Below are 55,558 nucleotides of genomic sequence, written 5' to 3'. Positions count from 1 at the left end.
GCCGAGGACGGGAACTGCCGTCAGCCAGAGTGCGAGCATGCCGAGGTTCACACTTCCCACCTGAATCCAGGACGGCTGCGGGTGCTCGGCAGCGACCGCTGCCACTGCCTCGACGACGCCACGGTCCGCGACGGGTTGTGCGAACGCCGCCGCCACGACGGGGAGAAACGCCATCGCGAGCTGGAGCATCCAGCCGAAGATCAGGCCGTTGATGGCCGCAATTTCGATCGCACCGGCGGGGACGGCATCCGGAACGAGCAAGACGAACGGTGCCCAGGGCACGGGGAAGGCGAGCCACAGGTACGCCCCGAGCACGAGCGCGATGCGACGGGTGTGGTTGCGGTCGCTGCGACGGTACGTGCCGACGACGTTCGCCAACAGCGCGCCCGTCCCGACGACGTAGCTGGCGAGCCCGAGGATCGTCACCTCGTGCCGTGCGAGCCACGGGCCAGCGACGAGGCCGACGACGCCGATCGTCAGCCCCCAGAACGTGACCGACACGAGTCGAGGATACCGAAGCTCCGCCTCGAGAAGTGCCGGCAGGAGCGTCAACAGGGCCCCAGCGACGATAAGCGCCAGAAAGCCCCAGACGTTCGCGTGCACGTGGGCCTCTAGCGAGCCGAGATAGCCGCCGGGCCCGTGGATTCCGAGTAGCATCCCGAACGCCGCCAGAATCCCGACGACGAGAAACCACGGTGCGAGTCGGTAGTAGCGACTGAGTCCGCGGGGAGTCGCCCTCCCAGTCGTTCGCAAGACGGTCGAGACCAGGAGTCCGAGCGCACCGAGGACGATCGTCGCACCGGTGATCGAGACGAGCGTCGTACCGGTCGCCATCCCGAGGAGGAGCAACGGGTAGCCGGCGTTCAGCGCGAGCCACTGCAGCCACCGGTGGCTGTCGGCCGGCCGTCGCGCCGACGCGTCGGTTGCGGTCACCAGCGACGGCAGCACGCCGAAGACGGCCTGGGTCAGCCCGCCGATCGTCACGAGATGGATCAGCACCCACCGAAGGCGGGGCAGCGATTCGACGAGACCGGACTCGACGGCGAGGGCTCCCACCACGGCGGCCAAGCCGACCGTCAGGTACAGTCCGGCCATGACGATGAACGGATTCGTGCGCGTTTGCATCGATGACACTGGTTCTCTACGCGATCGTAGCCACGCAATGCAGGTATCGGTTGATCCGAACACGCGAGGAGTGGCCGAATAAATCAGGCAAGACCGAACATATTAGGAGTCAATGGAACGGTACTGTCACACAGAGTCAGTCACGTGCCTCGAGCGAAGCTCGCGATCTCGATCCCCGAAACGATGTGGATCAACGACGTGTCCCAGTCCCACCCCGAGACGACGTTCGAGGTCGTCTCGGCACTGGCCGGTGAACGGACGGGAATCGCCCTCATCGAGTTACAGACGGCGGATCCGCTCCCGGTGATCACCGACATGGCCGATCGGGCGGACATCGTCGACTTCGATCTCCTCTGGAAAGGGGAGTCGAGTGCGTTGCTCCACGTCGAAACGACCAGCCCTTCGATCCTCCAGCCGGTCTTGCAGTCCGGTATCCCCATCGAGATGCCGTTTACCGTCCGAAACGGCGAGGCGACGTGGACAGTGACCGCAGCGTCAGCCCGGTTTTCCGAGTTCGGTCGGCTGCTCGACGAACTCGGCATCGAGTACACCCTCGAGTACGTTCACGAGATCGGTCACACCCGTGCCGACGACCTCTTGACCGAGCGACAACGCGAGGTGTTGCTGGCGGCGCTCGAGCGCGGCTACTACGCGACGCCGCGTGAAGCGACGCTCACCGACGTCGCAAGCGACCTCGACATCTCGAAAGCGACGTGTAGCGAAATCCTCCACCGTGCGGAGGGGAGCGTCATCAGGTGGTTCGCCGACGAGCACGCTGGCGTCGCTCGAGCGCGGTTAGTGTCAGACACTGACACGAGGTGAGCGTGGGAACCGAGGTCGGGAGAGCGATGCACTCGAGTTTGGCAGTCAACAGCGGGACACCACCGGCGCGCTCGAGGACCCGGTCGTCCTCGCCGAAGTCGAAATCGGGACGCGAGTCGGGATTGTCGTAGTAAACGTGGTGTTGCGGGACGAGTTGCCCGTGGAGATCGCTCACGTGGAAACACACGACGCTCGGTTCTCGATCCCACTCGGCGGACTGCGACCCGTCGAGTCTCTGCCACTCGCTCGTGTATTCCGTGTCGATTCGCATGTGGGTCGCATGTCGGTACGGGGCTGCGAGGGGAGTGATCATCCCTGCATTATTCGTATGGCAGATAACCGAATCTGGAGACTCGACGATCCCTGATTCCGTTCACCCCTCCTTTTTCTTCGTGCCTGTGGGAGGGACCGTGATGGTCAGTCCCAAACGGAACGTCGGACGGCGCAACGTATTACGCGTCGGCGGCGCCACAATGCTAATGGCACTCACGGGGAGTCGGAGCGGGACCGCGCTCGAGCAGGCCCGACAGGACGGCGATGCGAGCGTCCGGGACGGAACCCTCGTCGCCACGGAGGGACAACTTGAGGGGGCGCTGGACGATGGCGACGAGGCCTGGCTGTACGACGACCAGTTTCCGGGTCCGGAACTCCGCGTGAGCGAAGGGGAGACGCTCCGTGTCTCGGTCGAGAACCAGTTGCCCGAGGGGACGACCGTGCACTGGCATGGCGTTCCCGTCCCGAACCCAATGGACGGTGTACCGAACGTCACGCAGGATCCTATCCCGTCGGGCGAGACATTTACCTACGAGTTCGAGGCATCGCCGGCGGGTACGTACGTCTATCATAGCCACGTCGGGCTGCAACTCGACAGGGCACTCAACGGGCCACTGATCGTCGAGGAGGAGTCCCCTCACGTCGAGTACGACCGGGAGTACACGCTGCTGATCGACGACTACCTCTCGGGGAGTCCCACGCTCGATTCGATCGAAGCACCGCCCGGTAGAGGGGCTGGCGACGGTGGTGGCCCCGGCGACGGAGGTCCCGGTGACGGTCCTGGCGGCGATGGTGGGCCCGGCGGTCCTGACGACGGAGGTGTCCCGGGTGGCGGTGGACCCGGCGATGGCGGCCCTGGTGGTGGCGGAGATGGACCCGGTGGAGGCCGACCAGGTGATGGTCCAGGTGGCGGCCCCGGCGGCGGACCGGGAGGTGGACCGGGTGGTGGACCAGGTGGAGGCGGCCCCGGTGGTGGCGGTCCTGGTGGTGGCCCTGGCGGCGGTCCTGGTGGCGGGCCCAGTAGACGGAGCGAAGTCAGAAGACTCGGGGGTCGCGGCCCACTGCAAGGGCAACAAGTGCAACGCCCTCCGTACGGGGGACTCGTCATCAACGGACGCCTTCCCTCCGACCCACCAGTGTTCGACGTCGAGGCGGGTGAGCGCGTTCGGTTGCGGCTTATCAACCCCAGCGGCGCCACAACGTACCGCGTCGGTATCGGCGGGCACTCGCTGACCGTCACGCATGCCGACGGACGACCGGTCGAACCGGTGACAGTCGACTCCCTCGATATCAGTATGGGCGAACGCTACGACGTACTCGTCGAGGCTGACTCACCTGGCGAGTGGGCCATCGTCGCGGCCCCCATCGTCGGGGACGAGCAACCCGCGGAAGCGATACTGCGGTCCGATGGCGCGACTACCACCGATTCGATCGACCGTCCGCAATTCGACGGGCGGCGACTGGGGTACAGCGATCTCGAGGCGCTTGAGCCGCTCGATCTCGGCGGCTCGCCGGATCGAACGATCGACGTCACCCTCTCGGGTGGGATGATGCAAGCGCCCGATGCGTGGACCATCGATGGACAGGTGTATCCGGACGCTGATCCGATCGTGATCAGCGAGGGGGAACACGTTCGGGTGCAGATGCTGAACCGTAGCCCGGCGATCCATCCGATGCACCTCCACGGTCACTTCTTTCAGGTCGGTGACGCCGTCAAGGACACCGTCCTCGTGCCACCCCACGGTGGAGCGGTTACGTTCGAGTTCCTGGCTGACAACCCCGGGGACTGGCTGTTTCATTGCCACAACGTCTATCACCTGGAGCGAGGAATGGCACGCGTTTTCGAATACGAGTGAGACACGTCCCCCCTCTCGGCGCTCCCTCGTCGACCGTTCCGCTCACCACGAGCGAGCGACTGCCCGAGGATGGCCTGATCCAACGGAAAAGCGCAGTCTGTTCGACGACACGGCTCACACGAACCCACTGACAGGGGTCCGTCTCACTCCTTTTGAACCCACTCGATCGCCTCGTCGAACCGGTCTTTCGGTTGGGCACCGACGAGCGTTTCGAACGATCCGGAGCCACGATCGATGATGGCGAACGTCGGTGTCCCCGAAATCCCGTTCGAACGCGCTTGCTCGGCGTCCGTATCGACCTGAGTCTCGAGCGTCGATCGACGCTCGTCGAGACAGGTCTCGAGCGCATCGGCATCGATACCGTCGACCGAACGGGTATACTCGAGGAGGTTCTCGCTCGAGGCCCATCCCGAATTTTTCTCGCCTTGTTCCTCGAAGATCGCCGTGTGCCAGTTCCAGTACGCCGATGGGTCCGAGTCACGGACCTGGTTCCACACGCACTTGCTGGCGACCGCGGCGGTCATCGAGTCCTCGCCGAAGTACGGCAGCGAGATGAACACGATGCGAACGTCGCCGGACTCGACGTATTCGGGCACGAGTTCGGGGAGCGTCTCCCGTTCGAACTGCTCACAGAACGGACACTGGAAGTCCGTCCAGTAGTAGATCTGAATCGGGGCATCGGGCGAGCCCATGATCGGCTTCCCGGTGAGGTCGATGCCGAACGCCGACGTCTCGTCGCTCGAGTGAAACGACGAGACCTGTTCCTTCGTCGCGGTGTCGCCGGAGCGGGTGAGAAAATAGGCACCCCCGCCGAGAGCGCCCACGAGACCGGTCACGAGAGCACGACGGGATGGCTGATCGAGCGACATGGTTTGTACTCGCGTCCGTTCTCACCATCGAACCGTAATGGAATCGGCGATTTGCTCGCTCAGCAAATCGTGACTGGGGCTGCTCTCTCGCTGTCGCCACTCGAGGCCGGTTGCCAGTTCGGAGAATCGTCGATCATAATTTACCAGCGGATGCCGACCGAAGAGCCGTGCTCGGGACCAGTCTCTCACGCCGCCGATTGCTCCGGAACGCCACCGGTGCGGTTGCACTCACGATACTGGCCGGCTGTAGCGACCGGAACGATGGTGGGGATCCGGACGGTGACGCCGACGACGCTGAGCACGGTGGCGCCGACCTCGACCTGCGGGAAGCGAACGTCGTCGACGTCGCCGTCGACGGCGGGGACGGCACGTATACGTTCGACGTGATGCTTCATCACGACGACGACGGCGAGGACGGCTACGCGAACTGGTGGCAAGTCGAGCGCCTCGAGGGTGTACAACTCGGACGGCGCGACCTGCGCCACGCCCACTCCCAGCAGCCGTTCACGCGCTCGGCGACGATCGAAATTCCCGACGACGTGACGTGTGTCGTCGTCCGCGGCCACGATCAGGTCCATGGCTACGGCGGCCGGGCGATGGTCGTGACCCTCGAGTCGGGTGCGTCACGATCCGTCGATCAGGGATCGGAGCCGCACGCGATCGGCGAAACCGGCTGTCCCTGACCGCGCAGCGGCTGAGACGAACTCCTGTCAGTGGATGCCGGCGCATCCACATGACTGGTTGCGGGTGAATTAACCAGTGACAGCAGCCCGTGTGACATATATCGGAGCTAACGGGTTACGGATGGCTGATCTCGAGCGTCCAGTTGCCGTCAGCCTCGACGTTGAGCCAGACGGGGCCGCCGGCCTTGTACGACCGCGAGTTCGAGAACTCGCCGGTGCGATGGACGAGAACCTCGCGACTGCCGTCCGAACCGTAGCCGTCGATGATGAACGTGCCGTCGCCGTCGTGTGTCGCGACGACCCTGACGTCACGATCCGTCCACAGCGGGCCGACGAACGCCGAGCCGGTGCCGGACGCCTCGACGGGGAGGTCCTCGAGGTCGGCCGCATCGACCGCGGGCTGGGAGAGGTCGATCGACCACGCGCCGTCGGCGTCGACCTCGAGCCTGTAGGTGTCGTCGTCGACGGCCATGATCGATTCGCCGGTCGCCTTTCCGGACGTGGTCAGCAGGTTCTCGCTCCGTCCGAGCCCATCGGGTTTCGTCACGTCGACGGTGATCGCCCCGCCGTCGTGGGTGACGGTCGCGACGACGACGCCGTCGTCGAGCTCGAACGTCGGCGACTCGCCCGAGCCGGTTCCTTCGAACGTGTGGGACTGGCCCGCCTCGAGGACGGTCCCGCTCGGCCGCGTTCCGATCGAGGGTTCGTCGCCGTCGAGGTCAAGCGTCCCGTCGACGAGATCGGATGGGGTGACGACGTCGAGGCCGCGGTGTTCGATGTGATCGAGCAACAATCCGAAGTCGTCGAGCGACATCCTGTTCTCGTCGACGCCCACGTCGTCCGCGTCGACGAGCCGCGGAATCCGCACCACGGTGAGCAGGTCGTACTGGTCGGAGATGTTGAGGTGGCGGCGAACGCCGGTGTGAAGCGCGGGCCCCCAAATGAACGGGATCATGTGCTTCTCGGTCGGCGGCACGCTGGTCGTTCCGGCGCTGTAGAGGAACGTCGACTCGTGGACGTCCCTGGCGACGTCGTAGGTCGTCGAATCCATTCGTCCGTCAGGGACGAACAGGTGGCGCGACCCATCCTCGAAGCCGTCGCTCGCGAGCGCGTCGCGAGCGGTCTCGAGGACCGATCGCTGCCGGTCTGCGGGCTGGTCCGGCAAGGGTGTCGACACCGCTGGGAGCGAACAGACGTCCCAGCCGCGGTCGCTGAGCTCTCGGAGTTCATCGAGACCCATGCGACCGCTGTCGCCGATCTGCTCGGGTGTGACCGGAACCGCCCCACGCCAGTCGCGCTCCGCGAGCAGCTCGGCGCCGATCTCGTAGTGTGAGTCGTGACCGCCGTGGAACGCGAGGACCACCGCGCCGTTGCTTGCCGATTCGGTTCGCCGGAGGTCGTCGACCAGCAGTTTGCTCGGCCCACCCTCGGGCCCGTCCGCGATGATATTGATGCCGGTGACATTCGAGAGATCCGGATCGTCACCGGGTTTTTGCTGATAGCCACAGTCCATTCGGAACCAGCCGTCGTACCCATCCGGCACCACGCGAATGCTCGAGAGGCGCTCGCGCCGCGTCGGCGCGAGGAACTCGACGATGATGCGATCGGCGGACTCCGGTTTGACCGCCAACGAGACGTCCCACCCCTCGAGATCGATGCCGTCAGGGAAGCGGAGCTCCATGCCGGCGGTTCCCTCGTCGCTCTCGACGACCGCCGCCTGCGATCCGAGTCGCGCCTCGTCGGGGGCGGCCGAGAGCTCGCCGGTTCGGGCGGTCCACTCCTCGAGCGTCTCGAAGTCGGAGAGGACCTCGCCCGTCTCGATGGCTGGCCAGTTCGTGGGACCGGTGGCCATGTCGCCCTTGACGGCACCGGTTTCGTCCCCGCCGGTGGCGCCGTCCGGAAGTACGTCCGCACAGCCCGCGAGCGTCGTCGATATAGCGCCACCACCGAGTGAGGCCAGTAGTCGTCGGCGAGACGAGCCGTCGTCCGAATCGCGTTCGGATACCATTACCCAGGCGGTGCCGCGTCGGGACCGTCATTATTGTCTGGATAAACTGGGGAAGAGATTTGCTGACTCAGCAAATCGGAGTCGGACATTTCAACCATCACTACATCGGTTCATCTAGATGTTATCGCGCGATTCGATCAGGGGATACCTGACGAACCTCTCCGAAGCGGTCTCGTACCCGTTCGAGACGTGGCGGGGAACGATCGGGCTGGTACTCGTGACGGTCGCGACGTACGTGTTGTTGATCCTGAGCACGATGCCCGAATTCTCGCTCCAGATGCTCGGCGATGGCCTTCACTGGTTCGAGTACGTCGTTGTCTCGCTTACGGAGACGGTCTACCGAACCGACGGTTGGACCGGGCTCGGGGTCATCGTCCTCTATGCCCTGCTCTCGGGCGTCGCAGTCGTCAACGCCGTCGCGCAACTGCGGGTCGTCGGCCTCTCGAGTCTCACCGATCTCTCCGGCGTGGTGCCGGGACTCCTCGCGTCGGGCTGTGCGAGTTGCGGCGCCGGACTCCTCGGCTTTCTCGGGTTCGCCGGCGGGTTGGCAGTACTCCCGTACGACGGCGCACTGCTTCGCGTCGGTGGACTCGCGTTGTTGCTGTTCTTCCTAGGGCGGGCGGGCCATCCCGAACGATGTGCGTTCACGACGGAGGCGACGCAATGACGGGACGCCGATTCGTCCGATCGATCCGAACCGATCGGCGAGCGATCGGCTTGGGAATCGCAGCCGGGATCGGCGTCTTCGTGTTGTTCGGACTCGTTACCGGCCTCGTTCCGAACCCGCTGTACGTCCGGATGGTCCCGCGGACCCCGGTCGATTACCTGTTCCTGACGCTGACTGCGCTACTGGCGGGCGTCTACACCGCACAGCGGGTGGCGACCGACGTTCCCCAGGCCGGACTCGAGGGCGAAGACGGGGACACGAGCAGCGAGGATCGGTGGGCGATAGGCGGGCTGGTCGGTGGCTTTCTGGCCGTCGGCTGTCCGATCTGTAACGTCTTCCTGCTCGCGCTCTTCAGTTCGTCCGCGCTCATGACATACTTCGATCCGCTCCGGCCGCTGCTCGGCGTGGTTTCCGTGGCGCTGTTGGCAGGGCTGATCTACACGCGCCACAAACGCACGTGTCCGACCTGCGCCACGTGATCGCAGGCGCTCACTCGGAATCCTTCCAGTCGCTAGCCTCGGTCTCGCGAAACTACTCTTTGCCTCGCGCTCGAGTGGCCAGAACGCGAGCACGAGATGGCCGACGTAGAACGTTCCGACGAGCCCTGCGACGACGACGCCGGGGACAGACGCGATGGCCGCGGCATCGGGAAGGCTCTCGCCCGGCGCGAAGGCGGTGACGCGAAAGAGCCATGCGAGACAGAGTACAGTCAGCAGTGCAAAGTAGATTCGCCACAGCTGGTTCGCGATCGCCTCGAGCAGCGTGATCTTCAGCGTCGGTCGCCGGTAGTCGCCACCGAGTTCGACGTTTTGGGATGGGTCCAGCGTCGTCGCGAAGAAGTTCTGCTGGAGCAGTCGCACGCAAGCGCGATAGACCTCGTAGCTATCACCGTGATGCTTCACGTCGTCTGGTCGAGCCGCGAACGTCAGGTCGTCTCGCGGCGAACTCACCCGCGAGAGGCGTGGCCGAGAACCGCATTCAGCTCCGAGAAATCGTGACCCAACTCCCGTCCCGGTTCGGCCTGCGTGGACTCGTCGTCGTGGTGTCGGTCATCGGTTTCTCACTCGTTCGACGGCCAGCGAGAAATAACGCCAGTCGAGGACGCGGCCAAGCAACGATATCGAGCGACCCAGCACGGACAACCCGAGCGATGACCACGATTCGACTACGGCAATATTGCACAAGATGCACAAAACACTCAAGTACTGGTGACCCGTTGTTTCGGTAATGACTGAAACAGCGCCTTCGGAGACGGTCGGCGATGGAACCGGCCCCCAGAAACCCGTCCAACTGGACAGTGCCGCCGACTACGACGAGTTGCTCTCGGCACACGACCTCGTGTTGCTCGAGTTCATCACGTCGGGCTGTGGGATCTGTGCGTCGATGGAGCCGGTACTCAGCGCGGTCGCTCGCAGCGCACCGGGTGCCGTCGCGACGGTAAACGCCGGCCTCGTTCCGGACGTCGCCGACGAATACAGTATTCGGAGCGTGCCGACGCTCGTCGTCCTGCGAGACGGCGAGGAGGTCGCGCGCCTCGACGACGGCTTCCAGAGCGCGGAGACAGTCGTCGAACTGCTCGAGGCGCACGCAGCAGCATAACGGGATTTGGTCGAACGCAGCGTCCAGCAGTGCTCTTATAATACAATATCGTTATGGTACTGACTCGAGTCAGCACCGATCGCTCGGCCAGCATACCTCGATTCACAGCCGGTCAGAGCGCTCGCCAAACGCCCGAAACGAGCGTGTGATTGCTCGAGTCGAGATCAGTTCGTGACTGCGAGTCGTTCGACGGGTGTCTTTTCCGCCGAGACGTCTTTTTCGACGACGATGTCCTCGAGGACGAGCACGTCCAGCCCCATCCCGTAGAAGTCCTTGATCGCCTGCGTCGGTGTCCGTACGATCGGCTCTGCGTGGTCGTTGAACGACGTATTGAGGACGACCGGGACGCCGGTGATGTCGGCGAATTCGGAAATGAGTCGGTGATAGCGCGGGTGCTGGTCCTCGCGGACGGTCTGGGGCCGCGTCGAGTCGTCGGCCGGGTGCAAGACGGCCTCGAGCTCGTCGGTCTTCGACGGCCGGACGTCGTCGGCGTCGATCATAAACGGCGAGGGACGCCCGTCGACGAGGTATTCCTCGGCGGCCGACTCGAGCATCGACGGCGCGAACGGGCGCCACTCCTCGCGATGTTTGACGAAGCGGTTGACCCGATCGCGGGACGCAGCAGTTCGGGGATCGGCGAGGATGCTTCTGGCGCCGAGCGCCCGGGGCCCCATCTCCATCCGACCCTGGAACCAGCCGACGAGGTCACCGTCCGCGAGCCGTTCGGCGACGTACCGCTCGAGGTCGTCCGGCTCCGTGTACTCGATTTTGTTCGTCTCGAGGGTCGACCGGATCTCGTCGGTTGCGTACTCGGGGCCGAGGTAGACGTCGGTCTGGCGGTCGACGTCTGCCGGACGCTGCTGCGACCAGCCCGCACCGAGTGCGAGGCCGGCATCGTGAGCGACAGGTTGGACGAAGACCTCATCGATGGCCGGTGATTCTCGGACGCGTTGGTTCAGCTTGCAGTTGAGCGCGACCCCGCCTGCGAGCGCGACGGTGGCGGTATCGAATCGCTCGACTGCCGACTCCGCGATGTCGACGACCGTCTCCTCGAGCAGTTTCTGGGCCGTGTACGCGAGGTCTTTCTCCCACTGGTCGAACGATCCGGGCGACTCCTTCCGGGGTCGGCCGAAAGCGTTCTCGAGCGTCTCGACGCCGTGGCCGGTCCCCCATCGCTTCGTCAGGTCGGTGACGTCGTAGTCGACGCCCGTGTCGATCAGGCTCCGGAGGACGGATTCGATCTCGGGGTTGTCGTCTCCGTACGGCGCGAGTCCCATCACCTTCCCTTCGCCGTTGAACATGCGATAGCCGAGGAACTCCGTCACGGCCGCAAAGAAGAGGCCGAGACTGTTGGGGTGTTCGTACGTGCGCACGCGCTGCAGCCCGATGCTATCGGCGTACCAGACGACCGTCGCGTCGTACTCACCCTTTGCGTCGACGGTAAGGACGATCCCCTCGTCGAAGCCCGAAGGGTGGAACGCACTCGCGGCGTGACAGCGGTGATGCGGGATCGTTTCGATCGGCGGCAGCGGCGTTCCGAACGACTCGAGGCGGGTCTCGATCTGTCGCGTTGGGACGAATCGGCTGCGGAGCTGGGTGGTGAGCGTGTGTTCGAGCGCCGAGAGTTTTCGGCCGAGTCCGGGCGCTCGAATCGCGTCAGTCAGGTAGTGAGCGGCGATCTCACTGCGGAGCGTCGGATCATAGGGGAGCAGGATGCGATCGAGATCCGTGATCTCCAGTTCGCGATGGTCGAGGCAGGCTTGAATCGCACGATCGGGGAACGTCTCAGTGGCGTGTTTGTCCCGCGTGTATCGTTCCTCTTCGACGCCGAACACGGGTGTTCCGTCTTCGAAGAGGACGGCGCTCGGATCGTGTTGGCCGTACAGTCCGATCGCGGGTTTAAATGAGAGGAGGTAGTCCGTCATGGTTCCGTGATTGTGACGCTGTCCTAGATCGACACCGAGTGGCTTCAAGGCAGCCGCGGCGATTTGCTGAACCAGCAAATCGTGGCCTATTTGGCAGCGAACGTCGGGGTGTATCGTGTGCAGCACGGTGGCTCCCCGAACACGTCGGAGATATTTCAGATCCTCGCGGACGAATACGCACGAAAGATACTCGTCGCGGCCGACCAGGGTCCGATGACCGCGAAGGCCCTGAGCGAGGAGTGTGACGCCTCTCTCACGACGATCTATCGACGCGTCTCGACGCTTCAGGACCTCGAGCTCATCGAAGAACGGAATACAGTCGACGCGGACGGTGCCCACCGAAGCGAGTTCGAAACGGCACTCGAGGGGCTCCACGTCGATCTCACCGATGGCGAACTGTCGCTGACGCTCGAGACGCGTGACGAACTCGCTGACAATTTCACGTCGCTCTGGGACGACCTCCGGGGTGACGACTGATGGAAGCCTCGTTCGTCATCGCCAAACTGATCACGCTCGTGTTGAGCCTCGTCGTCGCGTATCTGGCGTATCACGGCTACCGGCGAAACGGCCAAACGCCGATGCTATACGTTGCCGCAGGCTTCGTGTTTATCGGTGCGGGGGCGATCTGTGAGGGCCTGATCTACCTCATGTTTCGGACGACGATCGTGTCCGCTGCCCTCGTTCAGGCGGCCGTCGTCTCGAGTGGAATGGTGCTCATCCTCGTCTCGCTGACGAAGTGAGCTAGAAGAACAGCGCCGGCACGGAGTTCCGGAAGATGTTGAGCGAGATGACGAACAGAAGTCCGACGACGAACCAGTTGAACCGTTCCTCGTCGATCTCGAGCCGCCGGAGATACGTTCCCATCAGCAGGCCGACGATGGTGACGACCGCGATCACCGAACCGAGCCAGAGCCGGTAGGTCGTCATGAGGTCGGTAAAGAGCGCCATCTGGATGATCCGGACGGTGAAGATCGTTCCCAGCACCATCGACAGCCCGCCGATGTATCGTTCGGTGTCACGCTCGAAGGTGTGGAAGTACGCCGGCAGCAGCGGGCCGAGGTTCGCGATGGCGAGCAAGAATCCCTCGAGGAAGCCCGCGGAACCGAGCGCGACCGGGTGGTGGGCCTCCTCGACCGTCACGAAGTTCTGGGCGACCTGAAAGGCGACGTAACCGAGGATAACCAGGCCGATGACGAAGGGAACGATCGGACCGGCGCTGAACGCCGCAAGCGCCGCGACGCCGATGACGGTCCCGACGATAGCGAGCGCCAGCAGCGGCCACTCCTCGCGGATGAACGCCCGCCCCGTGTCCGTTTCTCCGACCTGGAACATGTTGATCATCCACGGCGGAATCGCGAGGACGACGACAGCGAACGTCGGATCGATCACCGACGCGAAGATCGGCGTCGTGATCAGCGAGTAGCCGAATCCGATCATGCCCTTGATGATGCCGGCGACGATCGCGACCAGGACGAACAGGGCGAGCAATTCGACCGAGAGGTCGGACTGGACGCCTTTGCCGATGTTCTCGAGGCCCGGGAAGAAGACGATCGACGCGACGATGACGGCAAGCGTCGCGGCGACCATCATCACCTCCCGATACCGAAACTGGGAGACGTTCGTGAGGAACTGTTCGAGGTTGCTCGTAGATTCGGGTGCACTCATGGCAGGTGGATAGTCAAGTCGACGGAGAGACGTCGTATCTGAGCCATACAGCCCCGACCTGTATTTGACTGTCCGCCTCGGCGAGATCTACAGCGGCCCGAGTTACCGCGAACACAGCGAAGTCACTGCGAGACGTCGCTCGAGCGTTGATACGCGCCGTTCCCCCGAAGCAGCGCTGTCATAGGTTGTGGAGATATTTTCCGGTAGAAACGATCAACGGGGAGAACGGAGAGGAGATGTGGCAACGAGAGAAGTTCGACGGGAGCCGTCGCTAGCCTTCGATCTCGGCGGGCGCAGTCGTTTCGGCCTGCTGCTCGTATTTGTTCTCGAACTCCTGGATGAGCTGGCCCATCTTTGCGTACCAGTCGTTTAGCATCCGCTGCATGCTGTCGGCGATCTTCGACGGGTCGGTCGGGAAGTACACGTGGTAGTACCCGCCCTGGTCGTAGTTGACCTGATCTTTCTGGATGAATCCCGTCTGGAGCAGTCGCTGGACGGCCCGGTAGGCAGTCGAACGCTCGCGATCGACGGCGTCGGCGATCTCGTCGACGGTCATCGGCTCCTCGGCAGCGACGAGCGCCCGGAAGCACTCCTTATCGAGTTGCTTGAGACCGTGGAAGCACTCGAGGAGTCCTTCACACTGCATATCTTGCTGGAGTTGTTCGGACATCGAATCCGGCATTGGAATCACTGCTAGGTAGACACCGCGCGGTTAAAAGACTTGTGTAGAGATTGTACAATCCTGTATCAGCCTAGTCGGCGGCTGATGGTGGGGTACCCGCGTTCTCGCGAAGCATGGTGATACTGCTGTAGACGACGGCCCCGCTGACGAGCAGCGCCGCGCCGAGGATGATCGCCAGGCTCACAACGTCGAGGACGGGCATTCCCAGGACGCCGCCGAGTTCGCGGACCGCGACGGCGATGGCGCCGAGCAACAGCATGACGCCGAAGTAGACCTTGATGTCCTCTTCGTTGACGAGGTTGGTCGCGGCGGCGCCGACGCGGGCGCCGAGGGCGCTGCCGGCCAGCAGCGGCGCGACGATGCTCAGGTCGACGGCGCCGGACTGGGCGTAGAGGAAGCTACCGATCCCGCCCGAGAAGACGATCTCGAACAGGTCAGTCCCGACTGCGACCGGAACGGGCACGCCGATCAGGTAGAACAGCGCGGGCATGCGGATGAATCCGCCGCCGACGCCAAGGAACCCCGAGAGCACCCCCGTCGCGAACGCCACGGCCAGCACCATCCACAGCGAGACCCGGAAGCCGCCGCGGATCGAGATCATCGGCGGCACGTTGTACGACTGGATCTTCTGGGCGATCTCGGGGATCTCCTCGTCCTCGAGATCGGCGTCCTCGTCGACGTCGTGTTCCAGGCCGCCACCGCCGCCTTTCAGCGCTTCGTAGGTGACGAAGACGCCGATCCCACCCAGCAGCAGGACGTACGCGACGCTGACCACCGACCCGGCCAGCCCGAGCTCTTGTAAGTGCTCGAGGCCAATCTTGCCGACTTCGATGCCGGCAGTGGTGCCGGCGATCATCAGGATGCCGAGTTTGTAGTCGACCTGCCCGAGGTCACGGTGTTTGAGCGTCGCGATCACGGAGGTCCCGAAGACGAACGCCAGACCGGATCCGACCGCCACGTTCGCGTCGTACCCCATCACCAGCAGTGCGGGCGTCACCAGGAACGACCCGCCCATCCCGAAGAATCCAAAGAGGATCCCGATGAGCAGGCCGAACCCGACGAACATGACGATCAGTGCCAGGCTGATTCCAAGTATTTCCATGTTAGACGTTCTTGATCCGTTCGACTAGCGATTCTCCGAGCATCTGTTCTGCTGCGCCGTAGCCGATGTACAGGACGATGGCCTCGAGGAGGACGATCCCGATGAGTAGGCCGGCATCGACCGATGCGGCGAGACTGCCGCCCCCGATCATCGATTCTCACCAACCATCGTGTACAGTTGTGTGCGTATCATGGCTTTCTCTTCAACCGTCCCTAATCGGATGGCGGTATTAACAGTTTTGGATATGGTGCACAATATTACTGCAACTGATCACACGGCTATCCAACCGAAATATATGCATACGTTATGGAGATATACTGATGCGGAGCAGTTCACCGTATGACCGCGATTGACCGCCTCCAATCGGTCGCGCGCGGATTTTATCGCGCTGGAGAAATTCAAATATCGGTGACGATTGATAGCGAATATGAGCTGCTATCGATCCGAATTGGGTTCTGCTGATGTTCAGCAGCTTGGAACGATACGAACAATATTATGGATCGATGCCCTCCGTTCGAGATATGCGAGCACTCTTCGCAACCGATCTATCGGCAGCCAGTGAAGCGGCGATCCAGAACGAAACCAGTCTCGAGACGCTCCAGCAGATCGGCGTCGACACGATCGATCTCGTCACCGTCGTCCCCTCGAACGTCCACGCAGGGATGCCGGGGATGGATCTCGAGGGCCGTCGCGAGCGTGCGCTCGATCGATACCAGTCGGTGATGGAAGACGCCGGCTTCGAGGTCGACACGCACGTCGTCCGTGGGACACCCCATCGCCGCATCAACGGGATCGCCGGCACTATCGGAGCCGATCTGACGGTCGTCGGCTCACGCGGGAAGAGCCCACTCGAGAACCGCGTCATCGGATCGACAGCACGGAACCTCTCGCGGACGACCGTGGTGCCGCTGCTCATTACGCGGATCGAACGCGAGACCGCCGAGCCCGAGGTTCGCCGCGAACAGCTCTTCCAGCGCATGCTCTATGCGACCGACTTCTCCGAAAACGCCGAGCGCGCGTTCGAGGCGTTCTCGACGCTTCGTCACGCGACCGAGTCGGCGCGGCTCGTCCACGTCGAGTCGCCGAAAGACGCCGGTGCGACGGGAGATGAGGGCGACGACCCGGCCACGCGGCTGGAGGAGCTCACAGCCCAGCTCGAGGAGTGGGACATCGAAACAGAGATCGACGTTCGGCAGGGCGATCCGGCCGATGAGATCCTCGCGGCCGAAGACGAGTTCGACGCGACGACGACCCTGCTCGGCTCTCGTGGCCGGAGCCGTCTCCGGCGGCTGTTGCTCGGGAGCGTCTCCGAGACGGTCATCGCGCGCGCGGCGGGGAACGTTTACCTCGTGCCACCGTCGCGGTCGGCGTAACGGTAGCTATCGGAGCCACTGACCGCCACTTCACACCCGATCGCACGACGGAAGTGAGAACCGCGGACTGTGCGATCGGTGTGTGAACCGTTTCAGTTGGTACTGTAGCCGCGGCAGACTCTGTGTCGGGGGCTTACCGCTGGCGTCCCCGGTAGAATCACGTGGTGTGAGAACGTACCGAAATCTATGGCTGAGGGAATTCCGGTGCGGGTCATCACCGGAAGCGGGGAAACCACTATTCAGGTCGAACCCGGTGCAAACCTCCGAGATTCGTTGCTCGACCACGACTTGCCGGTCTATGGCACACTTTCCCAGTATGCAAACTGCGGTGGGCGGGGTTTGTGTTCGACCTGTACCGTCGAAGTCGATCCCGCGCCAGAGCCAACCCACTGGCACGATGCCGCAGCAGTTCGGTTCGGCTATCCGCGACTCTCCTGTTGCATCACGGTTGAGCAGCCGATGACGGTCAGGCTCCTAGACAAGCACGTCTGGGGCCAAGTCTTTCCGCGTCAGATGTCTCCGGACGAACCCTGACCCGTGGTCCCTGGACTGACTACCCGCTGCTGAAGGCGCAAAGACAAGCGCTGCATACGCACATTGCATTCAGCATTGGGCCTACCAAAATTATCGACGGCTGACAAAACCGCCAGCGTTAGAGACGTATCTGGAGTTACCGAACCGAATGTTTCGAACCGATCACAAGTCGTATCGCGATTACCAGCGACGCGTGTACAAAAGGTGGTCCCAGTTACACCATCGGAAACACGAGGACAGCGCCATAGCCGAGCACGAACGCGAGGACGAACGACGCGATCCACGCGCCGATCGTCAGCAGGATCTTCCGCGGGCTAATCGCGTCCCTGCCGCCGACCGCTGCACCGCTGCCGATGATTGCGCTGACGACGATTTCGTTGAACGAGACGGGCACACCTAGCAGGATCGCAAGTTGGGCGATGAGAAACGACGGGACGAGCGCCGCGATCGAGCGACGCGGCCCCAGCGACGAGTAGTCCTGTGCGAGCGACTTGATCATGCGTGGCGCACCGGTCCACGAGCCGACAAGGATCCCAGCTCCGCCACCGACGAGAATGGCTACCGTCGAGACGGCCTCGAGGCCGTCGAGCAAGGGCAGTAACGGCCCGACAGCGAGTCCGACCTGACTGCCGCCAGCCGAGAACGCGACGAGCGATCCGAGCGCCAGCAACACTCGCCTGAGCCCGCCGGTCATGTCTCGCTGGACGTCCCAGTAGACGAGCGCTGCAACCGCGAGCGCCACTGCAAGCGAGACGCCGATCGTGGCACTGACGGACTCGAGCCCGACGAGTTCCTGGAGGGAACCGGAAACGGTGCCGGCCGAGTCGGCGGGGCCGAGAAACGAGAACTCGACGTTCGCGAGGACGCCACCGACGAGGCCCGCGAGCAGTGCGATGCTGAACCGTTCCGGCACGTCGGCCCGGGGGAGCACGCTCGCGATCCCGTACGCCGTGAAGCCGCCGACGAACGGTGTCAGCACCCAGACGGTCCCGATCTGCTGGTACTTCGACCAGACCGGCGTCCCGCCGAGTGCGAGCCCGACGCCGATGACAGCGCCAGTGACAGTAAACGCCGTCGCGATCGGGTAGCCAGTCCGAATGCCGACGGCCATCAGGCCAGCACCGATCAGTAAGACGGTGATAACGCCGACGGCCGGGAGACTCACGCCGCCGACCAGTCCGCGACCGATCGCCTCCGAAACGTTCGCCCCCTGGGTAACGGCCCCGGCGAAGCCGAAGATCCCGACGACGAACGCAGCCCGCATCGTCGAGATGGCGTTGGCACCGACCGCGGGCGCAAACGGTGTCGCGCCGCTCGAGCCGGCACCGATGACCCATGCCATAAACAGACTCGCGAACCCGGCGGTGACGAACAGCAAAACGAGAGTGAGTTCCATTAGCGGATCAAAAAGAGCGGCTTAGTCCGCACCCGCAGTCACGGAGTCAGCACTGGCGGTACGGCTGCGCCACCGGCCCTGGAGGTACGCGCCGAGGAACATCCCGGCGAGTGCCCAGAGGATGGTGACGTTGCCGATACCGAGGCTGGCGTAGGCGGCACCCGGACAGATACCCGAGAGCCCCCAGCCGACGCCGAAGATCGCACCGCCGATCAGGACGTTGCGATCGAACGGCTTCAGCCGGCGTTCGAACTGGTCGCCGGTCAGCGGTGCCCGACCGAGCAGCCGCGGGGCGAGGAAGAACGTCACGCCCGTGACGATCGCAGCGCCGAACATCACGAACACCAGCCCAAAGTCCTCGAACTGGAGGAAGTTCAGCACCACTTCCGGACGGGCCATGTGGCTGTATCCGAGCCCGAAACCGAAGATCAGGCCGCCGACCAGGATCAGCGGCATGAAGAGGGGATGACGGTCCGACATTACGGACTCACCCCCAGTGCGGCGACGATCTGTGCAGTCAAGATTGCGACGATCATGAACGTAATCACACCCGTGATCGAGGTCTTCGATGCGGAGCCGACGCCACAGACGCCGTGTCCGGACGTACAGCCCTTGCCGATACGCGTCCCGACGCCGACGAAGACGCCGCCGATGAGCAGCCGCCACCACTGGACATCAGTGGTCCACGCACCGCCCTGGAAGGCGACCGCATACACCGCGGCACCTAGAATGATACCGAGCGTGAACACGAGCCGCCAGTCACGGGACGAGACGTACCGCTGGAAGCGGGACTGTCCGGAGACGTACGACAGCGTCGACTCGAGGAACGTACTCGCACCGGCGGGGATGCCGGTCCCGAGATAGATTACGACCGTCCCGAGACCGACGAGGAGCCCGCCGATGGCGTAGCGACTGATCCCGTTGGGGAACAGCTCGGCGGCCAGCTGTAGGGGGACTGGATCAGCTACCATATATATTATTAGTCACCCGCGAGCGATTCCTGGCTGGCAGCACAGTTATTCGGGCCGAGCTCGAGTTCGAATGCTTCGTCGTCGTCGGCTTCCTGCTGGCCGAGGTTGGTGGGGATGATGTCCTCGTAGTTGGCCGGCCGTGGGGGCATGTCCGAGAGGATGAGCTCGACGAAGTCGTCTTCGTCCATGGTGAGCGCATCCATCTCCTCGACGAGCTGGCCGATCGGTGCCGTGTAGGTGCCGTCGGCGGCAGGTTCGGCGGCGTCGCTGAAATGAGCGCCACCGATGAGGGTGTCGTCTGGCAGCGTGAGCACGCGCTCCTGCAGGCTCTCGTAGAGTTGGGCTGCGGCCTCGGGTGCGCCGTCGTCGCCCTCTTCTAAGTCGGGACGTGCGACGCTCTCGATGAAGAGGCCGTCACCGGTCGCGAGCAGCGAGTCGTCGACCAGGTACGAGGTCATCCCGGAGGTGTGTCCGGGCGTGTAAACTGTCTCGATCGTGGCGTCGCCGACCTGGAACTCGTCGCCGTCCTCGGCCAGGGTCATCTCGTCAGCGTAGGTGACTCCACGGTCGACGGATGCCTCGGGAATGACGCCCTCGACGCCGACGGCGTCGAGTGCACGCACACCCGAGATGTGGTCGGCGTGAATGTGCGTATCGATCGCGTATTTCAGGTCGACGCCGAGCTCGTCAGCGTCATTGAGATAGCGATCCGTGAAGGCTCGGAGCGGATCGATGACTGCGGCCTCGTCGCCGTCGACGACGAGGTAGCCAAGGCAACCCGAGGAGGGACGCTGGTACTGGTAGAGCGTCCCCGCGCCGTCGTAGTCGGACACTTCGACGCGCTCGTAAATCCGCGCCCAGCCGTTCATCCCGTCCTCGAGATGGTCGACATCGTACCCTTCTTCCGCGAGCGTGCCCGCGACGAACTCGCTGGCGCCACCTTTGGCACAGAGGACCGTTACCTCGCGGTCGTCGGGGATCGATGCGAGGACGTCCTCGTCGAGTTCGTCCTCGAGGAACTCGAAGTAGGGGACGTTGATCGACTCGACGTTGTCACCGTCGATGTGCCACTCCTCGTAATCCGATTGCATGCGCGCGTCGAGGAGGGTCACCTCCTCGCCCGCGTCGATGCGACTTTTCAACGTCTCCGGCGCCACCGTCTCGACATCGGCGTCCGGAGTAGGGAAGTCGTCGGCGTTCATATCGTGTACTCACGACTATCGGCCGATGCCATATAAGGGTTTGCATAGTAGTTCCCTGTTTGCACAATATTGAATGGTCTTCGATCGAAAACTACCGCCTGAAGTCAGCGAAAAGGCCGCTTCAACGGATATTTGTGCCATTTCGCGGCCAACAGTTGTTTGCTAGAGGTGCAAGAACCGATATTCTTTTAACCCCCGAACCAATATTGTGGAGTAACTCCAATACAGATCACGGAGTAATCCACCATGAGTGAAGCATTCGATATTACGGAGACGCTCGACGTGAAAGGTGCATCGTGTCCAATGCCAGTCGTCAAAACGAAGTCCGCTATCGACGACCTCGCCGAAGGCGAGATCCTCGAGGTAATCGCGACGGACTCGGGTAGCATGAGCGACCTGGACGGCTGGGCAACCGGAACAGACGGCGTCGAACTCCTCGAGCAGGTCGAGGACGGCGACGTGTACAAACACTACGTCCAGAAGACGGCATAACATGAGTACGGATACACCCTCGGCGGGAGCTGACGGCGAGCCGATGAGCGAGGAAGCCCTCCAGGCGCGGATCGAAGAGCTCGAGGAGCAAGTCGCCAGTCTCGAGACCGCGGTCGGCGACGATCAGAAGAAGATGACGATCGTCGCGACTCAGGGGACGTTCGACATGGCGTACCCACCGTTGATCCTCGCGAGCACCGCGGCCGCATTCGGCTGGGACGTCGTCGTCTTCCACACGTTCTGGGGACTCGACATCCTCCACGAGGAGAAGTCCTCGGATCTCAAACTCAGTGCGGTCGGCAACCCCAACATGCCGATGCCGAACGCCCTCGCTGCGCTCCCCGGAATGGACCGGATGGCAACGCGGATGATGGAGAAGAAGATCGACGAGAACGGCACCGCGACAATCGAGGAACTGATCGAACTGTCCCTCGACCAGGGCGTCGATCTGCAGGCCTGTCAGATGACCATCGAACTGATGGAGTACGACGAGGACGACTTCTACGACGGTGTCACCACCGGTGTCGGCGCGGCCACCGCCCTCCAGCACATGGCCGAATCGGACGTTCAGTTGCTGGTCTGAGCCCCCAGACGACGCTCCCGTTACTGCGTTCCGCCCCCCAATGACCCACTACATACCCCATCGCTCGTCGACGGTAGTACCGCGCGTCATCGAGACGGTCGCTGAAGCCGACGATGTCGATCCCGTTTCGATGGCACCACCGTTAGCGGACGTCGTCGATCCCGACGCGTTGAACGACCTGGTCGACCACGGGTCGGACGGGTCCGACCGGACGCTCGAAGTGCGCTTTCACTACCGCGGCCACGAGGTCGTCGTCACCGACGACGGTGACGTCTCCCTCGAGTGATCACCATTCTTCGTCCAGCGCCTCGAGCAGTTGATCGACCTCAGCAGCGGTGTTGACAGCGTGAACGGACGCCCGGATCGCGTCCGGTGACGGCAGTTCGCGAACGATGATTCCCGCCGCAGCCAGCCGCTCGACCGTCGCCGTCGGGTCCGCGACGTCGATCGTCACCAGGCCCGACTCCGGCGTCGACGGACTACAGAGTCGGTCGTCGGGAACGCCGTCGGCGAGCCGGCCCGCGAGACGGTAAATCCGGTCTTCAATATTGCTGATTCCGACTTCGGAGATGGCGGCGATCGCCTCGCCGAGCGCGACGTGAGGTGCTGGGTTCGCCGAGCCGACCTCGAGTCGACGCGCACCGGCCGCGTACTCGTAGGGGTCGGCGTTCGCGTCTTCGACGCTTCGATAGCCGACGGCACGGGGCTCGAGGCCCTCGGCGACGACTCGGTCGACGTATAGAAAGCCACCGCCCCAGAGTCCGAGCAGCCACTTGTGGCCCGCAGCGGCGACGGCGTCGGCCCCCCACTCCCCGACGTCCATCGGTAGCTGTCCGGGGACCTGAACCGCATCCACGAGCGCGAGCGCGCCGGCGTCGTGAGCGATGTCGACAAGCTCCGAAACCGGGAGTTGCGTCCCATGGGTCCACGTGAGCGCGCTGAAACAGGCGAGTCTGGCATCCGAAACGGCCTCGGCGAACTGTTCGATATCGATCCGTCCGGCCTCGGTTTCGACGACGCGAACCTCGACACCCTCTCGCTCGAGGCGCTGCCAGGGGAGGATGCCGGCGGGGTGCTCGAGGTCGGTACGAACGACGACGTCGCCGGGCTGCCAGTCGATCGCGTTCGCGATGGCGTTGATGCCGGCGGTCGTGCTCTCCGTGAGCGCGATCTCGTCGGGTTCGGCGCCGATGAACGACGCGACCGTCTCCCGCGTGCGGTCGAACGCCTCGAAGGCGGTCTCGTACGGATCGTCCGCGATCGGCGACTCGTACTCGTGTGTCCGAACGAACTCGTCGGCAGCGTCGACGACGTACCGCGGGCTCGGGCCGTGTGCGCCGTAGTTGAGGTAGACGCCGTCCTGCAGGGCGGGGATGTCGGTCCGGAGTTCGGTCGGTGTCATCGTCACGTTCTCAGACATCGGTCGACCTCCGTCGTCTCTGCGAGACTGTCGGACAACGAGAGACTGCACTACTCGACACTGATTCCACTGGATCGTTCGATTCCATTGAGAGCGTCTACGTAATCAGTGGACAATAATCTTGGGCTAATTATGAAATACTGGGGGCGACGACTGACGACGTGAATCGAACGGCTCAGTTCGATCCGACCGCCGGTCAGGGTGCCTTGCACGTATCGACGCCCAACAGCTGGTACAGGAGACAGAACCGGGTCAGCCCGGTCGCGAAGAAGACGACGCCGACCAGCGTCGCGATCGCGCCCACGATCGTCCCGGCAGGGAGGATATGCACAATCGACGCAATGCCGATTGCGACGAGGACCGCACCACCGACGAGCCGTACGAGCCGGTCTACCGAGCCGACATTGTTTTGCATAGTCACTGCTTTGAACAGCCCGAAGTTAAACGTTTCTTGGATTCCGACACCCTCAGAACGCTGCCGACAAGGGCCGACGGTGGCTGTCGGTCTGCGGCGGCGCGAGGCGGTCGGCTGCCGTTACTCGAGCTTCCCGGAGAGAACCTTCGCCGCCGTGAGAACCGGGTCCCAGACGGGACTAAACGGCGGTGCGTACGCCAGATCTGCGTTCTGGAGTTCGGTGACAGTCATGCCGGCGTGGAGTGCCGTCGCGACCGTGTCGATCCGTTTTGCGCCCTCGCGGCCGACGACGCTACCGCCCAGTAGCGTCCCGCTCTCTCGGTCGGCTAACAGCGTGACGGTCAGCTCCTCGCCCTCTGGGTAGTAGTGGGCACGCGTCTCGGCCGAGATCGTGACCGAGATCGGTTCGAACCCGGCCTCGCGGGCCCGTTCCTCGTCGGTCAGTCCCGTCCGGGCGGCCCCGAGTTCGAACGCCTTTACGATGGCCGTGCCCGCGATGTCGCCGGTCGGCGTCGGGTCGCCGGTAATCGTCTGGCCGATCGCTCGGCCCGCGCGGTTCGCGGTCAACGCCAGTGGGACGTGATCCGGCTCGCCGGTCACGACGTGGCGCGCCTCGGCGCAGTCGCCCGCCGCGAAGACGTTCTCGTAGTTCGTCCGGCCGTACTCGTCGGTCGCGACGGCACCGGTCGGTCCGAGTTCGATGCCGGCCGCCTCGGCGAGGTCGACGTTCGGCGCGACGCCGACGCCGACGATCACGACGTCGGCGGGGACGGTCTCCTCCTCGAGCCGAACGCCGTCGACGCGCTCGTCGCCGACGAAGCCCGAGACGGCGGTCTCGAGGTGGAGATTGACGTCCTGCTCGCGCAGATGGTCTTCGACGACCTCGGCGACGGGCTCGCCGAAGGGCTGGAGGACATGGGGCAACATCTCGTAGAGATCGACGTCGATTCCGCGGGCCGACAGCGCCTCGGCCATCTCGATCCCGACGTAGCCGCCGCCGACGATCGCGGCCGTCTCGAGGTCGCGTTCGCTGACGTACTCCTCGATGGCGTCGGCCTCGTCCATGTCGTGGATGGTGAAGACGCCCTCGAGGTCGAGCCCTTCGAAGGGGGGTTCGATCGCGCTCGCGCCGGTCGCGACGAGGAGGTCGTCATAGGGCTGCTCGTACGTTTCGGTGTCGGTCTCGACCGTCACCGTCTGTGCTTCGGGATCGATGTCGACGACTTCCGCTCCCGTCCGCAGGTCGACGTCCCGCTCGTCGCGGAACTCGTCGGCCGTTATCGTGACGAGGTCGTCCAGGTCGTCGACGTCCCCTTTGACGTAGTAGGGCATCCCGCAGGCGGCATACGAGACCCAGTCACCTTTCTCGAAGACGATCACGTCCAGGTCCGGGTTCTCGCGTTTCGCCTTGCTCGCAGCGCTCATTCCCGCCGCGTCACCGCCGATGACGACGAACGTGTCTGTCATGGTTGAGGATTGGATCGGCAGCGCCTAAACTATTTCTGGAAATTCCCAATATTGTGCAATGACGCTGACCGGCCACGATGGTAGTCCGTCAGCTCTCGGATAGCACCACGCTCGGTAGTCTCCGCACGTGTGATGGAACGACAATGAGTGTCAAATAGCTTTCCTAGGCCGGCAACCCCGGCAGTCATACGGTCTGCTGTCACGAGTTACCAATGGGACCGCAGTACGGGTCGCGGGTGCACCGGCACTGACTGACAGGAGTCCGTATCAGTCCCTGGTCGATCTCGAGTCGGAATCCCGGCTGCCGTCAGTTCGAAACCGGGTGTTCGACCGACTCCATGAGTTCCTCGGCGTTCGCCGACTCGGCCGTGAGCACCTTCGGATAGGTACCGAGCAAGACGAGCAGGTCTCCCTCGTGGTCGAACGACGTGAGCTTGAGTTCGATCTCGATCGTTTCGCCCTCGAGATCGCTTTCGCCGACGAACAGGTCGACAGTGCGGCCGTCGCTGAGGATCTCGAGTCCGAACGACTCCTCGTGCGTGAGATCGGTGATCTCGCCGTGATCGCTGGGAATCTCCGCGAGGAATCGCTCGAGGAGCTCTTCGTTCGACAACTCGCTGAGCGGGTTGAGCGAGCGGCCCGCGACTTCCATCCCGGGGATCGAGACGCCGGCGAACGCAGCCCCCTCACGTGTCTGCCCGGCGTAGTCGACGTTTTTCGTATAGATCGATTGCCAGATCGTCGCGCGGACCTCGCGTTCGACGCCGCCGGGGAGTTCGACCGTTCGCTCGATCGTCTCGTCGGAAACGTCGCTTTCCTGATAGCCGGCCGCTGCCAGTGCGTCATCGCTCGGTGCGACGCGGTCGGCATCGAACTCGAGCGGTCCGTTCCCGAACACAGCGTCGACACAGCCAGCCGTCAATGCGACCGTCCCCGTCGCCCCCGCAGCGAGCAACGATCGTCGAGAGAGAGTCATTGTCCCAGTGATTCGCTACGACTGGCATATTCCTTGTGGTGTCTTCTATCACACAGACAAGAACGTTGCAACGCGAAACAACTGATCGCAGCGGCGCGTCGGCAGTCGACCAACACGCTATCGCAGCCGATTCATACGGTCTGCTATCACTGGGTCCTGGCGTACCCGCATGACGGGTCACGGGTGCGCCGGCACTCACTGAGAGGAGTCCGTATCAGTCGTCGCCAGAGCACCAGTACTGATCGCCCCACTCGACGTTGACGAGACATCAAGAGTTATCGGGGTCGACACCCCCGGTTAAGCCATGACCGACTTCGCAGATCGAGTCGAGCAGGTGTCGATCAGCGGCATTCGCAAAGTGTTCGAGGCCGCCGGCGAGGACGCGATCAATCTCGGCCTCGGCCAGCCGGACTTCCCGACGCCGGCCCACGCTCGCCGCGGGGCGATCGAGGCGATCGAATCCGGACGGGCCGACGCCTACACATCGAACAAGGGCACGCGACAGCTCCGGGAGGCGATCGCGGCGAAGTACGACCGCGACTACGGCCTCGAGATCGACCCCAACGACGTGATCGCGACCGCGGGCGGCAGCGAGGCGCTCCATATTACGCTGCAGGCCCACGTCGATCCCGGCGAGGAAGTGATCTTCCCCGATCCCGGCTTCGTCTCCTACGACGCCCTGACCCACATCGCCGACGGCACGCCGAAGCCGGTCGGACTGCGCGACGACCTCACCCTCGATCCCGCGACGGTCGAAGCGGCGATCACCGACGAGACGGCGGCCTTCGTCGTCAACAGCCCCGCGAATCCGACGGGAGCCGTCCAGAGCGAGGACGACATGCGCGAGTTCGCCCGCATCGCCGACGAACACGACGTGCTCTGTATCTCCGACGAGGTCTACGAACACATCGTCTTCGACGGCGAACACCACTCGCCGTTGAAATTCGCCGAGACGGACAACGTCGTCACGATCAGCGCCTGCTCGAAGACGTACTCGATGACCGGCTGGCGGCTCGGCTGGGTCGTCGCTTCCAATCGTCGCATCGAGCGCATGCTCCGGGTCCACCAGTACGGCCAGGCCTGTGCCTCCGCGCCGGCCCAGTACGCCGCCGAAGCCGCCCTGACGGGGCCCCAGGAGCCGGTTCAGGAGATGGTCGAAACCTTCGAGCAACGCCGCGATCTCGTGCTGGATGGGCTCACAGACGCCGGTCTCGAGGTGCCCACTCCGGAAGGGGCCTTCTATGCGATGCCGAAGGTGCCCGAAGGCTGGTGTGAGGAAGTGCTCGATCGGGGCGTCGTCGTCGTCCCTGGCGACGCTTTCGGCGCGAACGGCGCGGGCTACGCGCGACTCTCCTATGCGACCGGGACTGAGGAGCTCAAAGAGGCGCTCGAGATCATCGACGACGCGACTCGAGCAGTCCGGTAGCGCTCGGTCGGCACTGCTCGAGAGTATCAGCTGAAACGGTTTACACACTGATCGCAGGGCCGTCGTGCAATCGGGCGCGCAGTGACGTTCAGTTGTAATATAAGGGTGACGTCCCGTCTCCCACACGCAGGGCGCCCAACGCGGCGGTTTAACCGATCGCCGGACAGTATGCGTATTCTGAGAGAATATCTATATGTGTTCTGAGCGAACATAATTCATGGTAACATTGGATACGATATTCGAACTGCTTGAGGACGAACGCCGACGGTACGTGCTATATTACCTGTACGAGGCGGACGGCCCGGTGGCTGTCAGAGAACTCGTCGAAACGATCGATACCTGGGAAGACGAGCCGCCATGTGACGAGCTGAGAAACAGATTCGACACTATCGCTGCCGATCTCAAACATACACATCTTCCGAAATCCGCTGAAGTCGAGTTCGTCCAGTACGATTCGGAACAGGGAGTCATCCAGATGCAGGGAACGCCGGCGACGTTCGACACCTTTGTCACGATCGCGAAATTGGTCGAAGCGTCCAAGAAGGACCGATAGCCCGTTCTCGTCTGTAAGGTCAGTGGTGGCCGTTCGAACACGAAGCGATATCATGCGAACGGATGAATGCGGGACTGAGTACCGACTGCTGTCTCGGTAGTGTTAACCCGACCCGAACTCGTCGACGATCGTCTCGCAGAACGCCTCGAGGTCGTCCGGGTTCCGGCTCGTTACCAGGCCGTCGTCGACGACGACCTCCTCGTCGACCCACTCGCCGCCGGCGTTGCGCACGTCGGTCTGAAGGCTGTGATACGAGGTCAGCGTCCGGCCGTCGACGACATCCGCCTCGATCAGCGTCCATGGTCCGTGGCAGATCACGCCCGCCGGTTTGCCGTCCGCTACGTGTTGTCGAAGGAGTTCCACGCCGTCCTCGTCGGTGCGAAGCGTGTCTGCACCGACGGTCCCACCTGGTACGATCAGTGCGTCGTAGTCATCCGCGGACACCTCGTCGAACGTCTTCTCGACCTCGTAGGCGTCGCTCTCTTCCAAGTCGTTGTTCACGGTCCGGGCCTCCCCGGTCTCGCTGCCGAGGACGTCGACGGTCGCGCCGGCGTCGGCGACGGCCGCCTTCGGTTGGGTAAACTCGACCTCTTCGCTGCCCGCTGGGGCGAGGAAGATCCCGACGACGGTGTCCGCGAGCGGCTGGCTGTCGGATTCGCTCATACCGCGAGGAGGACCGGCACGCGGACAAGGGTTGGACTTGCTGGTGCAACAACTCGCCTCGAGCGGCGTGTCGGATGGCCCGCTCGAGCCGCCGACCGGTACCCGTGCTGCCGTCACATATACCATTTTACGGGCGCGCTGCGTGAGTTGACACGACATGCGCGCTGTACGCCTTCACGAACACGGTGACGCGGACGTACTGCAGGTAGACGAAATCGACCGGCCCGAACCGGCCGCGGACGAACTTCTCGTCGAGGTCGCTGCCGCGGGCGTCAACCCCGTCGACACCTACTTCCGGGACGGCTCGTACGAGCCGGTCGGCGTCCCCTTCACGCCCGGTGTCGACGTCTCGGGCGTCGTCGCCGCGGTCGGCGACGCCGTCGACAATTTCGAAGCGGGCGACCGCGTCTACGGCACTGGGATCGGAAACGGCGGCTTTCAGGGCTCGTACGCCGAGTACGCGACGATCCCGACCGATCGCGTCGTCCACCTCCCCGACGGTGCGGACCTGACCGAAGCCGGCGGGGCGGGCGTCGTCGCCGTCACCGCCTGGCGCGCGCTGATCGATCACGCCGACTTAGATCCCGCCGAGTACTGTCTGGTCCACGGCGGTTCAGGTGGTGTCGGCCACGCTGCCGTCCAGATCGCTGCTGCCGTGAGCGCGCGGGTGATTACGACGGCGTCCGAGGAGTACCACGACGCGCTCGCCGACTCCGGCGCCGAGACGGTCCTGGACTACGGCCGCGACGATCTCGCGGACGCGGTCCTCGAGGCCTCCGACGGCGGCGTCGATGTGATCCTCGATCACCGACTCGACGACTACCTGCAGTTCGACGCGGACGTGGCTGCGACGGGTGCCCGCGTCGTCGGCATCGGCGAGAATAGCCCCGATCCGGGCTTTACGAACGACGGTGCCGCCCGCTCGAAGGACGTTTCCTACCAGTTCATGAGTATGTTCAACACGCCGGACCTGCGCGTCCCGCTGCGGGGCGTCGCCCACCTCATGAACACAGGTGCGCTGTCGATCGACGTGGCACGAACCTACGACCTCGAGGAGGCCGCCGACGCACAACGCGCCGTCATGAACGAGAGTTTCCTGGGGAAACTCGTCGTCGAGCCGTAGCGAACGACCTGCTACTCGACGTTCCCCAGTCCGCGGATGGCGTCGTCCCGCTCGAGCAGCGTCCGGCCGCGCTCGGCGAGCGTAACCGTCTCGGTTTCGGACTCGTAGTCGATTACGTCTGCAGCGGCCAACTTCGGAATGTGGGTGTGGTGCAAGGAGATGCGGGCGCTCCGTCGATCCCGCGCAGAGACATCCCCGTGATCCGAAATCGCGTTCGGATCTGTCGCCGCTTCCCGGGCAGCGATTTCGACGGCGAGTTCCGTCAGCGTGGCCGAGCCGTCTCCGTCCTCGAGATACTGCAATACCGAGCGACGGTGGCGATGTGCCAACAGCTCCATCGCCGTATCGACGCCGTCGGACGCCGATTCGCCGAACGCAGAGAGGGTCTCGGGGGAACGGAGGAGTGGAATCATACCACTCGTAGGTATCGGACTGTACTTATATTCCCGGCCGAAGCACTTCGGGCATCGCTCGCACTCGAGCGGATGCCGATGGCTGTGCAGCTACGCGATGTCAGCGACAGCTTCCATCGTCGTCCGCTTGTCCTCCTCGGACAGTCCGTCGACGAACCCGACTCGGACGGCGTCGACGCCGTCGATCGCGGCGTAGTCCGCAACCCACTCGCGGACCTCTTCGGGAGTGCCCGCAGGGGCCAGTTCGTCGAGGACCTCGTCGGGTAAGGCTGCGGCCATCGCGTCGGTATCTCGCTCGTCCCACGCGGCCCGAATTTCCTCGACGACATCCGGGTAGCCCTGCTCTGCGACGGAGTTCCCGTAGTAGGGACCGTACGCCCCGAGCATGAACGCGATCGTGCTGCGGGCTTTTTCGCGTGCTTTCCCGCGGTCCTCGGCAGCCATCCCGCGGACGATCGGGGCCACCCGCAAGTCCGAGAGGTCCTTGTCCGCGAGGTCGGCACCGCGTTCGAGGTCCTCGAGTCGCTCCCGGAGCCCGTCTTTCGTGAACAGCTGTGGCGTCCAGCCGTCGCCGAAGCGGCCGGCCATCTCGGTAGCCTTGGGGCCGAGCGTGCCGAGGTCGATCGGCGGCGGGTTCTCGTGAGGGCCGCGCTCGTATTTCAGGCCGGGAATCTCGAAAATCTCGCCCTCATAGGCAGGGGTGCCCTCCTCGGAGACCCCGCGCATGATCTCGATCACTTCGCGGGTCCGGCGTAGCGGCCGATCGAATTCTTTGCCGTGCCAGCGCTCGGTGATCGCCGGCGAACTCGGGCCGATCCCGAACCGGAACCGACCATCGGCGGCGTCTTGCATCGTCAGCGCCGTCTGGGCGAGCATCGCGGGCGTCCGCCCATACGGCGAGATGACGTCGTTTGAGATGCCCAACTCCTCGGTGCGGTCGGCCGCCAGCGTCAGCGGCGGAACGATGTTCCAGCCCGTCGTCTCGCCGACAGTGATTCGATCGAATCCCAGTTCTTCGGCCTGGACGGCCCGCTCGGCGACCCCCTGTGGCCGGTCGTAGTCGCCGAGTTGCACCAGCAGGTCCAGGTCGACAGTCACGGCATCCCCCTCCACGTCAGTCCTCGAGTCACAGCTCGCAGTCTCATCATCGCACACCGCGGCACGAACTCACATAAAACGGTCGCGTTTCCGTCGTATTCTGCATGGTGCCGTCCGTCACTGGACCGCGAAGCGATCTGTACCGATCCGTCAGGCGGACTGTCGGAACGCTTATCATGTTCTCGTGGGATCACGATCGCAATGGAACGGCGTCGATTTCTCGCGTGTGCGTCTGCCGCTGTCGCCGGGACCGTTGGCACCTCCGGGTCCGTCTCGGCCAGCGACGACGACGACGGCCCGCTCACGATCGAAGTCGTCCGCCACGCATCCGTCGAGCCCATCAGCAACGCGATCCCGTTCGTGCTCGAGGGCGTCCGACTGTTTGCCCGGACGTGGACGGACGCGACGCCGAGATCGGCCGCGGTGGACCTCGACGTGATATCGGTCGCGGACTTCGACATCGAGCCGTCGTACGAGGCGACGCTCGACGCGATCGAAGCCGACGACGCGCTCGGAGCCGACCGGACGCCCGAGACGGTGACGCTGTTCGTCATCGACGACAGGAGAGCCACTGCGGGGGCGATGCGGTCGTACGCTGGCGACGACGGCGGTGAGAACGGAGCGCCGGGCGCGTACGGCTACGTCAACGCCGCGCTCGGCGGCCTGTTCGGAGCGGGTGTCGGGATGCCGCGTCCACTGATTCGGAACTTCGCGGCCCACGAGTGTGGTCACGCGGTGCTGGGCTGGGCCGAGTTCCCACACTATCCGGCGGACGCGACCATTCGTGACCCGTCGCCGGGAGTGCGCGCCCACAGTTGTGGCGCACAGGATCATCCCGCGGCCAGCGGCTGGTTCGTCCACCACGGGATCACCGTGATGGCGACCGGCTACTCGGCACGGGAGAGCCGGAACACCCCACGAAACCACCAGTTCGCAACGGAACAGGGAGCGGTGGGCGAGGCCGTCGCCCCCGTCGACGACTCGTGGTCCTATGTCAATATGGACTACGTCCCCGCGTTCTCGCAGACGGCTCGAGCGGCGATGGGCGAACACTACCGGCAGTTCGTCTCGTGAGTGATACGGGCTGCTGTACCGAGTGTTCGGTGCACCCGCAGGACGGCCGCTCGGGCACCGGCACTGACGGACAGTAGTCCGTATATTCCGGGACGGTCCCACTGCCGTCGGTTCCGTCGGACCGGGAACCGAGACGCAGTATTTATTGCAAGACCGTGAGTCTGTCGCAGATACTGCAGTCTGTTACCGGTGAGTGACCTGTGGTACGGTACCTGACATCTCAAATATGGCTCGGAGACTTCACGTCGACGTTCGATCCAGTTGCAGTCTCGTCGGAACAGTACTGAAATACCTCTCGCTGACGCTCCTGTTTCCGACCGTCGTCGCGCTGTACTATCGGGAGACCCCGCTGCCTTTCCTCGTTGCGCTGGTCGTCGCCGTCGCCGTGGGGACGGGCCTCGAGCGCCTCGAGCCCGACCCCACCCTCGAACACCGCGAGGCGTTCTTACTCGTCGCGCTGACGTGGTTCGTCGTCCCGCTGGTAGGGACGATCCCGTATCTCGTCGCGGGGACGGGGACGATCGCGGATCCCGTCAACGCGCTGTTCGAGAGTATGAGCGGGTTTACGACCACGGGCGCGACGGTTATGGGCAGCATCTCCGTCGAGACCCACTCGCGGTCGATCATGCTGTGGCGACAGCTCACGCAGTGGCTCGGTGGGATGGGGATTCTCGTGCTCATGGTCGCGATCCTCTCGGAGCTCTCCGTCGGTGGGACCCAACTCATCCGGGAGGAAGCACCGGGCATTCAAGTCGAGAAGTTGACGCCGCGGATCAGGGAGACCGCGCGAGCGCTGTGGCTGATTTACGCCTGGTTTACCCTCGCCGCCGTGCTCGTCTACTACGGGCTCCACCTCGCGGGGCTGGCCCCGAACATGACCTTCTACAACGCCGTCGCACACGCGCTCACGTCGCTGCCGACCGGCGGCTTCTCGCCGGAGGCCCGCAGCGCCGAAGCGTTCGCGCCGGTCGTCCAGTGGGCAATCATGATCTTCATGATCGTCGCCGGGACGAACTTCGCGCTCTACTGGTACGCCTGGCGTGGCCGCCTCGAGCGGCTGACCGGCAACGCCGAGTTCCGGTCCTATCTGCTGTCGATGGGGATCGTCGGCGGCCTCCTCTCGGCGCTGCTCTTTCTCGGCGTCGGCCTCGCGACCGTTCCCGAGGGAGTCGCGACGATTCCGGGCAGCCTCGAGCGGTCGCTGCGACACGGGCTCTTCCAGACGCTCGCGATCGTGACGACGACCGGCTACGCCAGCATGGACTTCAACACGTGGAGCGAGTCGACGCAGGTGATCCTCCTCTTCGCGATGTTTCTGGGTGGCTCGGCGGGCTCGGCGGCCGGCTCGATCAAGATCGTTCGCTGGTACGTCGTCGGGAAGTCCATGCGACGCGAACTCTTCAGGGTCGTCCACCCGAAGGTGGTTCGGCCGGTGCGGATGGGCGGCACCGGTGACGTCATCGACGAAGAGACGATCCACAGCATCTTCGTCTTCATGGCACTGTTCCTGACGCTGTTCGTCGTCTCGAGCGTCCTGTTGTTCCTCGATTCCTATCGCACGCCCGGGCTCTCGCTGTCGGCGCTCGAGGCGACGAGTGCCGTGATCGCGACGCTGGGGAACGTCGGTCCAGGCGTCGGTGTCGTCGGGCCGATGAACAGCTACGAGCCCTTCTCCAACGCCGCGAAGCTCTACATGGTCTTCTTGATGTGGATCGGCCGACTCGAGATCCTCTCCGTGCTGGTCATCCTGACGCCGGCGTACTGGCGCTCGTAGTCAGACGAACTCCTGTCAGTGGGTGCCGGTGCACCCGCGACCCGTCCTGCGGGTGCACTGGGAAATCGGTACAGCAGACTGTGTGAGTGTCATAGAATAGTTCGTACACCCACCCTGTGACTACCCGACAACGGTAAGTACAGTAGACTGACTGAACGCTGACACCGAAGTCGGCTATCGCTCGGTCAGTAAGGTTTTTCTCTTCGGGTTCTTCACACCTACGTGAACATATGACACACAAACAGGGGCGAGTAATAGTTGATCTAGAGGGGATGGTTCTGTGAACTACGTGTTATGGGCACTGCTGGCGATGGGCTGTTATTCGTTCGCGTTCCTGTTTATGAAAATTGCACTCCAAGATCTGCCGACATTCACCGTCATGCCGATTGCGGTCGGCACACTGGCCATGGGAGCGACGACTGTGGCAGCCCTGTTCGGTGAGTGGTCGGTTCCGTCGGTGACGAGCCGACCTGTCGGGTTCGCACTCGCAGCAGGAATCTGTCTCGCCGGTGCTGTCATCGGGTATTTCCGCGCACTCTCAACTGGCCCTGTTAGCGTCGTCGTGCCGATCTTTGGGATGTTCCTCGTCGGTGGAGCACTCCTCGGAATCGTCGTGTTGGGCGAGGGAGTCACGGCGAAGAAGGCCCTCGGCATCGCGTTTGGTGCTGTTGCGGTCTTCCTCATTGCCACGTGATGCCCCGAGTCTGAGCACGCGTGATCCGAGTGTGTTCTAAGAAACTGCACAATACGCAGGTGTAGTGAACGGATCGTTCAGCTCGGCTGGGGTGAAAGAAATTCCATGCCAACCGTTCTCAGACATCCTCCAGACTGCATCATACGAATTTCTGTAAGTCATTTCCGGAGCACCCGCGAGCCGTCCTGCAGTTGCTCCGGTAAATCGTTACAGCAGACCGTATCAATCGTGGACCAACACGTCGAGCACGTCCGGCCCGTCGCGGGCCAGCGCGTCCTCGAGTGCACCCTCGATCCCGTCGGGCGTCTCGACGCGTTCGGCGCGCGCACCGTGGCTCTCGGCGTTTGTCACGAGGTCGACCGCCGGCTCGAAGTCCATGCCGACGAACTCGTAGTCCTCTTCCGCGCCACCCATGAGGTCGAGCGCGTTGTCCTTGAGGATGCGGTAGTTGCGGTTGTCCGAGATGACGACCGTCAGATCGAGGTCGTAGCGAGCGGCGCTGTAGATCGAGTGGGGGTAGTACTGGTAGGAGCCGTCGCCGACGAAGCCGACCACGTCACGGGGGTCGTCGCGTTGTTCCTCCGCGACGGCAGCGCCGACCGCCGCCGGCAGCCCGTAGCCGAGGCCACCACCCTTGTTCGAGATGTACTGCTCGGGCTCGAGGTCCCATCGGTTGAGCATGACGAACTTCGAGGTGACGCCCTCGTCGACGATGGCGGCGTCGCCCGCGACGCGTTCCATGGCGTCGACTAGTTGGGCCTTCGACGCGCGCGGGTCGTCGCCGTCGCCCTCGCCGACGCTGGCCAGTTTCGCCGTGATCGTCTCGTCGACGTCGGTGATCGCCTCGAGTCGCTCGGTAACGACGTCCTCGGAGAGTCGCCCCTGAACGCGCTCGGTGAGGTCCTGCAGGACGAGTCCGGGGTCGCCGACGACGGCCGCGTCGGCGGGCTGGTTCTTGCCGACCTGCCAGGCGTCGTCGCTGATGTGGATGCAGGTCGTGTCGGGATCGACCAGCGCCTCGTCGTGGCGGGTCAGCGTCGTGTTCGTCGAGATGCCGACGAAGCAGATCGTATCGGTGTCCAGCAACATCGTGGTGAGTTCCTCGCTCGTCGGCAGATACGAGACCCACTGCTCGTGGCCGGTCGGGAAGTCGGCTTCGCTCGAGAGGATTTCGCCGTGGACGCGCGCCCCCGTCGCCTCCGCGAGGTCGACCGCCGCGGCGACGGCGTCGGCACCCGACCGAGCGATGCCGTCGCCGACGACCAGCACCGGTTCGTCAGCCTCGGCCAGCAGATCGGCGGCGCGCTCGAGCTGTGTCGGATCGCCCCGACCGGCGTTCGGAATCGGGCCGAGCCGCTCGGGCTCGGCGTCGGTTTCGGCCATCGTCACGTCAAGCGGCAGGGCGAGGAAGACGGGCCCCGTCGGCGGCGTCATCGCGACTCGGAACGCCCGCCGGAGCATCGTCGGCAGCGCCGCGACATCGAGGACCTCGTCGGACCACTTGCAGAACTGCCGGGCCATGTCGGCCAGCCGGCCCGAGAGGATCGGCTCTTCGTGCCGGAAGTCGGTGCTGTGGTTGCCCGCGGTCACGACCAGCGGCGCGCCGGCGATCTTGGCCGCATAGAGGTTGCCCAGCCCGTGAGCCAGCCCGGGCGTGATATGGAGGTTCACCACGCCGACGGGCGTGATCGAGTCGTCGTGATGGGCGTGGTAGCGACGGCGCTGGGCGTAGCCACCGGCCATCCCGACCGCGATGTCCTCGTGGAGTCCGAGTCGGTACTCGAGGTCGCTCTCCGCGATCGCCTCCATGATCGGCAACTCGGTCGTTCCCGGATTGCCGAAGACGTAGTCGACGCCGTAGGACTCGAGGGCATCGGTGATGAGCGTCGCGCCCGTGTAGCCGTCCGTCATGCCGTTTCGTGGCACGGCAGTTCACATCAAGCTATGCGTTTCGACTGATCGGTTCCAGTATGTGCGGCCCCGGCCTGGGTATTATACGACAGTTCGTTGTCGCTCAGGTATGACCATCGCGAGGGACGGGTCAGGGATGGGCGTGACGGCTCGAGCGCTCTGGTCGCAGGTTCATCCCGTTTTCATGACGCCGCCGCTTGCCGCGTCGCTGTTCGGGGCGATCCTCGCCGGCACCGTCGAGCCGCTGCCCGCAGCGATGCACGTTGTCGCGATGTTCGCGGCGGTCTATACGGCCCACGTCAAGGACGGCTACGTCGATTTCTACGTTCGGGGCGAGGACGACGACCATCCGTTGACAGAACGTGGTTGTCGACTCGCACTCGGACTGTCGACGGCGATTGTCGCGCTGTGTTGTGTCGCCCTCGCGGTCCTCGTTGACGCCATTGCGGCCGCACTAGTCGTTCCGACGTGGCTGATCGCCTACCACCACGCGCCACAGCTCGATACGAACCCCGTGACGGCGACCACCGGTTATCCGCTCGGAATCGCCCTCTCGCTGCTCGGTGGCTACTACGTGCAGGCGACGACGATCGCCGCTGTTCCGCTCGCGTTCGCCGTCGTCTTCCTCGTCCTCCTGTCGGGCATCAAGGTGATCGACGACGCGCAGGACTACGCGTACGACCGCTCGATCGAGAAACGAACTGTCGCGGTCGCGGTCGGGCCTGACCGGGCCTACGACGTCGCCTATGGGCTGATGGCCGTGGCCCTGGGGGCCGTCGTCGGGCTCGCCATCGTCCGGCTCTTCCCGGTTACAGCGTTGCTCGCAGCGCTTGCGTTCGCAGCGGTCGCGGGCGTCGCACGACGGGCCGGCCCCGAGCTTGCCACTATGTTACTCATTCGGGGGTCGTACGTCTTCCTCGCCGTGCTCGTCGCAGCCGTCCAGTTCGAGCCCCTCGCCGGGGTCGTCTGATACCCCCGGACACGGTTCCCGGCAGCCTTGGGCAGCGCTCGAGGCGGCGCTCCTGTGGCCGGCAGCGCTCACGCCTCACAGTCCGAACAGCCGGAGCGTACGCGAAGCACCAATCCAATGAGACCGAGGGTGACGATCGAGACCACCAGCTGGACGACCCCGCTACTCAGGCCACCGACGGCGGCACCGCCAGCAACGGCGGTCCCACCGGCGACGGCGACGGTTCCGGAGCCGACACAACAGAAACTCGCCAGCGTCGCAAGTCCCCAGAGCGATCGTCGAGAAGCAGCGTCTGAGTCCATGCTCGGCGTTCCGTTGCGCGGATAAAAACGTGTTATGGCGATTTGCCGACGCAGCGACTACAGACGACGGAGACAGGGGTCGTCGGACAGCCGCGCTCGATCAGGTGTACTTCCCGACGAGGCTGCGAAGCTGTCCTTCCTGTTGCATGCCGACGAGCTGTTCGGCGGGCTGCCCGTCGGAAAACAGTACGAGCGTCGGGACGCCACGGACGTTGTACTGGGCAGCGAGTTGCTGGTTGGCGTCGATGTCGACTTTCGCAACCGCCGCGTCGGTCTCGGCGGCGATCGTCTCGACGACCGGCTCGAGCATCTGACACGGCCCACACCAGTCGGCGTAGAAGTCGACGAGCACGACGTCGTGTTCCGCGACGGTGTCGTCGAGTTCCGTCGATCCGTTGACGTGGATCGGCTCCGCCGGACTCTCTCGAGCCGGGTCCGCGGGCTCTTCGCCGGCAGCGCGGTCGCGAAGTTCCTCGAGCTTTCGTTGTCGAATCTCCTCGAGCGTCTGATCGTCGGTCATACCCGCCGGTACGGGATCCATCGCCTTAGTTGTTTTGTGTGGTCGGCACAATACAGCGCACGTTGGGGGCGACGGGTGACTGTTGCCTCGAGCCGGGCGACGATCGATGGCGGGACCGACCTACTCGTCGCGTTGGGTCGGCGAGTCATCGTGAAGGACCGAATCGTAGGTGTCCTCGAACTCCTGGATCAGGACGCCCATACGGGCATACCAGTCGTTGAGAAGCCGTTGCATGTCGGCTGCGAGCGCGTCCGGTTCCCGCACCCGGTAGACGTAATAGTAGCCACCAGTATCGTAATTCTGCTGTTCTTGGGTCACGAAACCGGTATCGAGCAGCCGGGAAATCGACCGATAGGCAGTCGACCGATCACGACCGATACCGTCGGCGACGTCGTCGACTGTCTGTGGCTCGTCCGCGTCGAGCAACAGCCTGAACACGGTTCGATCCAGCTCCTTGAGCCCGTGGACGCACTCGAGGAGGTCGAGACACTGCAGCTCTCGGTCCAGGTATTCGCTCACCGAATCGGTCATCGTAGTCGGTTGTACGACCCGGTCACCAATAAGGTTGTTCCCGAAGCACACAATACTGTGTGCGCCGGGTCGGAACGAGAGTGTCGTATCGACCATGTCCAGTTGAGCAATACTGTCCGCAGAATATAGTCTACTGGGCTGAAATTCCGTTTTCACCGTATCCGCTCGTTTCACAGCGTGACGGCGACTCCTCCAGTGGAGCCTGTGTGTCGAAAGGATTTTTCTTGGACAGCCCAATATCTCACACGAATGACGCTGCCTATTGATCCGACCCGGATAGATCCGGACGACATCGGTGCGAAGCAGACGACTCTCGAGATGGACCACGAGGAAGCCATCGAGCACGTCCGGTCTGTGTGTACCGATGCCGGATTCGGGGTCCCCGTCGAGTTCTCCGTCTCGGAGCTGCTCAACGAGAAAGTCGACGCCGATCGCGACCCCTACCACGTCCTCGGCGCGTGCAATCCGTCCGTCGCGGATCGCGCGCTCGACGCTAGCGACGGGAAGCTCGGCGCGCTGATGCCGTGTAATATCGTCGTCTGGGAGGAAGCACCCGGCCAGCAGTGTGTCTACCACGTCTCGATCATGCGGATCGCACGGCTCGTCGGCATGGCACCGGACGACGACGAAATGGCAGCGATCATCGAGGAGACCGGCGAGATCGTCGAGGAAACCTTCGCAAACCTCTGATCATGGGACACCATACGTTCGACTCATCGCGGGCCGACAAGCTAGAGCAGGCCGACCGCAGGTATCGATTCCTCTCGGCCGAAGAACTGCTGTGGGCGCTCGAGCCCGCCGCGACCGACACCGTCGTCGACCTCGGCAGCGGTACCGGATTCTACACCGATGTTGTCGCCCCACACGCGGGCGACGTGTACGCGGTCGATCTCCAAGAGGAGATGCACGACTACTATCGGGACAAAGGCACGCCCGAGAACGTCGATCTCGTCACGACTGGTGTTGGCGACCTGCCGTTCGAGACCGACGCCATCGATGCCGCCTTCTCGACGATGACCTATCACGAGTTCGCCAGCGACGACGCCCTTGCCGAGATCCGCCGGGTCCTCGCACCCGGCGGCCGGCTCGTCATCCTCGACTGGTCGGGAACCGGCACCGGCGAACACGGCCCGCCGGTCGACGAGCGCTACACCGCCGACGAAGCAGCAACGGCGCTCCGCGAGCATGGCTTCCACCTCGAGCACGAAGCCGTCCGCCCGGAGACGTTTTTGCTGGTCGCGACGCTCGAGTAGGCCGTTCGGCGGTATCAGTCACCGTTCTGGATACAGTATTGTTCGTCAAGTGGTGTTGTAGAGAACGTATATACCCGTAGGATTCGGACTTTAAGTTGCGGCGATCCTGCAGTCGAGTACTCGATTATTTGAAAGCGGAGATATCATATTCTGCGATTTCAACCGACCCACAGGAAGAACACCTCCAGGCGGTCGGTTTGAGCGTTGTCCCGCAATCTCGGCACTCGTAGACGACGTCATCATCAACCAGCCACCGCCGAACCGCGGTGGTAAGTGACATACGTTTGGGTCTCGCAGCCGTATCGGAAAGGCCGTTTGCCTTTCACTTGCTCGTATTCCACTTCTAATCCTTGATGGGATTCAGTCACAATCTTTATTTGTGACGCTAAACCGTTCCCCTGGACCCCACTCGTCTGCGTTACCGATCGGGGTGTGTGAACAGTTCTATCTCTTTTCGCTACCGGCGGTTACCAACTGGTAACCCGGTGACGAACGCGTTGGCTTGTGTTTATAAGCACCCGCTGGTAACGGGGGGACAGAAGAGAATTCAACCGTGACGATGTCTACTGATCCATCCACATCCCACGACTACGAGGTCGCCGTCGTCGGCGGTGGTCCCGCCGGCCTGACGAGCGCACTGTATACGACACGACTCGGACACGAAACCGCCGTCTTCGACCGCGGTGGCGGCCGTGCCGCGATGATGCAAGAGACCCACAACGTCATCGGCGTCCCCGAATCGGTCTCGGGCAACGAGTTCCTCCAGACTGCCATCGAGCAGATCCAGTCCTACGGCGCGGACTACCGCACGGAGTTCGTCACCAGCATCGACCGCCGCGACGACGGCGCGTTCGAACTCGAGGTCGGCGACGAAACCGTCACCGCCGAGGCCGTCGTGCTCGCGACGGGCTTTTCCGACGGTCGACCAGAGCCACCGCTGCCCCGGACTGGCCGCGGCCTTCACTACTGTCTGCACTGCGATGCGTACATGTTCGTCGATGAACCGGTGTACGTGATGGGCCACGACGACAGCGCCGCCATCGTCGCCATGATCATGCTCAACTACACCGACGACGTCGACATCCTGTTGCGCGGCGAGGACCCCGCCTGGAGCGACGAGACGGCCACCCAGCTCGAGGGCCACCCCGTCGACATCGTCGAGGCGGAGGTCACCGGCGTTCGAAACGGCGAGGACGGCTGGCTCGAGGCCCTCGAGTTCGACGACGGCACCGTCCGCGAGTACAGAGGCGGGTTCGCGATGTACGGCTCCGAGTACAACAACGAGCTGGCAACGTCGCTCGGCGCGGAACTCAACGACGACGGGACGGTTGCCGTCGACGATCACGGCCGGACGTCGGTCGATGGCCTGTACGCCGTCGGCGATCTGACACCGGGCCACAACCAGGTCCCCGTCGCGATGGGACAGGGGGCACAGGCCGGTATTGCGATCCACATGAGCTTGCGCGAGTTCCCGAAATCGGTCGCGGAACTCGAGGCCGAGGGAGCAGTCGCGCCACAGGACGTTCCCGGGATCGCGCCCGACCTGCGCCAGCAGGCCAACGAGCACTCGTCGGCCGAAGGCGACTGATCCGGTCTCCGGCCACGATTGACCGGCACAACCGAAAGCCGGCTGCAGGTGCCAGTACTTGCTGACTGTTTCAGGTTTTCATACGCGCTTTCGTACTGTGGCGGCCGACGGATTGTGAATCCGAGGCGCGGAACCACGTCTCTTTAGGGAGGTGACGAGTAACGGTGATCCAGTGGTGCATGAGAGTATGAGACACGGGACACATGACCGGAGCGAAGAGGCCACGTTGGACCACTATATCACCGCAGAGGAGCATCTGCCCGACGAGGAGTGTACGGAGACGACGCTGCAGATCACCGACGCTGAGACCAAGCGGATCTTCGAGGCGCGCGTCCGGATCGCTCGCGAACCCGACGAACTGACCGACCCACAGCGGCTGACGGTCGTGACCGGCCCACACGAGACCGTCAGCAAGGAGTGGTACGTCGAACTTCTCGACGAGATCGACGCGGCGGGGATCAACGAGGACCTCCTGCGGCGACTCGCACGCGAGCAGGAAACGACCTCGAACATCGTCAACACCCGCTCCGACGACCTCAAGGTGGTACTCACCTACCTCGTCGAATCCGGCCAGTACGAGTCGACTGCCGAGGCGCTCCGCGAACTCGCCTTCGAGCAGCTCGCCGAGGACCGTCCTGCGCTGCTCGAGGCGTACGACACCGTCCGCACCGAGTTCGAGGCCGACCCGCTTCGGCGTGCGCTGATGGGCCAGGAGTAGTCATGACAGCCGATTCGTTTCGAGACTATCTCCGACTGCTTGCCGGCGACGACGCGCTCGTCCCGTTCGACGAGCCGGTCTCGTGGGACCTCGAGGCGAGCGCGATCACGATGCTCGCTAATCAGACCGACAGTGAAGTGCCGCTATTCGAGTCGGTCGAGGAGACCGCAGTCGATGCAGCGCTCGTCGGTGACCCCTATCGCGGCCCACGGAGTCGTCCGTGGGATCACCTCGCGCAGTCGTTCGGGCTGTCGGCCAGCCTGTCAGGGGCCGCCTACTACGATGCGGTCATCGATCGCCTTCGCTCGCCCCGCGAGCCACGGCTCGTCGGACCCGAGCGTGCACCCTGCAAGGACGTCGTCCACACCGGGGCCGACGTCGACCTCCTGTCGTTTCCCTGGCCCTACGTGCACCAAAGCGACGGCGGCCGGTACTCGAACCTCCACACCATCGTCGCGCCGGACCCGGAGACGGAGTGGGGCCGGTGGTCGAGCCACCGGATGATGCTCCACGACGACGCGCTGGCCAGCCTGCTGTTTCTGGCGGGTGAACAGGTCCCGAACCGCTATTATTACGAGTACGAACCCCGCGACGAGCCGATGCCGGTGGCGGCCGTCGTCGGTGCGGAACCGGCCGTCCAGTGCAGTACGGAGATGTGGATTCCGACGGGCCGAAGCGAAGCGGCCTTCGCTGGTGGCCTGAAAGACCGGCCTGTCGACCTCGTCCCGTGCGAGACGAACGAGCTGTTCGTCCCGGCGACGGCCGAGCTGGTCATCGAGGGCCACGTCCTCCCGAACGAACGCCTCGACGAGGGGCCGTTCGGCGACTATTTCGGTTACATGAACGGCCCGCGGCGATCGATGCCCGTGTTCGCCGTCGACGCGATCACTCACCGAGCCGAGCCGCGGGTCCCGTTTTGCGTCGAGGGGACCGGCGTCGGCTACGGACAGAACTCGAGCAGTACGCTCCAGACCGCCGCTGCCGGCCCCGACGCGACGCTTGGCCTGCGGGCAGCCGGCTTCGACGTCGAGGCCGCCGTGCCGTGGCGCTTTACCTCCCGGACCGTCTGGGTGATCGCGACGGAGCGGTCCTATCCCGGCGTCCTCCACGAACTGGCGAACTTCATCTTTACTACCTGGGGGATGTTGCACATCGATTTCTTCGTGTTCGTCGATGCGACGGTCGACGCACACGATCCCCGGGCCGTCCTGTCGGCGATCGCGCTGAACGCCGATCCGGACACGGACTTCCACCAGTTCGGCGTCGAGCGTATGCCGAAAGTCCCGCTCAACATCTACCAGACCCCCGACGAGAAGGGCAGCGCCGACGTCGGCACCTCGAAAGCCAAGACCGCGAAGGCCTATATCGATGCGACCAGCGACCACCTGGCAGCCGACGCCGAAACGGAAGCGGAGTCGCTGCGCGCACGCGCACAACAACTCCTCGTCGACGCGGGCATCTCGCCGGAGCCGTTCGACCTCCTCGAGCGGCGCGAGTACCGGCCAGGTGAGCACCCATGATTCCCTTTGCACAGTACCTACGTGGCCTCGACGGCGACGACGACCTGGTGACGCTCGATGGCGACGACCTCGCCGACGTTCCGCCCGACGTCGTCGCAGCCGAAGCGCTCCGTGCGAGCGGGCCGGCGATCCGGTACGACCGGGCCGACGGCGCTGATCTCGCGAGCGGCACGTTCAGCGGTCCCGATGGGATGCAGCGACGGGACGCACAGCCGTGGTCGCGGCTGGCGCTCGGGCTCGGGTTAGATCCCGACGGCTCGTTCGTCACCGTGCTCGAAACGATCACGAACCTCGGACCGGCCGGCGAGACAGACGGCCCGACATACGACACGCAAGCAGCGTCACGGACTCTCGGCGGTGTGCAGACGCTTGACCTGCCACAGGGGGCTGACGACGTCTGGCCCGCGCTGACGCTGGGCGTGGCATCGGTCGCGACGTCGGATGGCACACACTGGGCGCCGATCCACGGCTCGATCGTCGGCGAAGAGACGCTCAGAGTGCGGACGCCCGCTGCGCTGACCGCACTCCTTGACGGCGACGAGACGATCTCGATCGCCCTCGGCGTGCCACCCGCTGCGGTTACGGCCGCCTACCTGCTCGCCGTGACCGAGCAAGTTGCAGTCCCGATCCAGGCCTGTGGCGTCGCCGACGACGTGCCGCTCGTCCCCACGAACGGCGGCCTCGTGCCGAGTGCGACGGAGGTCGCCATCGAGACGACGGTCGCCGATCGCCACCCCGATTTCCAGTCCGACCGGCGCGAAGCGTGGGAACACTGCCTCGAGAGCACGCCGCTGGCGCTGTCAGTCGAGCGAGTGATTGCGACCGACGAGCCGGTGGTGCCGTTCTCACCCGTTGGCCGACCGCTCGCGGACGACCTCCAGCTGACGGGCGTGACGACGGCGGCGACGTTGTACCACCGTGTCAACAACTACTGGGGGATCTCGCCAGTCGAGTGGGTCCTGTTACCGGCAGAGGCTGAACTCGGCATCTGCGTCGTCGCCACCGACGTTCTGTATGCCGGCTTCGAGTGGCAACTCGCGAACATCCTCTTTACGTTCTCGTCGCTGTTCGATACCGTCATCATCGTCGACGAGGATGTCCCACCGACGGATCTCGGCCGCGTCCTCGGGGACATCTGGGTGAAAGCACACCCCTCTCGAGACTGGATCTTCAGCGAACCGTCGGCACCGGCACCACGACGGCCCCGATACCGACAGGACGGGCAAACCGGCTCGCAACTGTACGTCAACGCTGCCTGGGACCCTCGCTGGGAGGACTCCTATATCGCACCGCGGGTCACGTTCGAAACGTCGTTCCCGCCGGCCGTTCGCGAGGCCGCACGGACGGCGTGGCAGGCACGCCACGATGACTCCACTGACGGGACCGACTCTGACGAGTAGGTGCCGACAGTATCAGATATATTGGTTGAGATATATACATTTGCTATCCGACTATACGTAAACAAATGCGTTTACGCAATACGGTATATGGATATGTTGGTCATATTCTACAGTAGTATATAGAATTCGTCTATTCAACACACAGAATTTACCAGTGGCATTATATAGGGGAACGATATCCGGGTTGGTGTATGGTGTCCAGCCACAACCTCTCGGACTACGAGACTGAACGGGAGCAGTTCTCGTGGGACGACATCTACGCGGAGGCGGATTGGGATGCACCGGCGGAACTGAACATCGCACACGAGACCGTCGATCGACACGCGACCGACCGGGAGAAGGTCGCGCTCTATCAGGTCGATACCGACGGCGAGCTCACGAAGACGACGTTCTGGGAGCTGGCCGATCGATCGAGCCAGTTCGCGAACGTCCTCGAGCAGTTGGGCGTCGAACAGGGCGACCGCGTGTTCTCGTATATGCCACGGATTCCGGAACACTACGTGGCGATGATCGGGACGCTCAAGCGGGGCGCCGTCTGGGGCAGCGTCAACGAGCGCTTCGGGCCGGACGGCATCTCCTATCGGCTCGACGACTGCGACGCGAAGGTTCTCGTAACGACGACCGACAATCGCGAGACGGTCACAGCCGCACTCGAGGACGCGCCGACGGTCGAGCACGTCATCACCGTCGACCGCGGCGACGGTGCACCGGCCGACGACGTCGTCTTCAATACGGCACTCGACGGCGCGAACACCGAGTACGAGGCCGCCGACACCGGCGGCGAAGACGACGCGTTGCTCTACTACACCTCGGGGACGACCGGGCTGGCGAAAGGCGTCCTCCACAAACAGCGCTGGGTTGCCGGCGTCGCGGCGACCCAGAAGTACGCCGTCGACCTCCAGCCCGGCGACCTCTACTGGAGTACCGGTGACCTGGGCTGGCTGACCGGCGCGATCAACACCCTCGGGGCCTGGTTCTGGGGGGCCTCGCTGTTCACCTACGAAGGCGAGTTCGATCCGGAGACGTGGGCGGAACTCCTCGACGAGTACCCGATCAACGTGTTGTTCTCGGTGCCGACGGCCTACCGGATGCTCCGCGAGAACGAAGCGCTCCTCGCGGACGTCGACCTCGACCTGCGCCACGCGCTCTCGATCGGCGAGCCGCTGTCGGCAGGCGTCGTCGAGTGGGGCGAGGACGAACTCGGCGTTACCATCCTCGATACCTACGGCCAGACGGAGACGGGCAACATGATCATCAACAACTACCCGACGATGGAGCTCCGGCCCGGTTCGATGGGCAAGCCGTTGCCGGGTATCGAGGCCGACATCGTCGACCCTGAAACGGGTGAAGTACTCGAGCCCGGCGAAACCGGAGAGATCGCCGAACGCGGGGACTATCCCTGCTTCTTCGCCGAGTACTGGAACAAACCCGAAAAGACCGCCTCGTGTTTCGTCGACGGTCCCGACGGCGAGTGGTACCTTTCGGGGGACCTCGCTCACAAGGATGAGGACGGCTACTTCTGGTTCGAGGGGCGGGCCGACGACGTCATCCTCTCGTCGGGCTACCGGATCGGCCCCTTCGAGGTCGAGAGTTCGCTGGGCGAACACGACGCCGTCGCCGAGGCGGCCGTCGTGCCCAAACCACACAGAGAGCGTGGCAACATCGTGAAGGCCTACATCGTTCCCAGCGAGGGCGCGACGCCGTCCGAGGACCTCAAAGAGGACATCAAGACCCACGTCAAAGAGGAGTTGTCGGCTCACGAGTACCCTCGTGAGCTCGAGTTCCGCGACGAACTGCCGAAGACGGTCACCGGGAAGATCCGTCGGACCGAACTGCAAGACGAGGCGGAAGACGAAGCCGAGGCGGCGACGTAAGCGACCGCCTCGAAGGACGACTTATTAGAGTCACTCCCACATACGATATACTATACCATGAATTTCGAGTCTACGGAAGAACGGTCGATGATTCGCTCGACCGCGGAAGCGGTCGCGGCCGAGTACGGACCGGAGTACTGGCGCGAGAAAGAAGAAAACGGCGAGTTCGCCCAGGGGTTCTGGGACGAACTCGGGGAGGCCGGCTTCCACGGCCTGCTGGTCCCCGAAGAGTACGGCGGTGCCGGCATGGGGATGCAGGAGATGGGGCTGGCGATGGAGACCCTCTGTGCCGAGGGTTGTGGCATGGCCGGCACCTGGTACCTGGTGCTCACCGCGGGCATGGCCGCCGTCGGCATCCGCGAGAACGGCACGGAGGCTCAGAAGGAGAAGTACCTCACCGACATCGCGACCGGTGAGCGGAACTTCTCGATCGGCATCACCGAACCAGAAGCGGGGACGAACACGCTGAACGTCGCCACGCGTGCCGAGAAAGACGGCGACGAGTACGTCCTCAACGGACAGAAAGCCTGGATCACCTTCTCCGACCGGGCGGAGAACATGATCATCGTCACCCGGACGACCCCGCTCGAGGAGGTCGATCGCGGCACTGACGGCATCAGCCTGTTCATCGTCGACATGGACTCCCCCGGGATCGACGTCTCGCCGATCTCCAAACACGCCATCAACTACTCGAAGTCGTGTGAGGTGTTCCTCGAGGACGTCCGCGTCCCCGAGGAGGATCTGCTCGGTGAGGAAGACGAGGGCTGGTGGGCGCTGGTCGACATGCTCAACCCCGAGCGCATCGGCTTCGCCGCGGCCGGCACGGGGATCGGCAAGCTCGCCGCGAATACGGCGATCGAGTACGCCAACGAGCGCGAGGTGTTCGATGCGCCGATCGGGAGCCACCAGGCCGTCTCGTTCCCGATCACGAAGGCCTACGCGCGGATGGAGACGGCCGCGCTCATGCGCGAGAAGGCTGCCTGGCTCTACGATCAAGGCGAGGAGTGTGGCTACGAGACCAACGTCGCGAAGGCGACGGCCGTCGAGGCCGGCATCGAGGCGGTCAAACAGTCGATGCAGGCCTTCGGCGGCTGGGGCTACGCCACGGAGTACGACGTCGAGCGCTGGTGGCGTGAGATCAACCTCACGCGGCTGGCCCCGGTCTCCCAGCAGATGGCGTACAATCACATCGGCCAGCAACTTGGCTTCCCCAAATCCTACTAACCATGTTCGACAAAGTGCTCGTCGCGAACCGCGGCGAAATCGCGGTGCGCGTGATGGCAGCGGCCGAAGAACTCGGCTGTGAGACAGTCGCCGTCTACAGCGACGCCGACCGCAACGGCGGCCACGTCGACTACGCCGACGAGGCGTACAACGTCGGCCCAGCACCGGCCAGCGAGTCGTATCTCGACCAGGAGGCAATCATCGACGTCGCCCAGCGAACCGGCGCGGACGCGATCCACCCCGGCTACGGCTTCCTCGCGGAAAACGCCGACTTCGCCCGCCGCGTCGAGGAGACACCAGATATTACGTGGGTCGGCCCGCCGAGCGACGCCATGGAGACGCTCGGTGAGAAGACGAAGGCCCGAACCGTCATGCAGGAGGCTGGCGTCCCGGTCGTCCCCGGGACGACCGAACCGGTCGACGACGCCGACGAGGTGCGAGCGCTCGGCGAGGAGTTCGGCTACCCGATCGCTATCAAGGCCGAAGGCGGCGGTGGCGGCCGCGGCATGAAGATCGTCCGCAGCGAGGCCGAGGTCGACGACGCCCTCGAGAGCGCCAAACGCGAGGGCGAGGCCTACTTCGGCAACGACTCGGTCTACGTCGAGAAGTACCTCGAGGCACCCAAACACATCGAGGTGCAGGTGCTCGCGGACCAGCACGGCAACGTCCGTCACCTCGGCGAGCGCGACTGCTCGCTGCAGCGTCGCCATCAGAAAGTCATCGAGGAGGCCCCGAGCCCGGCACTCGACGCCGACCTGCGCGACGAGATCGGCGAGGCCGCCCGGCAGGGCGTCCGCGAAGCCGGATACACGAACGCCGGCACGGTGGAGTTCCTCGTGGAGGACGGGGAGTTCTACTTCATGGAAGTGAACACCCGCATCCAGGTCGAACACACCGTCAGCGAGGAAGTGACCGGGATCGACATCGTCCGCTGGCAGCTACGGGTCGCCGCCGGCGAGGACCTCGCCTTCGCCCAGGACGACGTCGAAATCGACGGCCACGCGGTCGAGTACCGCATCAACGCCGAGAACCCGGCCGCTGACTTCGCGCCCACCCCTGGACAATTGACGACTTACCGGCCGCCGACGAGCATCGGGGTTCGCCTCGACCACGCGGTCGCACAGGGCGACGAGATCGGTGGCGACTACGACTCGATGATCGGGAAACTGATCGTCAGCGGCGAGGACCGCGAACACTGTCTCGAGCGTTCGAAGCGCGCGCTCGAGCACTTCGACGTCGAGGGCGTCCACACGACGATCCCGTTCCACCGGCTGATGCTCGACGACGACGCATTCGTCGCCGGCGATCACACCACGAAGTACCTCGATCGGGAGCTCGACGACGACGCGCTCGAGACGGCCGTCGACCGCTGGGGGCCCGCGGAGGCGGCCGGCGGCGACGGCACCCAGCCATCGACCGCAGAGGTCGCCGTCGAAGTCGACGGCAAGCGATTCGACGTCGTCATCGAAGACGCGAGCGCACGGATGACGGCCGAGCCCGCCGACGGCGGCAGTGCTAGCGGCTCGAGCGGCGGATCCGCAACTGAGGGCGCTGCCGAGGTCGCCACCGCCGACGCCATCACCGCGGAGATGCAGGGAACCATCCTCTCGGTCGCCGTCGAGGAGGGCGACGAGGTCGCCGCCGGCGACGTCGTCTGCGTGCTCGAGGCGATGAAGATGGAAAACGACGTCGTCGCCGCAAGCGGCGGGACGGTCGAATCGGTCCCGATTTCCGAGGGTGACTCCGTCGATATGGGCGATACCCTCGTCCGACTTGAGTGATCAGTCATGCAAATCAAGATTTCAGACGATACGACCGAAACGGAGGCACGGGCGATCGCCGAAGCCGTGGCGTCGCAGTACCGTGAGGACGTCACCGTCGTCACCGACGGCGGTGACGAGATCAGCAGCGCGTCCTACGACGGCGACGGCGACACCACGGCTGCGGCCGAAGCCGAGGCCCAGCCAGAGGCAGACCTCGGGCCGACCGCCCGCGAGGAGGCGCTGCTCGAGGAGATCGACGAGATCCTCGAGGGTGGCCCAGAGAAGTACAAGGAACAACTGCCCGAAGAAGGCAAGCTGTTCGTCCGCGACCGGATCGACCTCTGGTTCGGCGACGACTTCCTCTTCGAGGACGGCCGGTTCGCGGAGTTCGACGCCGACGACCAGTTGCCGGCCGATGGCCTAATTACGGGCGCCGCCGAGTTCGAGGGCCGGGACGTCCACTTCATGGCCAACGACTACACGGTCAAACGCGGCAGCATGGCCGCGAAGGGCGTCGAGAAGTTCCTGCGGATGCAACAGCGCGCGCTGAAGACGGGCAAGCCGGTGTTGTACCTGATGGACTCCTCGGGTGGCCGGATCGATCAGCAGACCGGCTTCTTCGCGAACCGCGAGGGCATCGGGAAGTACTACTACAACCACTCGATGCTCTCCGGACGCGTGCCACAGATCTGCATCCTCTATGGCCCCTGTATCGCCGGCGCGGCCTACACGCCCGTGTTCGCCGACTTCACGGTCATGGTCCGGGACATGTCGGCGATGGCCATCGCCAGTCCACGCATGGTCGAGATGGTCACCGGCGAACAGATCGATCTGCAAGAACTCGGTGGCCCGGACGTCCACGCCCAATACTCGGGGAGTGCGGACCTCGTCGCCGACGACGAGGAACATGCCCGGGAGCTGGTCGCCCAACTCATCAGTTACCTGCCGAACAATGCGGACGAGAAACCACCCCAGACGGACGGTCAGGCACCGGTCGCCTCGCCCGAGGGCATCGACGCCGTCGTTCCTCAGGAGCCCAACAAGGGCTACGACATGTTCGACGTCATCGACCGGGTGGTCGACGCCGGCTCGACGCTCGAGCTCCGGCCGGAGTTCGGCAAGGAGATCATCACTGCCTTCGCGAGGATCGACGGCCGGCCGGTCGGGATCGTCGCCAACCAACCCGCCCACCGCGCGGGTGCGATCTTCCCGGACGCCGCCGAGAAGGCAGCGCAGTTCATCTGGACCTGCGACGCCTACGACGTCCCCCTGCTGTACCTCTGTGATACGCCGGGCTTCATGGCCGGTTCGCAGGTCGAGAAAGACGGCATCTTAGAGCAGGGCAAGAAGATGATCTACGCGACGTCCTCGGCGACGGTGCCCAAACAGTCGGTCGTCGTCCGGAAGGCATACGGCGCGGGCATCTACGCGATGTCCGGCCCGGCCTACGATCCCGAGAGCGTCATCGGCCTTCCCTCTGGCGAGATCGCCATCATGGGGCCCGAAGCGGCGATCAACGCCGTCTACGCGCGCAAGCTCGCCGAGATCGACGACGAGGACGAGCGTGAGCGCAAAGAACAGGAACTCCGCGAGGAGTACCGCGAGGACATCGACATCCACCGGATGGCGAGCGAAGTCGTCATCGACGAGATCGTCCCGCCGAGCAGTCTGCGGGAGGAACTCACGAACCGCTTTGCGTTCTACGAGGACATCGACAAGGACCTGCCCGACAAGAAACACGGGACGGTCCTCTGATCACCCGCTACCCGTTTACTACCTACGACAGCCATGACAGGACGTTACTACGAGGACTTCGAGGTCGGCGAGACCATCGAACACGAGAAGCGACGGACGATTAGCGAACGCGACAACCAACAGTTCTGTGACATGACGATGAACCAGCAGCCCCTGCATCTCGACGCCGAGTTCGCTGCGGAGACGCAGTTCGACGGGCGGCTGGTCAACGGGCTCTACACGATGAGCCTGGCCGTCGGGCTTACGATCCCCGACACCACCGACGGGACGATCGTCGCGAACCTCTCGTACGACAACGTCGAACACCCGAACCCCGTCTACCACGGGGACACGATTCGGATCCAGTCGACGGTCACCGACAAACGCGAGACCAGCGACGGCGAGCGCGGCATCGTCACCATGCACGTCGAAGTGTTCAAAATAAACACTGACGAGGAGTTGCTGGTCTGTGAATTCGACCGAACGGCGCTCTCACTGAAACGCGAACACGCGACGTAGCGATGCTGACTGGTCGCGGTCGAACCGGGTCACTCCGCGACGCCGACGATCCATCGCCACCGCTGTTCGACGGTCCCCTCGAGGTCCGCGAGCAATTCCCGCGCCTTCGCGACGCGTTCGTCGGCGGCGAGTCGCGGATAGAGCCGCGCCGCCATCGCCGGAATCGCGTGGAAGCGCCGAACGTCCTCGGCCGTCGTCGCGAACCGCCAGGTGCCCGTGGTGACGGTGAATTCGTCGGCCAGCGCCGCTTCGATCGCGTCGGCACCCGTCGGCGACCGCGAGTCGCGCTCGAGGTCGGCGAAGACGTCCGTGCCGTCGGCGTCGACCCAGCCAAGCGGCGCGACGGCACCGACGACCCCGCCCGGCCGCAGGACGCGGGCGGCCTCTCGCGTCGCGACCGCCGGATCGGGCACGAGAAAGAGCGACGCGGTAAACGCAACGCCGTCGAACGCGCCATCGACGAACGGCAGGTGATCGAAGTCAGCCTCGACTCGCGGCGCGGCCTCGAGTTCGCGTAGCATCTCGCGGCTGATGTCCAGTGCGACCGTTCGCTGTGCCCGCTGGGCGAAGACGCGTGTGCTCACGCCCGTGCCGGCACCGGCGTCGAGGACGGTGTCGAAGGGACCGTCGGCTCGCGCCGACAGTTCGGCGGCTAACAGTTTGGCGAGTGCGGTGAACCGGCCGGTTCGCTGCTCGTAGGCATCGTAGGCGGAGACGCTGTCGTCGAAATTCGTCCGGACGACGGCCTTCATACGGGCCGCAACGACCGATGACGGAATATGTGTTCCCATCGGTTGCTGCCATCGCACGACGTATCGACAGCCAACCAGCCGTTCACAGAGGGAAACAATATACATGAAAGAGTTAACACAAATAGACGAGATCGCACACGAACCGAGTCAGGCGTTCGTCGAATCGACGAACGTCCGGCAGTTCATGCAGACGTACGGCATCGACGACTACGATGCGCTCATCGAGCGCACGACCACCGAGGTCGACGGTGTCCCGGAGTCGGGCCTCGAGTGGTTCTGGGACGAAGTGGTCGACTATCTGGGCCTCGAGTTTTACGAGGACTACGACGAGGTGCGAGACGATAGCGAGGGCCCGCAGTTCACCGACTGGTACCCCAGCGGCGAGCTCAACATCGCCCACAACACCGTCGACCGCCACGCGGCCGCCGACAGTGAGACGCGGAACGCGGTCGCCTGTCTCTGGGAGGGCGAAGACGGCGAAGTACGGGAGATCACGTATCAGGACCTCCACCGGCAGACCAATCAGGTGGCCAACGCGCTCGAGGAACGCGGCATCGAGGCTGGTGACACCGTGGGGCTCTACATGCCGATGGTGCCCGAAGTCATCGCGATCCTCTATGGCTGTTTCAAGGTCGGCGCGATCGCAGTCCCGATCTTCTCGGGCTTCGGCGTCGACGCGACGGCGACGCGGATCGCGGACGCGGAGTGTTCGGTCCTGTTTACCGGCGACGGCTTCCAGCGGCGCGGCAGCGAGGTTCGCCTCAAAGCGAGTGCCGACGAGGCGATCGCGGACGCGGGCTACGTCGAGCATACCATCGTCTACGACCGCCTGGGCCACGTCGGGACCGACGAGATTCCCTGGGTCGACGGCCGGGACGAGAGCTGGACCGACGCCGTCACCTCCCAGGACGACGCGTACGAGACGAAATCGCTCGGCTCGAGCCAGGAATCGATGCTGCTGTACTCGTCGGGGACGACGGGGAAACCGAAGGGGATCGTCCACACCCACGCCGGCGCGCTCGTCCAGCCGGCCAAGGAACTACACTTCGGGTTCGACCTCAAACCCACGGATCGGTTCTTCTGGGTCTCCGATATCGGCTGGATGATGGGCCCGTGGACGTTGATCGGCACGCACGCCTTCGGTGGGACCGTCGTCATGTACGAGGGCGCACCCGACTACCCCGAGCCCGATCGGTTCTGGGATCTGATCGACCGCCACAGCGTCACGCAGTTCGGCATCTCGCCGACCGCGATTCGCACGCTGCGCAAGCACGGCGATCAGTGGCTCGAGAGCCACGACCTCTCCTCGCTCCGCATCCTGGGGTCGACTGGCGAGCCGTGGGACCCCGAATCCTGGCAATGGTTCTACGAACACGTCGGCGGCGGCGAGTGCCCGATCATCAACATCTCCGGCGGGACCGAAATCATGGGCTGTTTCCTGATGCCGTTACCGACGCAGCCGCTGAAACCCTGTACGTTGGGCGGTCCCGGACTGGGGATGGATATCGACATCGTCGACAGCGCGGGCAACTCCGTCAAGGAGGATCACGAACGCGGCTACCTCGTCGCCAGGGACTCCTGTCCCTCGATGACCAAGTCGCTGTGGTCGGGCGACGACCGCTATCTCGAGGAGTACTGGTCGACGTTCGAGGATCCGCCGCTGTGGGACCACGGCGATTGGGCGCAGAAGGACGAAGACGGCTTCTGGTTCCTCCACGGCCGCGCCGACGACGCACTGAACGTGGCTGGGCGGAAGGTCGGCCCCGCCGAAGTCGAGGGGGCGCTCATCGACCACGAAGCAGTCAACCAGGCCGCCGCCATCGGCGCGCCCGATGAAACGACCGGCACCGCCGTCGTCACCTACGTCGTCCTCGAGGACGGGGGCGCGGAAACCGACGAGTTACGCGATGAACTGCGCGCACAGGTCGGCGAGGAACTGGGCAAACCGTTCCGCCCACGCGAGGTGCTATTCGTCGATGTGTTCCCCAAAACGCAGTCGGGCAAGATCATCCGCCGGGCGGTCGAAGCGACCTACACCGGCGAGGATCTCGGTGAT

General features: G+C 64.2%; 57 protein-coding genes and 1 pseudogene (2 of these 58 cut by a window edge). 32 read left to right on the top strand and 26 right to left on the bottom strand.

Translation table 11 applies throughout. The features are described from left to right. Positions 1-1,125, bottom strand: partial view of a hypothetical protein gene (locus ACFR99_RS02100; RefSeq protein WP_390283913.1) — the 5' portion only. Its footprint begins 144 nt before the window's first position; only the first 1,125 of its 1,269 coding nucleotides appear in the window; the start codon lies at positions 1,123-1,125; its stop codon lies off the left edge, out of view. 144 nt (positions 1,126-1,269) lie between these two features. On the opposite strand from ACFR99_RS02100, the gene ACFR99_RS02095 reads away from it, so the two are divergent. Continuing rightward, entirely contained in the window at positions 1,270-1,947 is a 678-nt protein-coding gene (locus ACFR99_RS02095; RefSeq protein WP_390283911.1) for a helix-turn-helix domain-containing protein, read from the top strand. On the opposite strand, the gene ACFR99_RS02090 is transcribed toward ACFR99_RS02095, so the two are convergent. Beyond that, positions 1,877-2,218 carry a hypothetical protein gene (locus ACFR99_RS02090; RefSeq protein WP_390283909.1) on the bottom strand — a complete coding sequence of 114 codons (342 nt, stop codon included), beginning with the start codon at positions 2,216-2,218 and terminating at the stop codon, positions 1,877-1,879. The two genes, ACFR99_RS02095 and ACFR99_RS02090, sit on opposite strands and share 71 nt — an antisense overlap. Positions 2,219-2,360: 142 nt before the next feature. Here ACFR99_RS02090 and ACFR99_RS02085 point away from each other — a divergent pair, with 142 nt between their 5' ends. After that, complete coding sequence (locus ACFR99_RS02085; protein WP_390283907.1) at positions 2,361-4,076, top strand: multicopper oxidase family protein; 1,716 nt, start codon at positions 2,361-2,363, stop codon at positions 4,074-4,076. 143 nt (positions 4,077-4,219) lie between these two features. Here the strand turns inward: ACFR99_RS02085 and ACFR99_RS02080 are convergent, their stop codons facing one another. Then, positions 4,220-4,945, bottom strand: a complete 726-nt coding sequence (locus tag ACFR99_RS02080) for a DsbA family protein (RefSeq protein ID WP_390283905.1) — start codon at positions 4,943-4,945, stop codon at positions 4,220-4,222. Positions 4,946-5,112: 167 nt separating this feature from the next. Here ACFR99_RS02080 and ACFR99_RS02075 point away from each other — a divergent pair, with 167 nt between their 5' ends. Continuing rightward, on the top strand, positions 5,113-5,628 hold the full coding sequence (locus tag ACFR99_RS02075) for a hypothetical protein (protein ID WP_390283903.1): 516 nt from the start codon (positions 5,113-5,115) through the stop codon (positions 5,626-5,628). Positions 5,629-5,743: 115 nt separating this feature from the next. On the opposite strand, the gene ACFR99_RS02070 is transcribed toward ACFR99_RS02075, so the two are convergent. Continuing rightward, positions 5,744-7,636, bottom strand: a complete 1,893-nt coding sequence (locus tag ACFR99_RS02070; RefSeq protein WP_390283901.1) for a polysaccharide deacetylase family protein — start codon at positions 7,634-7,636, stop codon at positions 5,744-5,746. Positions 7,637-7,754: 118 nt separating this feature from the next. Between ACFR99_RS02070 and ACFR99_RS02065 the strand changes: the two genes are divergently transcribed. Next, the gene (locus ACFR99_RS02065; protein ID WP_390283899.1) at positions 7,755-8,303 is read left to right on the top strand and encodes a hypothetical protein; all 549 of its coding nucleotides are present in this window, start codon (positions 7,755-7,757) and stop codon (positions 8,301-8,303) included. After that, entirely contained in the window at positions 8,300-8,782 is a 483-nt protein-coding gene (locus ACFR99_RS02060) for a hypothetical protein (protein ID WP_390283897.1), read from the top strand. The genes ACFR99_RS02065 and ACFR99_RS02060 overlap by 4 nt, the downstream gene beginning before the upstream one ends. A 144-nt stretch (positions 8,783-8,926) precedes the next feature. Here ACFR99_RS02060 and ACFR99_RS02055 read toward each other — a convergent pair. Further along, positions 8,927-9,163, bottom strand: a pseudogene (locus ACFR99_RS02055) (DUF2270 domain-containing protein); the annotation flags it as partial. A gap of 367 nt (positions 9,164-9,530) precedes the next feature. On the opposite strand from ACFR99_RS02055, the gene ACFR99_RS02050 reads away from it, so the two are divergent. Beyond that, positions 9,531-9,902 (top strand): thioredoxin family protein, encoded by a 372-nt coding sequence (locus tag ACFR99_RS02050; protein WP_390283895.1) that lies wholly within the window; start codon positions 9,531-9,533, stop codon positions 9,900-9,902. Between the two features lie 164 nt (positions 9,903-10,066). Here ACFR99_RS02050 and ACFR99_RS02045 read toward each other — a convergent pair whose 3' ends face one another. Continuing rightward, positions 10,067-11,827: a carbamoyltransferase family protein gene (locus ACFR99_RS02045; RefSeq protein ID WP_390283893.1), complete on the bottom strand. Its 1,761-nt coding sequence runs from the start codon at positions 11,825-11,827 to the stop codon at positions 10,067-10,069. A 117-nt stretch (positions 11,828-11,944) separates the two neighbouring features. Here ACFR99_RS02045 and ACFR99_RS02040 point away from each other — a divergent pair, with 117 nt between their 5' ends. Together ACFR99_RS02040 and ACFR99_RS02035 are read left to right on the top strand one after the other, a co-directional pair. Continuing rightward, positions 11,945-12,304: an ArsR/SmtB family transcription factor gene (locus ACFR99_RS02040; RefSeq protein WP_390283891.1), complete on the top strand. Its 360-nt coding sequence runs from the start codon at positions 11,945-11,947 to the stop codon at positions 12,302-12,304. After that, positions 12,304-12,567 carry a DUF7521 family protein gene (locus tag ACFR99_RS02035; protein WP_390283889.1) on the top strand — a complete coding sequence of 88 codons (264 nt, stop codon included), beginning with the start codon at positions 12,304-12,306 and terminating at the stop codon, positions 12,565-12,567. The genes ACFR99_RS02040 and ACFR99_RS02035 overlap by 1 nt, the downstream gene beginning before the upstream one ends. A 1-nt stretch (position 12,568) precedes the next feature. Here the strand turns inward: ACFR99_RS02035 and ACFR99_RS02030 are convergent, their stop codons facing one another. The 4 genes from ACFR99_RS02030 to ACFR99_RS02015 form a co-directional block, all read right to left on the bottom strand. Beyond that, positions 12,569-13,492 (bottom strand): sulfite exporter TauE/SafE family protein, encoded by a 924-nt coding sequence (locus tag ACFR99_RS02030; protein WP_390283887.1) that lies wholly within the window; start codon positions 13,490-13,492, stop codon positions 12,569-12,571. A 271-nt stretch (positions 13,493-13,763) separates the two neighbouring features. After that, the gene (locus ACFR99_RS02025; RefSeq protein ID WP_390283885.1) at positions 13,764-14,174 is read right to left on the bottom strand and encodes a helix-turn-helix domain-containing protein; all 411 of its coding nucleotides are present in this window, start codon (positions 14,172-14,174) and stop codon (positions 13,764-13,766) included. 70 nt (positions 14,175-14,244) lie between these two features. Then, complete coding sequence (locus tag ACFR99_RS02020; RefSeq protein ID WP_390283883.1) at positions 14,245-15,276, bottom strand: sulfite exporter TauE/SafE family protein; 1,032 nt, start codon at positions 15,274-15,276, stop codon at positions 14,245-14,247. 1 nt (position 15,277) lies between these two features. Then, positions 15,278-15,427 carry a DUF7512 family protein gene (locus ACFR99_RS02015; RefSeq protein ID WP_390283881.1) on the bottom strand — a complete coding sequence of 50 codons (150 nt, stop codon included), beginning with the start codon at positions 15,425-15,427 and terminating at the stop codon, positions 15,278-15,280. A 370-nt stretch (positions 15,428-15,797) separates the two neighbouring features. On the opposite strand from ACFR99_RS02015, the gene ACFR99_RS02010 reads away from it, so the two are divergent. Together ACFR99_RS02010 and ACFR99_RS02005 are read left to right on the top strand one after the other, a co-directional pair. Next, a complete protein-coding gene (locus ACFR99_RS02010) occupies positions 15,798-16,649 on the top strand; it encodes a universal stress protein (protein ID WP_390283879.1) in 852 nt (283 codons plus the stop codon). A gap of 186 nt (positions 16,650-16,835) precedes the next feature. Further along, entirely contained in the window at positions 16,836-17,183 is a 348-nt protein-coding gene (locus tag ACFR99_RS02005; RefSeq protein ID WP_390283877.1) for a 2Fe-2S iron-sulfur cluster-binding protein, read from the top strand. A gap of 214 nt (positions 17,184-17,397) precedes the next feature. Here the strand turns inward: ACFR99_RS02005 and ACFR99_RS02000 are convergent, their stop codons facing one another. From ACFR99_RS02000 to ACFR99_RS01985, 4 genes are read right to left on the bottom strand one after another with little or no spacing between them, the layout of a single operon-like run. Then, positions 17,398-18,579, bottom strand: a complete 1,182-nt coding sequence (locus ACFR99_RS02000; RefSeq protein ID WP_390283875.1) for an inorganic phosphate transporter — start codon at positions 18,577-18,579, stop codon at positions 17,398-17,400. 21 nt (positions 18,580-18,600) lie between these two features. Then, positions 18,601-19,059: a YeeE/YedE family protein gene (locus ACFR99_RS01995; RefSeq protein WP_390283873.1), complete on the bottom strand. Its 459-nt coding sequence runs from the start codon at positions 19,057-19,059 to the stop codon at positions 18,601-18,603. Then, positions 19,059-19,550: a YeeE/YedE family protein gene (locus tag ACFR99_RS01990; RefSeq protein ID WP_390283871.1), complete on the bottom strand. Its 492-nt coding sequence runs from the start codon at positions 19,548-19,550 to the stop codon at positions 19,059-19,061. The genes ACFR99_RS01995 and ACFR99_RS01990 overlap by 1 nt, the downstream gene beginning before the upstream one ends. An 8-nt stretch (positions 19,551-19,558) precedes the next feature. Further along, a complete protein-coding gene (locus tag ACFR99_RS01985) occupies positions 19,559-20,752 on the bottom strand; it encodes an MBL fold metallo-hydrolase (protein ID WP_390283869.1) in 1,194 nt (397 codons plus the stop codon). Between the two features lie 246 nt (positions 20,753-20,998). On the opposite strand from ACFR99_RS01985, the gene ACFR99_RS01980 reads away from it, so the two are divergent. Genes ACFR99_RS01980 through ACFR99_RS01970 form a run of 3 tightly spaced genes read left to right on the top strand, consistent with a single transcriptional unit; the run spans position 20,999 to position 22,113 of the window. Beyond that, a complete protein-coding gene (locus ACFR99_RS01980) occupies positions 20,999-21,244 on the top strand; it encodes a sulfurtransferase TusA family protein (RefSeq protein ID WP_390283867.1) in 246 nt (81 codons plus the stop codon). A gap of 1 nt (position 21,245) precedes the next feature. Further along, positions 21,246-21,827: a DsrE/DsrF/DrsH-like family protein gene (locus tag ACFR99_RS01975; protein WP_390283865.1), complete on the top strand. Its 582-nt coding sequence runs from the start codon at positions 21,246-21,248 to the stop codon at positions 21,825-21,827. A gap of 40 nt (positions 21,828-21,867) precedes the next feature. Further along, a complete protein-coding gene (locus ACFR99_RS01970) occupies positions 21,868-22,113 on the top strand; it encodes a HalOD1 output domain-containing protein (protein WP_390283863.1) in 246 nt (81 codons plus the stop codon). On the opposite strand, the gene ACFR99_RS01965 is transcribed toward ACFR99_RS01970, so the two are convergent. From ACFR99_RS01965 to ACFR99_RS01950, 4 genes are all read right to left on the bottom strand, one after another. Continuing rightward, on the bottom strand, positions 22,114-23,247 hold the full coding sequence (locus ACFR99_RS01965; RefSeq protein WP_390283861.1) for an aminotransferase class V-fold PLP-dependent enzyme: 1,134 nt from the start codon (positions 23,245-23,247) through the stop codon (positions 22,114-22,116). A gap of 196 nt (positions 23,248-23,443) precedes the next feature. Then, positions 23,444-23,662: a YgaP family membrane protein gene (locus ACFR99_RS01960; protein WP_390283859.1), complete on the bottom strand. Its 219-nt coding sequence runs from the start codon at positions 23,660-23,662 to the stop codon at positions 23,444-23,446. Between the two features lie 120 nt (positions 23,663-23,782). Next, positions 23,783-25,129, bottom strand: coding sequence for an FAD-dependent oxidoreductase (locus ACFR99_RS01955; protein ID WP_390283857.1), 1,347 nt, complete (start codon positions 25,127-25,129; stop codon positions 23,783-23,785). Between the two features lie 307 nt (positions 25,130-25,436). Beyond that, positions 25,437-26,105, bottom strand: a complete 669-nt coding sequence (locus ACFR99_RS01950) for a DUF6517 family protein (protein ID WP_390283855.1) — start codon at positions 26,103-26,105, stop codon at positions 25,437-25,439. A gap of 304 nt (positions 26,106-26,409) precedes the next feature. Between ACFR99_RS01950 and ACFR99_RS01945 the strand changes: the two genes are divergently transcribed. Both ACFR99_RS01945 and ACFR99_RS01940 read left to right on the top strand, forming a co-directional pair. Beyond that, positions 26,410-27,531, top strand: coding sequence for a pyridoxal phosphate-dependent aminotransferase (locus tag ACFR99_RS01945; protein ID WP_390283853.1), 1,122 nt, complete (start codon positions 26,410-26,412; stop codon positions 27,529-27,531). Positions 27,532-27,748: 217 nt separating this feature from the next. After that, complete coding sequence (locus ACFR99_RS01940) at positions 27,749-28,084, top strand: DUF7344 domain-containing protein (protein WP_390283851.1); 336 nt, start codon at positions 27,749-27,751, stop codon at positions 28,082-28,084. Positions 28,085-28,186: 102 nt separating this feature from the next. Here ACFR99_RS01940 and ACFR99_RS01935 read toward each other — a convergent pair whose 3' ends face one another. Then, the gene (locus ACFR99_RS01935) at positions 28,187-28,747 is read right to left on the bottom strand and encodes a type 1 glutamine amidotransferase domain-containing protein (RefSeq protein ID WP_390283849.1); all 561 of its coding nucleotides are present in this window, start codon (positions 28,745-28,747) and stop codon (positions 28,187-28,189) included. A gap of 157 nt (positions 28,748-28,904) precedes the next feature. On the opposite strand from ACFR99_RS01935, the gene ACFR99_RS01930 reads away from it, so the two are divergent. Beyond that, positions 28,905-29,870 (top strand): NADPH:quinone reductase, encoded by a 966-nt coding sequence (locus ACFR99_RS01930; protein ID WP_390283847.1) that lies wholly within the window; start codon positions 28,905-28,907, stop codon positions 29,868-29,870. A gap of 11 nt (positions 29,871-29,881) precedes the next feature. Here ACFR99_RS01930 and ACFR99_RS01925 read toward each other — a convergent pair whose 3' ends face one another. Together ACFR99_RS01925 and ACFR99_RS01920 are read right to left on the bottom strand one after the other, a co-directional pair. Then, a complete protein-coding gene (locus ACFR99_RS01925; protein WP_390283845.1) occupies positions 29,882-30,283 on the bottom strand; it encodes a DUF7344 domain-containing protein in 402 nt (133 codons plus the stop codon). A gap of 90 nt (positions 30,284-30,373) precedes the next feature. Continuing rightward, a complete protein-coding gene (locus ACFR99_RS01920) occupies positions 30,374-31,381 on the bottom strand; it encodes a TIGR04024 family LLM class F420-dependent oxidoreductase (RefSeq protein WP_390283843.1) in 1,008 nt (335 codons plus the stop codon). Positions 31,382-31,582: 201 nt separating this feature from the next. On the opposite strand from ACFR99_RS01920, the gene ACFR99_RS01915 reads away from it, so the two are divergent. From ACFR99_RS01915 to ACFR99_RS01905, 3 genes are all read left to right on the top strand, one after another. Continuing rightward, complete coding sequence (locus ACFR99_RS01915) at positions 31,583-32,455, top strand: hypothetical protein (RefSeq protein WP_390283841.1); 873 nt, start codon at positions 31,583-31,585, stop codon at positions 32,453-32,455. A 226-nt stretch (positions 32,456-32,681) separates the two neighbouring features. Beyond that, positions 32,682-34,229, top strand: coding sequence for a TrkH family potassium uptake protein (locus ACFR99_RS01910; protein WP_390283839.1), 1,548 nt, complete (start codon positions 32,682-32,684; stop codon positions 34,227-34,229). 280 nt (positions 34,230-34,509) lie between these two features. After that, positions 34,510-34,923 (top strand): EamA family transporter, encoded by a 414-nt coding sequence (locus ACFR99_RS01905; RefSeq protein WP_390283837.1) that lies wholly within the window; start codon positions 34,510-34,512, stop codon positions 34,921-34,923. A 222-nt stretch (positions 34,924-35,145) separates the two neighbouring features. On the opposite strand, the gene ACFR99_RS01900 is transcribed toward ACFR99_RS01905, so the two are convergent. Next, the gene (locus ACFR99_RS01900) at positions 35,146-36,834 is read right to left on the bottom strand and encodes a thiamine pyrophosphate-binding protein (protein ID WP_390283835.1); all 1,689 of its coding nucleotides are present in this window, start codon (positions 36,832-36,834) and stop codon (positions 35,146-35,148) included. A gap of 109 nt (positions 36,835-36,943) precedes the next feature. Here ACFR99_RS01900 and ACFR99_RS01895 point away from each other — a divergent pair, with 109 nt between their 5' ends. Then, a complete protein-coding gene (locus tag ACFR99_RS01895; protein WP_390283833.1) occupies positions 36,944-37,804 on the top strand; it encodes a UbiA family prenyltransferase in 861 nt (286 codons plus the stop codon). Positions 37,805-37,872: 68 nt separating this feature from the next. Here ACFR99_RS01895 and ACFR99_RS01890 read toward each other — a convergent pair whose 3' ends face one another. The 3 genes from ACFR99_RS01890 to ACFR99_RS01880 all read right to left on the bottom strand — a co-directional run bounded on the left by ACFR99_RS01890 (position 37,873) and on the right by ACFR99_RS01880 (position 39,157). After that, positions 37,873-38,106, bottom strand: coding sequence for a hypothetical protein (locus ACFR99_RS01890; RefSeq protein ID WP_390283831.1), 234 nt, complete (start codon positions 38,104-38,106; stop codon positions 37,873-37,875). 100 nt (positions 38,107-38,206) lie between these two features. After that, positions 38,207-38,626: a thioredoxin gene (trxA, locus tag ACFR99_RS01885; RefSeq protein WP_390283829.1), complete on the bottom strand. Its 420-nt coding sequence runs from the start codon at positions 38,624-38,626 to the stop codon at positions 38,207-38,209. 120 nt (positions 38,627-38,746) lie between these two features. After that, positions 38,747-39,157 carry a helix-turn-helix domain-containing protein gene (locus ACFR99_RS01880; protein ID WP_390283828.1) on the bottom strand — a complete coding sequence of 137 codons (411 nt, stop codon included), beginning with the start codon at positions 39,155-39,157 and terminating at the stop codon, positions 38,747-38,749. Between the two features lie 249 nt (positions 39,158-39,406). On the opposite strand from ACFR99_RS01880, the gene ACFR99_RS01875 reads away from it, so the two are divergent. From ACFR99_RS01875 to ACFR99_RS01825, 11 genes are all read left to right on the top strand, one after another. Continuing rightward, positions 39,407-39,847 (top strand): DUF302 domain-containing protein, encoded by a 441-nt coding sequence (locus ACFR99_RS01875; protein WP_390283826.1) that lies wholly within the window; start codon positions 39,407-39,409, stop codon positions 39,845-39,847. 2 nt (positions 39,848-39,849) lie between these two features. Continuing rightward, positions 39,850-40,410, top strand: a complete 561-nt coding sequence (locus ACFR99_RS01870) for a class I SAM-dependent methyltransferase (RefSeq protein WP_390283824.1) — start codon at positions 39,850-39,852, stop codon at positions 40,408-40,410. A 559-nt stretch (positions 40,411-40,969) separates the two neighbouring features. Continuing rightward, the gene (locus ACFR99_RS01865) at positions 40,970-41,998 is read left to right on the top strand and encodes an NAD(P)/FAD-dependent oxidoreductase (protein WP_390283822.1); all 1,029 of its coding nucleotides are present in this window, start codon (positions 40,970-40,972) and stop codon (positions 41,996-41,998) included. Between the two features lie 187 nt (positions 41,999-42,185). Next, complete coding sequence (locus ACFR99_RS01860; RefSeq protein WP_390283821.1) at positions 42,186-42,716, top strand: ubiD operon protein; 531 nt, start codon at positions 42,186-42,188, stop codon at positions 42,714-42,716. Between the two features lie 2 nt (positions 42,717-42,718). Beyond that, positions 42,719-44,236: a UbiD family decarboxylase gene (locus ACFR99_RS01855; protein WP_390283819.1), complete on the top strand. Its 1,518-nt coding sequence runs from the start codon at positions 42,719-42,721 to the stop codon at positions 44,234-44,236. Beyond that, positions 44,233-45,636: a UbiD family decarboxylase gene (locus ACFR99_RS01850; protein ID WP_390283817.1), complete on the top strand. Its 1,404-nt coding sequence runs from the start codon at positions 44,233-44,235 to the stop codon at positions 45,634-45,636. The genes ACFR99_RS01855 and ACFR99_RS01850 overlap by 4 nt, the downstream gene beginning before the upstream one ends. A 191-nt stretch (positions 45,637-45,827) precedes the next feature. Beyond that, positions 45,828-47,510 (top strand): acyl-CoA synthetase, encoded by a 1,683-nt coding sequence (locus ACFR99_RS01845; protein WP_390283815.1) that lies wholly within the window; start codon positions 45,828-45,830, stop codon positions 47,508-47,510. A 57-nt stretch (positions 47,511-47,567) separates the two neighbouring features. Then, positions 47,568-48,734, top strand: a complete 1,167-nt coding sequence (locus ACFR99_RS01840) for an acyl-CoA dehydrogenase family protein (protein WP_390283813.1) — start codon at positions 47,568-47,570, stop codon at positions 48,732-48,734. A gap of 2 nt (positions 48,735-48,736) precedes the next feature. After that, entirely contained in the window at positions 48,737-50,515 is a 1,779-nt protein-coding gene (locus ACFR99_RS01835) for an acetyl-CoA carboxylase biotin carboxylase subunit (RefSeq protein ID WP_390283811.1), read from the top strand. 6 nt (positions 50,516-50,521) lie between these two features. Next, positions 50,522-52,252 (top strand): acyl-CoA carboxylase subunit beta, encoded by a 1,731-nt coding sequence (locus tag ACFR99_RS01830; RefSeq protein WP_390283809.1) that lies wholly within the window; start codon positions 50,522-50,524, stop codon positions 52,250-52,252. Between the two features lie 33 nt (positions 52,253-52,285). After that, positions 52,286-52,750, top strand: a complete 465-nt coding sequence (locus tag ACFR99_RS01825; protein WP_390283807.1) for a MaoC family dehydratase — start codon at positions 52,286-52,288, stop codon at positions 52,748-52,750. A gap of 29 nt (positions 52,751-52,779) precedes the next feature. On the opposite strand, the gene ACFR99_RS01820 is transcribed toward ACFR99_RS01825, so the two are convergent. Then, the gene (locus tag ACFR99_RS01820) at positions 52,780-53,502 is read right to left on the bottom strand and encodes a class I SAM-dependent methyltransferase (RefSeq protein ID WP_390283805.1); all 723 of its coding nucleotides are present in this window, start codon (positions 53,500-53,502) and stop codon (positions 52,780-52,782) included. Between the two features lie 103 nt (positions 53,503-53,605). Here ACFR99_RS01820 and ACFR99_RS01815 point away from each other — a divergent pair, with 103 nt between their 5' ends. Beyond that, positions 53,606-55,558 carry the 5' portion of an AMP-binding protein gene (locus tag ACFR99_RS01815; RefSeq protein WP_390283803.1) on the top strand. 54 nt of this gene lie beyond the right edge of the window, so only the first 1,953 of its 2,007 coding nucleotides appear in the window; the start codon lies at positions 53,606-53,608; its stop codon lies off the right edge, out of view.

Source organism: Haloarchaeobius amylolyticus (genome assembly GCF_042678045.1).
Classification (GTDB): domain Archaea; phylum Halobacteriota; class Halobacteria; order Halobacteriales; family Natrialbaceae; genus Natrinema; species Natrinema amylolyticus_A.
This window is presented reverse-complemented; position numbering and strand designations above follow the sequence as displayed.

Excerpts from the sequence above, each read along its gene's own strand:
- ACFR99_RS02035 (WP_390283889.1), top strand. The coding sequence starts at position 12,304 with ATGGAAGCCTCGTTCGTCATCGCCAAACTGATCACGCTCGTGTTGAGC.
- ACFR99_RS02015 (WP_390283881.1), bottom strand. The coding sequence starts at position 15,427 with ATGATCGGGGGCGGCAGTCTCGCCGCATCGGTCGATGCCGGCCTACTC.
- ACFR99_RS01910 (WP_390283839.1), top strand. The coding sequence starts at position 32,682 with ATGGCTCGGAGACTTCACGTCGACGTTCGATCCAGTTGCAGTCTCGTC.
- ACFR99_RS01830 (WP_390283809.1), top strand. The coding sequence starts at position 50,522 with ATGCAAATCAAGATTTCAGACGATACGACCGAAACGGAGGCACGGGCG.
- ACFR99_RS01945 (WP_390283853.1), top strand. The coding sequence starts at position 26,410 with ATGACCGACTTCGCAGATCGAGTCGAGCAGGTGTCGATCAGCGGCATT.
- ACFR99_RS01840 (WP_390283813.1), top strand. The coding sequence starts at position 47,568 with ATGAATTTCGAGTCTACGGAAGAACGGTCGATGATTCGCTCGACCGCG.
- ACFR99_RS02005 (WP_390283877.1), top strand. The coding sequence starts at position 16,836 with ATGGCTGAGGGAATTCCGGTGCGGGTCATCACCGGAAGCGGGGAAACC.
- ACFR99_RS01890 (WP_390283831.1), bottom strand. The coding sequence starts at position 38,106 with ATGGACTCAGACGCTGCTTCTCGACGATCGCTCTGGGGACTTGCGACG.
- ACFR99_RS01955 (WP_390283857.1), bottom strand. The coding sequence starts at position 25,129 with ATGACAGACACGTTCGTCGTCATCGGCGGTGACGCGGCGGGAATGAGC.
- ACFR99_RS02045 (WP_390283893.1), bottom strand. The coding sequence starts at position 11,827 with ATGACGGACTACCTCCTCTCATTTAAACCCGCGATCGGACTGTACGGC.
- ACFR99_RS02080 (WP_390283905.1), bottom strand. The coding sequence starts at position 4,945 with ATGTCGCTCGATCAGCCATCCCGTCGTGCTCTCGTGACCGGTCTCGTG.
- ACFR99_RS02050 (WP_390283895.1), top strand. The coding sequence starts at position 9,531 with ATGACTGAAACAGCGCCTTCGGAGACGGTCGGCGATGGAACCGGCCCC.
- ACFR99_RS01985 (WP_390283869.1), bottom strand. The coding sequence starts at position 20,752 with ATGAACGCCGACGACTTCCCTACTCCGGACGCCGATGTCGAGACGGTG.
- ACFR99_RS01930 (WP_390283847.1), top strand. The coding sequence starts at position 28,905 with ATGCGCGCTGTACGCCTTCACGAACACGGTGACGCGGACGTACTGCAG.
- ACFR99_RS01860 (WP_390283821.1), top strand. The coding sequence starts at position 42,186 with ATGAGACACGGGACACATGACCGGAGCGAAGAGGCCACGTTGGACCAC.
- ACFR99_RS01975 (WP_390283865.1), top strand. The coding sequence starts at position 21,246 with ATGAGTACGGATACACCCTCGGCGGGAGCTGACGGCGAGCCGATGAGC.
- ACFR99_RS01960 (WP_390283859.1), bottom strand. The coding sequence starts at position 23,662 with ATGCAAAACAATGTCGGCTCGGTAGACCGGCTCGTACGGCTCGTCGGT.
- ACFR99_RS01980 (WP_390283867.1), top strand. The coding sequence starts at position 20,999 with ATGAGTGAAGCATTCGATATTACGGAGACGCTCGACGTGAAAGGTGCA.
- ACFR99_RS01950 (WP_390283855.1), bottom strand. The coding sequence starts at position 26,105 with ATGACTCTCTCTCGACGATCGTTGCTCGCTGCGGGGGCGACGGGGACG.
- ACFR99_RS01875 (WP_390283826.1), top strand. The coding sequence starts at position 39,407 with ATGACGCTGCCTATTGATCCGACCCGGATAGATCCGGACGACATCGGT.
- ACFR99_RS02070 (WP_390283901.1), bottom strand. The coding sequence starts at position 7,636 with ATGGTATCCGAACGCGATTCGGACGACGGCTCGTCTCGCCGACGACTA.
- trxA (WP_390283829.1), bottom strand. The coding sequence starts at position 38,626 with ATGACCGACGATCAGACGCTCGAGGAGATTCGACAACGAAAGCTCGAG.
- ACFR99_RS01870 (WP_390283824.1), top strand. The coding sequence starts at position 39,850 with ATGGGACACCATACGTTCGACTCATCGCGGGCCGACAAGCTAGAGCAG.
- ACFR99_RS02025 (WP_390283885.1), bottom strand. The coding sequence starts at position 14,174 with ATGCCGGATTCGATGTCCGAACAACTCCAGCAAGATATGCAGTGTGAA.
- ACFR99_RS01935 (WP_390283849.1), bottom strand. The coding sequence starts at position 28,747 with ATGAGCGAATCCGACAGCCAGCCGCTCGCGGACACCGTCGTCGGGATC.
- ACFR99_RS02060 (WP_390283897.1), top strand. The coding sequence starts at position 8,300 with ATGACGGGACGCCGATTCGTCCGATCGATCCGAACCGATCGGCGAGCG.
- ACFR99_RS01845 (WP_390283815.1), top strand. The coding sequence starts at position 45,828 with ATGGTGTCCAGCCACAACCTCTCGGACTACGAGACTGAACGGGAGCAG.
- ACFR99_RS01895 (WP_390283833.1), top strand. The coding sequence starts at position 36,944 with ATGACCATCGCGAGGGACGGGTCAGGGATGGGCGTGACGGCTCGAGCG.
- ACFR99_RS01865 (WP_390283822.1), top strand. The coding sequence starts at position 40,970 with ATGTCTACTGATCCATCCACATCCCACGACTACGAGGTCGCCGTCGTC.
- ACFR99_RS01880 (WP_390283828.1), bottom strand. The coding sequence starts at position 39,157 with ATGACCGATTCGGTGAGCGAATACCTGGACCGAGAGCTGCAGTGTCTC.
- ACFR99_RS01850 (WP_390283817.1), top strand. The coding sequence starts at position 44,233 with ATGATTCCCTTTGCACAGTACCTACGTGGCCTCGACGGCGACGACGAC.
- ACFR99_RS01925 (WP_390283845.1), bottom strand. The coding sequence starts at position 30,283 with ATGATTCCACTCCTCCGTTCCCCCGAGACCCTCTCTGCGTTCGGCGAA.
- ACFR99_RS01970 (WP_390283863.1), top strand. The coding sequence starts at position 21,868 with ATGACCCACTACATACCCCATCGCTCGTCGACGGTAGTACCGCGCGTC.
- ACFR99_RS01855 (WP_390283819.1), top strand. The coding sequence starts at position 42,719 with ATGACAGCCGATTCGTTTCGAGACTATCTCCGACTGCTTGCCGGCGAC.
- ACFR99_RS02030 (WP_390283887.1), bottom strand. The coding sequence starts at position 13,492 with ATGAGTGCACCCGAATCTACGAGCAACCTCGAACAGTTCCTCACGAAC.
- ACFR99_RS02090 (WP_390283909.1), bottom strand. The coding sequence starts at position 2,218 with ATGCGAATCGACACGGAATACACGAGCGAGTGGCAGAGACTCGACGGG.
- ACFR99_RS01820 (WP_390283805.1), bottom strand. The coding sequence starts at position 53,502 with ATGAAGGCCGTCGTCCGGACGAATTTCGACGACAGCGTCTCCGCCTAC.
- ACFR99_RS01835 (WP_390283811.1), top strand. The coding sequence starts at position 48,737 with ATGTTCGACAAAGTGCTCGTCGCGAACCGCGGCGAAATCGCGGTGCGC.
- ACFR99_RS02065 (WP_390283899.1), top strand. The coding sequence starts at position 7,755 with ATGTTATCGCGCGATTCGATCAGGGGATACCTGACGAACCTCTCCGAA.
- ACFR99_RS01990 (WP_390283871.1), bottom strand. The coding sequence starts at position 19,550 with ATGGTAGCTGATCCAGTCCCCCTACAGCTGGCCGCCGAGCTGTTCCCC.
- ACFR99_RS02020 (WP_390283883.1), bottom strand. The coding sequence starts at position 15,276 with ATGGAAATACTTGGAATCAGCCTGGCACTGATCGTCATGTTCGTCGGG.
- ACFR99_RS01940 (WP_390283851.1), top strand. The coding sequence starts at position 27,749 with ATGGTAACATTGGATACGATATTCGAACTGCTTGAGGACGAACGCCGA.
- ACFR99_RS01995 (WP_390283873.1), bottom strand. The coding sequence starts at position 19,059 with ATGTCGGACCGTCATCCCCTCTTCATGCCGCTGATCCTGGTCGGCGGC.
- ACFR99_RS01825 (WP_390283807.1), top strand. The coding sequence starts at position 52,286 with ATGACAGGACGTTACTACGAGGACTTCGAGGTCGGCGAGACCATCGAA.
- ACFR99_RS02085 (WP_390283907.1), top strand. The coding sequence starts at position 2,361 with ATGGTCAGTCCCAAACGGAACGTCGGACGGCGCAACGTATTACGCGTC.
- ACFR99_RS01915 (WP_390283841.1), top strand. The coding sequence starts at position 31,583 with ATGGAACGGCGTCGATTTCTCGCGTGTGCGTCTGCCGCTGTCGCCGGG.
- ACFR99_RS01900 (WP_390283835.1), bottom strand. The coding sequence starts at position 36,834 with ATGACGGACGGCTACACGGGCGCGACGCTCATCACCGATGCCCTCGAG.
- ACFR99_RS02010 (WP_390283879.1), top strand. The coding sequence starts at position 15,798 with ATGCGAGCACTCTTCGCAACCGATCTATCGGCAGCCAGTGAAGCGGCG.
- ACFR99_RS02000 (WP_390283875.1), bottom strand. The coding sequence starts at position 18,579 with ATGGAACTCACTCTCGTTTTGCTGTTCGTCACCGCCGGGTTCGCGAGT.
- ACFR99_RS01965 (WP_390283861.1), bottom strand. The coding sequence starts at position 23,247 with ATGTCTGAGAACGTGACGATGACACCGACCGAACTCCGGACCGACATC.